This window comes from Kitasatospora sp. NBC_01287 (assembly GCF_026340565.1).
GTDB lineage: Bacteria > Actinomycetota > Actinomycetes > Streptomycetales > Streptomycetaceae > Kitasatospora.
This window is the reverse complement of the sequence record NZ_JAPEPB010000001.1, coordinates 171,905-229,575: the sequence shown is the minus strand read 5'-3', so window position 1 is coordinate 229,575 and position 57,671 is coordinate 171,905. Positions and strand designations below refer to the sequence as shown.

Sequence of the window (57,671 nt, the reverse complement as noted above, 5' to 3'; positions counted from 1 at the left end):
TACTAACGCCGCGTTCGATAGCCAGCGTTCCACGGTCTTGGGTGTGACACCAATGCGGGTCGCCAGCTGATGCGGTGTGAGGTTGGCAGCTGCCATACCTCGTCGGAGAGCGATGTTCAAGAGTCATCCCCCGGACGTTTGGGCCTTCTTGGACGCTAGCGCGTAGACCGCCTTCATGTCTCGCATACGGGGGTGCTTTGGCCCACCTGGGAGCGAAGGATCGACAGTGCGCCGAGGAAGCCCACCGGCCCGAACGGAGGAGCAGTCCGTGCCGAAGACGTACGCCGAGTACAAGACGGAGCAGCGCAAGCAACCCGCCGCCGGCAATCCGCTGGACGAGTACGACCCGGAGACCAGTGCCCGAGTTGCGGAGCACCCGGCGAACGGTTGGCCACCGTGCACGTGTCCCAGTTGCACCGGCGGGGCCGCGTGATGGCCCCGTACGCGGCCCCGCCGTGCGGCGTTCCGTGCCTCCCCCGGCCGTGACCAGAGCGGTCTCCAAGGCTCCCGTCCCGGCGGACGGGAAGCGTCAACACCTCCGCCGGGACGGGGCACCACCCGCTGTGCGGCGCCGCGCAGCGGCAGCACCACCGGGCACGGCGCCCGCCGTACCCGCAGACGAGAAAGAGGAACGCACGTGGACAAGTCCGTGGACTTCAACCCGGCGTCGCACCCGGGCCTGGCCTGGTCGGTGGCGTCGTACTCCCACCTGGACGACACGGTGGAGTGCTTCGCGGTCGCCGACGCCGGGGACGGCCTGGTGGCGCTCGCCAACATCAACAACGACGGCGCCGTGGTCACCGGCACCCCCGGTGAGCTGCGCAAGCTGCGCGACGCCTTCGCCGCTGGCCAGTACGACCACCTGATCGGCGCCTGACACACCAGCAAGTGAGCGAGAGGCGACCGCCCCAACTCAACTGGGGCGGTCACCCCTCCTGCCCCACCCTACGAGAAGGGAGCGCCACCGTGCAGACTGCACTGTCCCGACTGGTCACCGACCCGGATACCTTCCGGACCGCATGGCCCTCGGTGCCCACGGTGTACGACCGTGACGCGGCGGACCTGCAACAGCTCGCCACCAGGCAGGCGGCCCGCGAGATCCTGGCCGACCCCGATATCCGTCCGGGCGGGTTCGGCATGGTCCGCGACGGCGTGCTGACCGCCGAACGAACGTCCGCGGACCACCCGACCGACACCCTGGTTCTCAACGGCCTGCACCGGTCCTACCCGCCGATCATGCAGTTCTGCAAGGAACTGTCCGCCATGCTCGGCCACCCGGTGACGGGGAACTTCTACCTCACCCCGGCCGGGCAGGCGCAGGGGTTCGGGTGGCACTGGGACTGCCATCACGTCTTCATCGCGCAGGCCGAGGGGGCGAAGGAGTGGCGCATGTTCGCTCCGACCTTCGTGAACCCGCTGGAGCATCACAACTGGTCCAAGATCGGGTTCTCTCCCGAGGACAAGGCCCGGTTCGCCTCGGACACCCCGGACTTCTCGGTCACCCTGCGGGCCGGGCAGGTGCTGTTCATCCCGCGGGGGTGGGTGCACGCGGGGCGGACCACCGAGGAACACAGCCTTCACATCACGTTCGGAGTGCAACTCCTGACGAAGCACTGGGCGTTGCGCAAGCTCTGGGAGCTGAGCGAGGACAGCGAGGCCCTGCGCGATGAGCTTCCGCCGAACCTCGGTGGGCAGGACTTCACCAAGCTCGCCGGCGATCTGGTCGAGCTGTTCCGTGACGCGCTGACCGAGCTGCCAACCGACAACGTCGCTCTCCGGCTCCGCTCGGCACAGCGTCTCTCGGTGCTCGGCCAGGAACCCAAGTAGAGCGGCGGATCATCGGAGCATGGCGGGACGGAAGAACGGCGGCAAGCACCGTAGGCGGTGTCAGTGGCCCGGATGCCAGCACTACGCGAATCTGCGGGACCTGGACACCGGACAGGACTTCTGCCTGTCGTGTGCTCTCGCCATGCTCTACGCCGCGGACGACCCGATCACCAACTTCCGTGAGTTCGACGACTCGACCGAGTACGCCGATGCGCTCCGGGAGCGGGCACCGCTCGGACTCTTGGGTTGGCCGGGCTCCACTCCACCGGATGGCCCGCTAACCTCGGACTGACGCCGAGCGAGAGGATCAGCCGTGCTCGAACCCGACGACGAAACCGTGACCGACTGGTACGGCGTTCGCGCCAACCGAGAACGGCCACCGGGAACACGAGACGCGCTGACCCTTGACGCCGAAGTCCGGCGGGGACACCTGTTCCAAGACACCCCCCGCCTTGTCGTGGAGTGGGACGGTAAGCAGTGGCAGCCGGTCGGGGTGGCCGATACCTACGCCGATGCCTACCCGATGATCGTTCGGAGAGGCGAGGACTTTGCCCCGCCACAGGCCGATACCCCCGTGGCACTGCTGCGCAAGGGAAACGGTCGGCACCGGAAGAACTAGGCAGATATCCTCCGGATAGTCGCGGCGTCTCCTGAAATTACGACCCCTCGCCTTCGCTGCGCCGCGCGTACGGCGCGAAGCTCTTCGGGCAGTCGTGATGGGGCTTCCGGACCCCGGATACACCTACCCCGGTGCGCACGCCCTCACCGGGGCGGTGGCGTGATGGCTCGGAAGTTCATCAAGACTCTGGAAAGCGGCGTGCGCGTCGGCAACACGCGCGGCCTGATGCAGTCCCAGCGGGACGGCTGGACCCTCATGGGCGGCCCGTATCAGTACGTGACCTACGCGCCCCGAGCGAAGAACGACCCCCGCCCGTGGACCGACGGCACGTTCCGATACCGAGCGCTGGACTGTTGGGCCGTTGCGCCGACCGCTCCGCAGATCCCCGCCGAGTAGTACCCCCTCGCCCCGTCCGGGACCGATCCGGGCGGGGCCCTCTCGGCTCTATCGCAGAACCCCTAAGACCGCCTCTCCGGAGACCCGGAGGGCAACGAGTTCTGCGTGCTGCCCGCGGCGGGCGCCCGCGGTCGGCTCGCCCAGATCTGCCAGGACGCCGCCGTCCCGGGCGTTCAGGGCCGGTTCTGGGTGCGGGCCGGCGGCTGGTCGATCGTGGACGAGGGTGACCGGGGTGTCAGGCTCGACTCGGCGGCCGGCAACGGGCCCACGCTGGTCATGGGCCCGCCGGTGGCGCCCGAGGCCGGCCGGAACCGCCTGCGCCTGGCCCTCGCGCCCGGGGTCGGCAGCGATCCCTCGGCCGAGGTCGGGCGTCTGCTGGACGCCGGCGCCTCATCGGTGGACACCGCGATGGACGCGCCGGGTTGGCGACTGCTTGCCGACCCCGAGGGGAACGAGTTCCTGGTGCGCGAACCGGGCGCGATGTCTTCGGCGGGCCGCGTTCTGGCCTCCCGGCGCCGGTGAGGCCCTACGATCCCGCCGGCGGTGAGGGACGCGGCCGCCAGCACGTCCAGGACGTATCCCTCAAGCTTGTGGACGGCCGGACCACGGACATGGCTCCCCCTGGATGGCGAAGAAATATCAGCTGCTCTGGGAAACGAACAGCGGACGGCTCCCCTGCGAACAGCCGGAGTGCTCATCCCACAGTCACATCAAAGTCATCAATAGTCAACATTATCAATCATGGCAAGGCCATGGGTGGGGCCTCCGCGTTGTAGGTCGGAACACCAGCATCCGAGTCTGCTTCCACTCTGTTTCCACTCTGCTTCCACGCGACGGAGCTGAGTGACGGTCAGAAATTGATCGCAGAGATGGCCTCACGCAACCGTCGGCGACTTCAGCAGCTCGTAGGCGGCCTGGATGAACCGGCCGTCCAGCGTCGGTGCCTGGTTCGTCAGCGCGGCGAGCCCGACCCCGGTGCGCGGGGCGAAGCCGACGAAGGCCGTGAACCCGCGGGTGGCACCCGAGTGGAAGAGCAGGTCGACCTCGCCGCGGCGGCGCAGGTTCCAGACCAGGCCGAGCCGGTCGCCGCCGCGTGGCACGGCCAGCCGTGGCCGCTGCACCTCGCGCAGCGCGGTGTGCAGTGAGGTTCCGTCCGGTCGCGGGCTCCCGGCCGCGGCAAGGTGGGCCCGCAGCAGGAGCGCCAGGTCGCGCCCGGTGGAGCGGATCGCGCCGGCGCCCGGCAGCGCCGGGATCCGCCAGGGCGGCAGGTCCCGGCCCCGCGCGTGGCCGATCGCCTGGGAGCGCGGGTTCGGCGCGCAGCCTGTCCCGGTGAGCCCGAGCGGTGCGCAGATCCGTTCGGCCAGGAGGTCGGGGTAGTCGGTGTTCGCGGCGTCGGCGAGCAGCCGGCCGAGCAACCCGACGCCGAAGTTGGAGTACCGGACCCGGCTCCCGGGGTAACTGCGGACCCGGGTCCGGCCCAGTGATGCCATCAACTGCTCCGGCGAGAAGGCCTCGTACGGGTTGGTCCACCAGCGGGGCAGCGCCCTGCGCGGCAGGCCTGGTGGCAGCCGGGGCAACCCGGAGGTGTGGGTGGCCAGGTGGAGCAGGGTGATCGGGCCGCCCCGGCGCGGCACCGGGCGGTGCCGCGGCGTGAGCAGCGTGTCGATGGTTTGCTCGTACCGGAGTTCACCGCGTGCGACGGATTCGGCCAGCAGGAGCGCGGTGAAGGTCTTGCTCACCGATCCGAGCTCGAACGCCGTGTCGGGCGTCACGGGCGCGCCGGCCGCCCCCGCGGTGCGGCCGTGCGTGTGGAACGTGTGGGTGGCGCCGTGGACCAGGGCGAGCGAGAGGGCGGCGCGCGGTGCCAGGCAGCCGAGGAGGGCGGCCAGTTCCCGGGAGTCGGCCTGGGCAGGTCGCCCGTCGGGGGCCTGGCTGCCGGGGGCCTGGTCGTCGGTGGCCTGGTTGTCGGGAGCCGGCTCAGGCGGTGGCAGCACGGCCGGTTCCGAGCGCGCGGGCCAGGGTGAGGGTGCCGGCGACCACCGCCACGACGGCGGTGTGTTCGTGGTTCTTGAAGGTGGCGTCCGGATCGCTGTCGTCGACCGGGTCGCTGTCGCGCGGGAGCAGCCCGTCCGGGCGCTGGGCCTGGGCGAGTCGTTCCCAGGCCCTGGCGTCGCCGACGGGCCGGGCCAGGCAGGCGTCCACGATGAGGAGTTCGCCGACCAGGTCCCACAGGCCGGCCTCCGACCAGACGTCGAGCCAGACCGGCAGCCAGTCGTGCAGATAGCTCGCGATCGGCTCCGGCAGGCCTTCGGGGCGGGCGCCCCAGTCGGTGAGGTGGAAGACGGTGTGGGTCATGTCGTAGGCGGTCTTCCAGTCGATCGCCCACGGCTCGGGCCTGGCCCCCAGCCAGGTCGCGTCGGCCAGCGCGCCCCAGTCGGGGCGGTGGTCGAGGCCGGCCACCCGGCGGGCGTTGGCGACCGCGAGTCTGCGGTTGGGGTACATCTCCACGGCGTGCGAGGAGCGCAGTTCGCCGAGCTCGGCGAGCAACTGGTCCAGCGCCCGGTGGCGGTAGCCGCCGCGGACGAAGTGCGCGTAGGTCTCCAGCGGGTCGGTGAGCAGCTGGTAGCGAAGCTGACGGTCGAAGAGCAGGTCGCCGCAGCGGAGTTGCTGCCAGCCGCGTTCCAGCAGCTCGCGGGCCAGGCGGGTTTCGGCGGCTCCCGCGACCCGTTCGCGCAGCACCAGCGAGGCGGCGAGCGCGTACTCGCCGAGCGGTTTGTAGGCGCCGTCGGGGTCGGCCGGCTCGATGCCGGCGTCCGGCGGGAGCGCGCCGCGACCCAGCTGGTGCTGACCGTGCAGCCAGGCCAGGGAGGTGGCGGCGACGGTGTGGGCGGTGGCGAGGGTCGCGCTCTTGCTCCCGCTCTCGGTCTTGCGCTCGCCCTCGGTCTTGCTTCCGCTCCGGGACTCGGTCATCGGGAGGGCTCTCCTGCCGGCAGGCGTCGGGCGATCTCCAGGTCGAGCGTGGTGCGCGCACTGCCGCCGCCGACCTGGGCGAGGTGGCGCAGCAGCGGGGCGACCTCGATCGGGACCGGCGTGCCGGTCGCCTGCAGCCAGGCGAGCCAGCGGGCCAGTCGGGCTGCCGTGCGGTGGTCGCGGCGCAGGACCGAGCGGGTGGCGCCGCGGGCCAGGGCGAGCGGGGCCTGTCGTGCCTGCTCGTGGACCGGGCTGTCCAGGCCGGGGAGCGCGAGGGGGGCGAGCTGGGACATCCGGACCGACCAGGGCTGCCAGCCCGAGGGGGAGGTGAGCGGGTCGGGGGCCGGCGGGACGGCGTCGGGCCGGTGCACGGGGACCGCCCAGCCGGCTCGGGTCAGCAGCTCGGCGGTGGCCCAGTCCCGCCAGCCGACCACCAGCTCGTCCGGGCCCCGGCCGGGCGGCTCGAAGGCCCCGAAGCGGTGCCCCGCCTCGGCCAGCGCCGTGGCGGTCCCGGCGTCGATCGGCATCCCGGTGAACAGGCCCGGCGCGAACAGGTCCGGGCCGAGCACGCGCAGCGCGGCGGCGGTGGCCGGCTCCGCGGGGGCGTCCGGGTGGCCGTCGGCGGGGATGTTCCTGGGCGGATCGACGTCCCCGGCGCCGGTCAGGGCGCCGAGGACTCGATCTGCCACCCACTCGACCGCGACCGCGAACTCGTCCTGCGGCGAGGTCTCCGTGAACGGCATGGCGGATCATCCTTCACTCACGGCCGCCGCCATGGAGCGGCGGTGGCCTCGGTGGCCTGCTCCGCGGGCCGCGCGGGCCGCGGAGCGCGGAGCGCCGCCGCAGCTAGCGCGGCGCCCGCTCCTTGGGGGTCTTCGGGGAGAGCAGCAGGCCCAGCAGCAGCGCGCCCACCGCCTGGGGGCTGAAGAGCGGCGGGTCACTGACCACCGTCTCCGGCTCCGCCATCAGCGCGGTGGCCGCGAGCCGCTCCCGCTCCGACGCACGGTGCGTCACCGCTGGACGCGCCATTTCCTGGATCGCCATCTGGAACGCCTCCTCCAACAAGACGTCACCGCCACAACCGGCGGCGCCCCCCACGACCAGTCTGCGACGGACACCCCGGGCCGCGCGAGACATGAGGAGTGGGCCGTCGGTTCACCGCAGGCACCGGACTGGCCCCACCCGTAGCTCCTCCACGGGTGGGGCCAGGCGTCGGCGCGGGCCGGCCTCAGCTCGCCGAGATCTTCTGCAGGCCGGCTTGGACCTCGTCGAAGTTCATCACCGGGATGAAGGTGATCTTGGCGCCGAGGTCCTGGAAGAACGGCTCGGCGATGCTCGGGATGTCGGACGGCTCCTTGAGGTCGAGGACGACGAAGGCGGTGCGCATCCCGTCCTTCGCTCCGAAGTACGCGGCCTCCGGCTTGATCCGCTCGAACACCGACTGCATGGTGTGGGCCAGCGTCTTGCCCGTGATCGCCTTGTTCGCCCTCTCGGTGTCCATCTGGACCGTCAGCAACACCCTCATGGTCTTCCACCTCTGGTTGGCGTTTCGGCACCGCACGTGCCTCTCCAGATCGTGGCCGCGATCCGCCGCCCCGGCAGCCGGGGTAGGGCGTTTGAGGGACGGGGGCCGCAGGCGCCGGCTGCCGCGCCGCCTCCCGCCGGGCTCGCTCCGAGCGGTGCGCGGCCGCCGCCAGTCCCCCCGCGCCTCCGCCTCCGCCTCCGCCGCCTCCCGCCGGACCGTCCGCTCCCGGATCGCGGCCCGGTCGGGTGCCGGCGCTTGCCTGCCGCTCGCCCGGCGCCCCGACGAGTGCCGGAAGCCGGTGTCGTCGTGCGAAGGGGAAAGCGAACCACGGGATCCGCGGAGTTGGACGGGACGGGTTGCGGAGGTGGCCATTCGTCAAAATCCCCCGGCCGACGGATCAGAAGACTAGTCATCGGTCCAACTCACCATAAACACTTGGGCCGTTCGGGGGAACCAGGTTCGAAGGCGTGCGGCTCGGCCGTACGTCGGAGCGATGCGAAAGCGAGCGTTGCGCCATGCAGGCGATTCCCGTTCGGACGGCGCCGAGGTGTGCGGCCGCAGCCGGCGGTGCCGCCGCGGCCGGAGCCCCGGCCGCAGGTGGCGGGGGAGAGCTGACGCGGCGTTGAGTACCGTTCAGGCCAAGCGCGGGCCCAGAGCCGAGGCCCCGGCCATGCCCGAGGGCGAGGTGGAGCTGGCCGAGCCGCCCGTGCTGGGCGAGCCCGCTTCGGCGGACCTCGGCTCCGCGCTCCTCTACCTGCCGATGGGCCTCGGCGTCGGCGCCATGGTGCTGATGTTCTCCATGCGCAGCGCCGGGCCGAGCACCTACATGATGTCCGGGATGATGGGCGTGGCCATGGTCAGCATGACGCTGACCCAGCTCGGCCGCTCCGGCGGCGAGCGCCGCCGCCGGATGCACGCCGAGCGCCGCGACTACTTGCGCTACCTGGGTCAGAAGCGCCGCCAGGCACGCCAGGCGGCGCACGCGCAGCGGGCCGCGCTGCTCTGGGACAACCCGGACCCGGCCCGGCTGACCGCCTTCGTGCGGGGCCCGCGCGTGTGGGAGCGCAGGCCCGGGCACGAGGACTTCGCCCGGGTGCGGATCGGACTCGGACCGCGCCGCGCGGCACTGGAGTTCGTGCCCCCGCAGACCCGTCCGGTGGAGGACCTGGAGCCGCTCGCGGCGGTCTCGCTGCGCCGCTTCACCAAGGCGCACCAGGTGGTGCCCCGGCTGCCGATCCCGGTCTCGCTGCGCCGGTTCACCGCCGTCGAGCTGGCCGGCTCGGGCACCGACGCGCTCGCGCTGGCCCGTGCCGTCATCGGCCAACTGGTGGCCCTGCACTCGCCGGAGGAGTTGCGCATCGCGCTGCTCGGCGGGCCCGCGGCGCAGGCCGAGTGGGACTGGCTCAAGTGGCTGCCGCACAACGGCCACCGCGGCGAGGAGGACGACGCGGGGCCGCTGCGGCTGGCCGCCGAGAGCCACGACGCGCTGCTGGAGCTGCTCGGCTCGGAGGTGCGCGACCGGCCCGACCACGACCCGGGCGCCTCGCCGAGCACCGCCGAGCCCTATGTGGTGATCCTCGCCCAGGGCCTGCGGCTGCCCGACACCTCCCGGCTGCTGAACGGCGGCCTGCGCAACGTGCTGCTGCTGGACGCCACCGGCGCGATGACCGGTGGACCCATGGTGCTCCGGCTGACCCTGCGCGAGGGCAAGGTGGAGTTCCCCAGCGGGGAGGCCACCGTCACCGCGGAGGCGGACGCGCTGAGCGCCGCGGGGGCGCAGACCCTCGCCCGCGCCCTGGCCCCGCTGCGCACCGGCGGCAGCGTGGACCTGGCCGACCGGGGGCTGGAGTCCGACCTCGACCTCTCCGCGCTGCTCGGCATCCGCGACCCGCACGGCTTCGACGTGGCCGCCAAGTGGCGGCCGCGCCTGGAGCAGTCGGCCCGGCTCAAGGTGCCGCTCGGCGTCACCGACGAGGGCGAGGTCGTCGAGCTGGACCTGAAGGAGTCGGCCCAGGGCGGCATGGGCCCGCACGGCCTGCTGATCGGGGCCACCGGCTCCGGCAAGAGCGAGCTGCTGCGCACCCTGGTCACCGGCCTGGCCGTCACGCACTCCTCCGAGGTGCTCAACCTGGTGCTGGTGGACTTCAAGGGCGGTGCCACCTTCCTCGGCATGGACCGGCTGCCGCACACCTCCGCCGTGATCACCAACCTGGCCGACGAGATCCACCTGGTCGACCGGATGCGCGACTCCATCAACGGCGAGATGATCCGCCGTCAGGAGCTGCTGCGCACCGCCGGGTACTCCTCGCTCTACGACTACGAGAAGGCGCGCGGCGGCGGCGCCGATCTGGCCCCGCTGCCCTCGCTGCTCGTCATCGTCGACGAGTTCTCCGAACTGCTGGCCAGCAAGCCCGAGTTCGTGGACCTCTTCGTCTCCATCGGCCGCCTCGGGCGCAGCCTGGGCGTGCACCTGCTGCTGGCCTCGCAGCGCCTGGACGAGAGCCGCATCCACAAGGTGGAGGGCCACCTCTCCTACCGGGTGGCCCTGCGCACCTTCTCCGCGATGGAGTCCCGCTCGGTGATCGGGGTGGCCAGCGCCTACGAGCTGCCGTCCGCTCCCGGCAACGGCTTCCTCAAGATCGACACCACCAACCTGGTCCGGTTCAAGGCCGCCTACGTCTCCGGCCCGGCCCCGGAGCGGGTCGTGGGCGTCGCCACCGAGAGCGCGGGGGAGGAGAGCGGGTTCGAGGTCGTCCCGTTCGCCCTGGCCCGGCAGGGCCGGCTGCTCTCCGAGCGGATCGCGGAACTCACCGCCGCCCGCGAGCAGCATCAGGAGCGGCCCGCCGCGCCGACCGAACCGGCCGAGGCCGGCGAGAGCCTGCTCGAACTGCTGGTCGGACGGCTGGAGGAGGCCGGTCCGCCGGCCCGCCAGGTCTGGCTCGCCCCGCTCAACTCCTCGCCCAGCCTGGACGAGCTGCTGCCCGGCATCGTCCCCGATCCTGCCCGCGGCATGTCCGCGCCGGGACCGGCCGGCACCGGCTCGCTGCGGGTCGCCCTCGGCATGGTGGACCGCCCCTACGAGCAGCTGCGCGAACTGCTGGTGGCCGACCTGTCCGGCGCCGACGGCCACATCGGCCTGGTCGGCGCCCCGCAGACCGGAAAGTCCACGCTGCTGCGCACCCTGATCCTCTCGCTGGCGCTGACCCACACCCCCGAGGAGATCCAGTTCTACTGCCTGGACTTCGGCGGCGGCGGCCTCGCCTCCACCTCCGGACTGCCGCACGTCGGCTCGGTGGCCTCCCGGCTCGACCGGGACCGGGTGCTGCGCACCGTCGCCGAGCTCAGCCAGCTGCTGGAACGCCGCGAGCAGGCCTTCGCCGACCTGGGCCTGGAATCCATGACCGCCTACCGCGCGCAGCGCGCCCGGGGCGGCGTCGAGGACCCCTACGGCGACGTCCTGCTGGTCGTGGACGGCTGGTTCACCCTCCGTCAGGACTACGAGGACCTGGAGCCCAAGGTCATCGAGCTGGCCGCGCGCGGCCTCTCCTTCGGCATCCACGTGATCGCCTCCGCCGTGCGCTGGTCCGAGCTGCGGCCGCGGCTGCGCGACCTGCTCGGCACCAAGCTGGAGCTGCGGCTCGGTGACCCGATGGAGTCCGAGGTCGGCTCGCGGGTGGCCCAGGCCGTCCCGCACCGCCCAGGGCGCGGCATCACCGCCGGCAGCCACCACTTCCTCTCCGCGCTGCCCCGGCTGGACGGCTCCGCCGCCACCGCCGACCTCACCGAGGCCACCAAGGCGGCCGTCGCCGAGATCGACACCTTCTGGACCGGCCCCGCCGCCCCTGGCGTGCGCCTGCTGCCCACCCGCCTGCCGGTCGCCCAACTGCCGCCGCCCGAGGGCGACCTGAAGATCGCCCTGGGCTGGGACGAGCAGCGCCTGGAGCCCGTCCGGCACGACTTCTCCGCCCAGGCCCACCTGATGGTCTTCGGTGACGGCGAGACCGGCAAGACCAACGCGCTGCGCCTGGTGATCCGCGCCCTCACCGAGCACCGCACCCCCGAGCAGGCCCGGATCATGGTGGCCGACCCCGGCCGCGGCCTGCTGGCGAGCGTGCCGGAGGAGTACCGGGTCGGCTACGCCGTCGAACGCGACGCGCTGGCCGCGCTCGCCACCAACGCGGCCGTCTCCATGACCAAGCGGGTGCCGGGCCCGGAGATCACCCCCGAGCAACTGGCCCGCCGCGACTGGTGGCAGGGCCCGCGGCTCTTCGTGGTGGTCGACGACTACGACCTCTTCGGCGGCGCGACGGGCACCCCCTCGCCGCTCGCCCCCCTGCTGCCGCTGCTGGCCCAGGGCCCGCACATCGGCATGCACCTGGTGGTTGCCCGCAGCACCTCCGGCGCGATGCGGGCGATGTCCGACCCGCTGCTGCGCCGGATGTGGGAGCTGGGCAACCCGGCGCTGCTCTTCTCCTACCCCAAGGAGGAGGGCAAGTTCATCGGCGAGGCGAAGCCGCGCACGCTGCCCGCCGGCCGCGCCCAACTGGTCACCCGGCGCTCCGTGCGGCTGGTGCAGACGGGCCTGGTGGAGGGCCGATGACCACCACTCATCCGAACGGGAGCACCATGCTGTCAACCGCGACCGCGCCGACGCTCACCGGCGCGGAGGTGTGCCGGCTCACCGTGGTCGGCCCCGGCGGCAGCGCCGACCTGGCCGTGCCGGTGGCCACCCCCCTCTCCGCGCTGCTGCCGCTGCTGCTCCGCCGGCTCGGCACCCCCGCCCCCGCCGTCGCGCCGGTGCCCGCCCAGGGCGCAGCGGCGGCCCAGGCCGCGGCCCCCGCCCCGGCTCCCGCCGTCGAGCCGGGCACCGCCTGGGTGCTCCAGCGCCTCGGCGAGGAGCCGCTGGACCCGGACGGCACCGTCGAGAGCCACCGGCTGCGCCACGGTGAGACGCTGCACCTGCGCCCCGCCGACGACCCGCTGCCCGCCCTGCACTTCGACGACCTCGCGGACGGCGTCGGCCACGTGGTCAGCGCCCGCCCCGGCCGCTGGGAGCCGCGGACCACCCGCCAACTCGCGCTGGCCCTGGCCGTCCTCGCGCTCCTCGCGCTGGCCGCCGGACTGCTCGGCGGCGGCCCCGGCGCCACCACAGCGCTCGGCGCGGGCGCCACGGCCGTGCTGCTCGGCGCGGCCGCCGCCGCGGCCGCGCTCAGCCGTGACCGTGCCACCGCCGGGGCCCGCTCGGTGGCCGCCGTGGCCGGCCTCGGCGCCCTCGCCTTCGGCGCCCTGGCCGGGCTGACCTTCCGGCCGGGACCGCACGGCGGCTACGCCCCCGGGCTGCCCGGCGTGCTGACCGCCGCCGCCTGCGTCAGCGTGCTCGCCATCGCCCTGCTGGCCCTGCGCGCACTCCCGCCGCAGCTGCCCGGCACCGCCCTGCTCACCGCCGCGGCCGCCGCCGTCGGCGCCGCACTGACGCAGGCCGCGCACTGGCACGGCGCGCAGGCCGCCGGCATCGTCGCGGGCGGGCTCTTCGTGATCGGGCACTTCGGCCCGCGGCTGGCCCTGCGCGCCGCCCGCCTTCGGGTGCCGCCGCTGCCGCACAACGCCGAGGAGCTGCAGCAGGACCTGGACCCCGAGCCGCAGGAGCGGGTCGAACAGCGGGTCGGCTTCGCCAACGCCTGCCTGGACGTGCTCAGCCTCGGCTCCGGCCTCGTCTACGCCGCCGGCTTCTGGTACCTGACGCACGATCACGGCTGGATCGGCTGGGTGCTGCCGCTGGTCCTCGCCGCCGCCGTGCTGCTGCGCGCCCGCAGTCTGGCCCGCACCCTGCAGCGGCTGCCCACGGTGCTCTCCGCCGCCCTCGGCCTGGCCGTGCTGCTGCTGGTACGGGCGGTGCCCGGCGGCCCCGGCCACCGGCTCGCCCTGCTCGCCGTGCTGCTGCTGGCCGCGGCCGCACTGCTGCTGGCCGCGCTCCGGCTGCCCACCGCCCGGCTGCTGCCGATCTGGGGCCACGTGGGCGACCGGTTGGAGACGGCCACCACCGTGGCGCTGCTGCCGCTGCTGTTGCAGACCCTGCACGCCTACGGCTACTTCCGCTCGCTGGCCGGCTGAGGGGGTACGGATGCAGACCCGACGCGACCACCTGCAGGCCTACCGGTTCGCCGTGGGCCGCCTCTCCACCGCCCTGCTCACCGGCGACCCGGGCCGCGGCGACCAGCCGGGCCGCCGCGCCGCGCTGGGCACCGTGCTGGGCACCGGGACGGCGTTGCTGCTCTGCGCCGGGTTCGGCGTCTACGGCTTGATCTCCCCTCCAGTGAACGACAGTTGGCGCGCGCCGGGCACCATCGTGATGGAGCAGCGGACCGGCACCCGCTACCTCTACCTCGGCGGCACGCTGCGCCCGGTCCGCAACTACGCCTCCGCGCTGCTGATCCTCGGCAAGGGCGCCACCCTGCGCGAGGTCTCCACCAAGGACCTGGGCGACACCCCGCACGGCGCGCCGGTCGGCATCGCCGCGGCGCCCGACAGCCTGCCCGCCCCCACGGCGCTCACCGGCGCCGTCTGGACCCGCTGCCTGGCCCCCACCGGCCTGGGCACGACCGGCTTGGGCACGACCGGCTTGGGCACGACCGGCTTGGGCACGACCGGCTTGGGCACGACCGGTCAGGGTGCGACCGGTCAGGGTGCGACCGGCTCCGGCGGCGGGGCCGAGCGCGTCGACCTCGCCCCGGCCGCGCACACCACCACGCTGCCCGCCGACCGCCAACTGCTGCTCACCGGCCCGGACGGACACCGCTCGCTGCTCTGGCGCGGCGTGCTGCACCCGGTGCCGGGCGCCGCCACCCTGATCGCCCTCGGCCTGGACGGCGACCAGCCGCACGCCGCCCCCGCGGACTGGCTCGCCGCCCTGCCCCAGGGCACCCCGCTGGCGGCCGCCCCGATCGCCGACAGCGGCCAACCGGCCGCCGCCGTCGCGGGCGTGCCCACCGTGGTCGGCCAGCTCTTCCGCACCGGCGCCGCCGGAGCCGGCCACGCGTACGTGATGACCAGCACCGGTGTCGCCCCGATCGGCCCCACCGAGGCGGCCCTGCTCGCGGCCGCGCCAGGTGCGCCGAGCGCCCGTGAGGTCACCGCCGCCGACCTGGCCGCCGCCCCCGTCTCGGCCGCCGCCGCTCCTGGCGCGGACCTGCCCGAGGTGCTGGACGCCACCGAGACCGCCACCGGCACCACCGCCCTCTGCCTGCGCCAGCAGGCCGACGGCACGCAGCTCAGCACGGCGGTGGTCGAGGCCGCCGCCGACGACGACCCCCGGCCGGTCCGACTCCCGTCCAACGCAGGCGTACTGGCGGTGGACCAGGACCAGCTGGCGCAGCGGCAGAGCAGCCCGCAGACCTACCTGATCAGTGACCAGGGCGTCGCCTTCCCGCTCGGCGACACGCAGGCCCAGGCCGCCCTCGGCCTCGGCAGCGCCACGCCCGTCCCGCTGCCCGCCGCGCTGCTCGCCGTCCTGCCGAAGGGGCCGGTGCTCTCCACCGCCGCGGCCCGACTCACCGTGCAGGGCGGGTGAGCCCGATGAGCCCCACGCGCTCCGGCCCGGCGGCCCCCCGCACCCGGACCCCGCAGCCGCTGCAGCTCCGGCTCCAGCAGGCCGGCGACGCCATGCTGATCCACCCCAAGGGCGGCGCCGACCGGCAGGCCCTCGGCTTCGCGCTCTGGCTGGCCCCCGACACCCAGCACACCGTGGTCGTGGTGGACCTGCCCTTCGGCGCGCTGGAGCCGCACTGGCAGCAGCTGGCCCGACTGCTCGACCGCCTGCCCGGAAAGGGCCTGCGGCTGGTCTTCGGCCGGGCCACGCCCGAGGAGTCGCGCACCGTGGGCCAGTTGCTGGCCGAGCGACTGCGCCGCACCGTGCTGGTCCCCGACGGCGAACTGCTGCCCACCTCGCAGGGCGGCCTCTTCATCCCCGCCGACTACGGCGCGGGCTGGCTGCGGATCCGGCCCGGCCGCCCCGTGGAGCGCGACTCGCTGCGCTTCCCCAAGCCCATGTGGGACTTCTCCACCAGCGACCAGCCGTGGGAGTGCGGCCCCTACGGCGTGGTCGAGGCCGTGCCCAGTGGCGTCTGGGTGCGCAGCGCCCGCCCCAGCCCGCCGCTGGCCGGCTGGCGCCGCCTGGTGGACCGGGTGCCGAGCCACCCGCAGCTGATGAACATCGTGCTGGGCAGCCCCGGCGGCCCGGCCGTGCCGCTCGACGACGTCGTCCGGGTCTGGGACACCGTCATGCAGTCGGTGCGCGCCTGGGTCCGCTTCATCCACTTCGGCCCGGTGGCACTGCCGGCGGGCGGGGTCAGCGTCGGTCAGGAGCTGGCCGACGCGATCGGCCACCAGGTCGTCCTCTACGCCGGGATGCCCACGGTCGAGTCCGGCGACGGTTCGGTCGGCGACGGGCCGGCCCGGATCATGGGCCTGCGCGGCGACGGCTCGCCCGGCTGGGCGCCCTTCGCCGCCGAACTCGTCTACTCCCCGCGCGGCGACGCCGATCAGGCCCCGCCGCCCGCCCTGGTCGGCATCCGGCAGCCGGTCACCGGGGTCCACCAACTCGGCCCAGGCCTCTACCAGTACGCCACCGACGCGGTGCTCGAGGTGATCTCCTGCGGGCTCTGGATCCGGTCCGCCGAGGACCCGGACGGTGCCGACGACGTCCGCCGCCTGCCCTGCGCGCCGGGCCACCCCGTCATCCTCTACGACAACAGCACACCCGCCGGCACCGCGCGGATGCGCGCCCTGGCCCAGGACATGCTCTGGCGGCTCGACCCGGAGAGCCGCGAGGCGTTCCGGGTCGCCCCCGCCGACGCCCCCGGCCTGACGGCTGCCGCCGACCACCACGCCTGGACCGTGCCGCCCACCGCCGAGGACTGGCGCGCGGTCGCCGCGGCGCGGGCCGCCGAGCGCCGCCCGCTGCACGAGGCCCCGTGGAGCCCGCGCGGCCGCTCCGGCGCGGCCGCGCCGTCCGTCCCCGCGCCCGCTCCGGCTGGTGATGTGGCGCTGGGCAACGCCCTTGAGGCTCCGTCACCCGCAGGCCCCCGGACGATGCCCACCGGCGGCCCCACCCGGACCCCGTCCCCGCGCCGACTCCGCACCGAATCGGCTGCCGACACTCCCGGCAGCGCGCTCGCCGCCCTCGGCGACGCCGGCCTGCACGCCCTCTCCTCCGACGGCGCCGTGCTGCTGCCCTCACCCCCCACGGCGACGGACGCCACCGGGACGGCGGTGGCCGGCCCGCACCCCGCCCCGGCCCGACCGGACGGACCGGCTGGACCGGACGGGCCCGCGCGATCCGGCCTCCGGGTGGTGGAGCGGGTGGAGCGGGTGGAGCCGCCGGCGCCCGTGTCCCGTGGTGAGGTCGAGCCCTTCCCGGAGGGGGACCCGGATGGGGACGCGGACTTCCCGCTGCCGGTCGGTGTCGCGCCTGCCGGCCCCGCGCCCGTCCCTGGCCCTGCCCCCGTCACCGTCCTTGCTCCCGTCCCCGCCGCTGCCCCCGTTCCCGGACCTGGCGCGGCGCCGAGTCCGACCGGAGCGGGCCTGACCCGTCCGCTGCCGCGCCTGGTCGAGGCCGAGCCGCCGCCCCCCGTCGCCCTGCCGACGATTCCGCGGCCCGCCGCTCCCGCGCGGGGGGACGCCCCGGCCTCGCCTGCTCCGGAGCCCGTCGCGCCCGACCCGTTCCCCGAGCCCGCTCCGGAGCCCGTCGCGCTCGACTCTGCGCCCGTCCCGCCGTCCCCCGCGATGGCGGTACCCAGGATCCGGATGGAGTCCGGGGCGGTGCCCGACAGCGTGGCCGTGCCGCCACCGCCACCGGCGCCCGTGCGGGCGGCCCCGGCGCGGCCGGTGGCCGGGGTGCGGGTGCAGACGGTACCCGGGCCGGCGGCCGGCGTGGTGCCGCCGGCGCGTGGGCTGGAGCAGGAGCGGGCGTGGGTGCGGCGGACGTTCAGCGCGCGGTACAACGCCATCGCCGGGACGGTCTCGCGGGTGATGTCCGAGTCGCCGGGCCTGCGCGGCGTCTCGCGCAGCGACACCGTCGACGCGCTGACCGACCTGGTCGCCGTCCGGCTCTACCTCTCCGGCGACAGCACGGCCGTGGACGAGGCCATCCGCGCCGCCACGGCGGGGCCGCACGTGCCGCTGGCCCGCTGCGTCACGGCCGGGCTGCGGCGGCTGCCCTCCTACCGGGGACCGGCCCTGCTGCGCACCCGCCTCACCGCCGCCGAGCGCGCCTGGTACGCGGACGGCCGCACCGCGGTCGAGTGGGCCTTCTGCACCGCCTGGACCGCGCCGCCGCCCGCCCCGGCCGGCGGCACCGACTTCCTGATCTGGTCGATGACCGCGCGCCGCACCGCCCTGCTCGACCCGCCCGCGCCGGACCGGGTGCTGTTCCTGCCCGGCACCGCCTTCAAGGTGCTGCGCACCGACGAGTCGGGGGACCGCCCGGTGGTGCTGCTGCGCGAGCTCTCCCCGGCCGAGGCGGCCGGCGACCCGCAGGCAGGGGCCGCGGCGGTCGTGGACCCGGCCGCCCGGCGGCTGCCGCTCGACGAGATCGCCCTGGACAGCCTCGAACGCTCCGTCACCGCCCTGGGACTGGAGAGCCGTTCGGAAACCGCCGGGACGCCCGGCGTCCTCGGCAACCCCCCGGGCCTGCTGATCGCCCGGGACCGCCTGCGGCCCACCGCCGACCGGGGCACGGCCCCTGAGGGAGCAGCACCATGAGCCGTCACATCCTGGCGGTCTCGCCCGACCGCCCCGGCGCCTACCGGACCATCGCCGCCGCCCTGGCCGCCGCCCAGGACGGCACGCTGATCACCCTGGCCCCCGGCCGGTACGAGGAGTCGTTGCTGATCACCCGCCCGGTGACGCTGGCCGCCGACCCGGCCGGCTCGGCGCAGATCCACAGCGCCTCCGGCAGCACCGTGGTGCTGGACGCCGAGGCGGTGCAGCTCACCGGGCTGCTGCTCGCCGGCGCGGACCGGGAGGCCCCGGTGCTGGACGTGCGGCGCGGCCAGGCGGCGCTGGACGGCTGCCAGGTCTCCGGCGAGGCCTGGGCCGCCGTGCTGGCCTGGCAGCAGGGCCAACTGGCGCTCCGCGACTGCACGGTGACCAACGCCCAGGGCGCCGGCATCGTGGTCACCTCCAGTGGTGGCAACGTCATGGAGCGCTCGCGGGTGACCGACGTCGGCTCCTCCGCCGTGGTCGTGGCCGAGCAGGGCCGGCTCACCGTCCGGGACTGCACCTTCTCCGGCGCGCGCGGCAACGGCATCTGCGTCAACGGCGAGGGCGCGGCCGTGGTCGAGTCCAGCCGGATCGAGCGGAGCGGCAAGCCCGCGGTCGCGGTCGAGCAGCAGGGCCGCGCCGAGCTGCGCAAGGTGACCGTGGCCGACAGCGTTCACCTGGACGCCTACCTCGCCAGCAGCGCCGCGATCAGCCTGCTGGACTGCGTCTTCACCGGCTCGGGCGGGCAGTCGGTGCACGTCGGCGCCGGGGCCGCGCCGCTGCTGCGCGCCTGCGTGATCAGCGGGGCGGCGGTGGGCGGCGTGCGGGTGGCCGCCGACGCCCGCGCCGTCCTCGACCAGTGCCGGATCGAGGGCACCCCGATCGGCCTGCTGGTCGAGGACGCGGGGGCGGCCGAGGCGGTCGACCTGACCGTGCGCGAGGCCGCCGCCGTCGCGGTGCGCGCCCAGGGCCGGGTCACGCTCAGCCTGGCCGGCGGCGAGATCGCCGCCCCGGCGGGCGCGCTCGGCGTGGAGCTGGACGGCGAGGTGACCGCCCGCCTCCGCGAGGTACGGCTGCGCGCGGCCGGCGGCACACCGCTGACGCTGGCCGGCGGCGCCAAGGCCGAGTTCGTCTCCGGCTCGCTGCACGGCGGTGAGACGCTGGTCGGCGCGGACAGCGAACTGCGTGCCTCCGAGAGCGAGTTCGCCGCCTCCGACGCGGACGGCATCCGGGTCGCCGGCGGCACGCTGACCGCCACCGGCTGCCGGATCAGCGGAGCCCGGCGCAACGGCGTGCACGTGCAGGCCTCCGGCCGGGCCGAGTTGGGCGGCTGCCGGGTCTTCGACAACGGCGCGGACGGCGTGCGCTGCAACACCGACGCGCCGGTGCGGGTGCACGACTGCGAGATCCGCGACAACGGCGGCAGCCCGGTGCACGAGCTGAAGCCCGGTGGCCCGGTCACCGTGGAGCGGCTGGACACCGGCGGTCGGTCGGACGGAGCGCGGGACGCCGACGGTGGGCAGGCCGACGGCCCGTCGGGCAGCCCCGCCGCCGGGGCCCCGGGCGCGCCCGGCAACCCGCGGCACACCGGCACCGGGCCGCTGGCCGACCTGGACGCGCTGGTCGGTCTGGAGTCGGTCAAGCGCGAGGTCACCGGCCTGATCAACGTCAACAAGATGGCCCAGCGGCGGCAGGAGATGGGCCTGCCGATGCCGCCGATGAGCCGCCACCTGGTCTTCGCCGGACCGCCCGGCACCGGCAAGACGACCGTGGCCCGGCTCTACGGCGCCGTGCTGGCCGAGCTCGGCATCCTCAGCAAGGGCCACATCGTGGAGGTGGCCCGCGCCGACCTGGTCGCCCAGATCATCGGTGGCACCGCGATCAAGACCACCGAGGTCTTCCAGAAGGCGCTCGGCGGCGTGCTCTTCATCGACGAGGCGTACACCCTGACCAACCAGTCCCGGGGCACCGGGCCGGACTTCGGTCAGGAGGCGGTCGAGACGCTGATGAAGCTGATGGAGGACCACCGCGACGAGATCGTGGTGATCGTGGCCGGGTACTCGGCGCAGATGGAGCAGTTCCTGGCCTCCAACCCGGGCATGGCCTCCCGCTTCGCCCGCAGCGTGGCGTTCCCCAACTACAGCCCGGACGAACTGGTCACCATCGTCCGGGGGTTGTGCGCCAAGCACTACTACGAGCTGGACGAGAGCGCGTTGGAGGCGCTGGTCCGCTACTTCGACCTGGTGCCCAAGGGGGCCACCTTCGGCAACGGGCGGGTGGCCCGGCAGGTCTTCGAGGAGATGATCAGCGGTCAGGCCTCCCGGCTGGCCTCCGAGCCGCCGCAGGACGACGCCGAGTTGAGCCGGCTGACCGGTGCGGACGTGCTGGTCGCGCCGGTGCGGCAGAGCCCCGCGCCGCCGGCCGTCTCGGCCCCGGCCGCTACCCCGGCCGCTACCCCGGCAGCTATCCCGGCCGCGCAGCCCGCTGCGAAGGCGAAGGCCCCGGCCGCCGTGCCGCAGCCCCAACCCGCCGCTGCGCAGCCGCCGGTGAGCCCGCAGCACCCGGCAGCCCCGCATCCGGCAGTCCCGCACCCGGCGGCCGCCCAGCCGCAGCCCGCGCCCCAGCCGCAGGCCCGGCCCGGGACCTCGGCCCCCGCCGCTCCTGCCCCTGCCGCCGCTCCTGCCCCTGCCCACGCCCCGGCGGAGCCCCTGCCCGGCCTGCGCGCCCTCGCCGAGCTCACCGGCCTGGAGGGCGCCCGCCGGATCGTGGCCACCCGGCTGGAGAGCCTGACCCGGCTGCACCTGGCGGGCCGCTCCACCGAGGGCCTGGCGCACGCCGTGTTCCAGGGGCCGCCCGGCAGCGGCCGTCGGGCGCTGGCCCAGGCGTACGCCCGCTGCCTGGCCGAGCTGGACCTGCTGCCGCACGGAGCCCTGAGCGGGATCGAGCTGTCCGCCGTGCCGGTGCGCTGGGCGCAGCAGCCGCTGCACCGGCTGGCCGCCGCGCTGACCGAGGCGGCGGGCGGCGTGCTCGCCGTGGCCTGGGACGCCGCCTTCGACCTGCGGCCCGCCGAGCACCAGGCGGCCGTGCTGGACGCGCTGGCCCAGCTCGCGGTGCGGGACCACGGAGCCGTACTGGTGCTCTGCGGCAGCGGCCCCGAGCTGACCCGGGCGCTCGCCGAGCACGACGAGCTGGCCGAGACCTTCGCCGAGTACGCCGAACTGGACCCGTACACCCCCGGCCAGGCAGTGGAGTTGGTGGATCGCCGGCTGCGCGCCTTCGGCTTCCGGCTGGGCGAGGAGGCGGCCCGCGGGCTCGCGGCCGCGCAGCAGCTGAGCCCCGCCCCCGGTGGCGCCTACGAGTTGCACCGGTTGGCCGAGTGGCTGACCGCCGGCGCCCGTTCACGGACCATCGCCATGGACGAGCTGACGGAGCTGCTCGCGGCGCACCAGGGCGCCGTCCGGCCGTCACCGCGGCGTCACCCGGATGAACCGCCAACTACCGCCGGTCGGAGCATGGTTGATCCGCGACCGGCTCAGTCGGCCGCGCCGCATGCCGTCCAGGGGACGGCGGACCAGACCGGGACCGCGCCGCTGGTGCGCTCCTGACGCCCCGACAGATCCACTGCCCCGACCGTTTCACCGCCTGACCGCCTGACCGCCTGACCCCGTACCCGCCGGCTCAACGCCGGCCGAGCAGAGAAGGACCACCGAGATGGCACTGACCTCAGTCGAACTGCAGGGAATGACCGCTGCCCAGGGCACCTTCCAGAACGCCCTGGACGAGACCACGAGCTCCTACTCCCAGATGGACGGTCAGATCGAGGGCCTCCAGGCCAGCTGGAGCGGCGACGCCGCCAACGTCTACACCCAGGCCATGCAGCAGTGGCTGGAGGACTTCAACACGGTCAACGGCGCCCTGCGCACCATGCTGGAGAAGCTGTCGTCCAACACCAACGTCTACGCCAACACCCACGAGGACACCCAGCAGATCGCGCAGCAGGTGGCCCAGAACATCTCCTCCGGCGCGGTCGGCCTGCCCGGCTTCTGAGCCGCCGCTCAACTCGGATTCTCCGCAGCACTGCTGACACATCGTCACTCTCACCACCAGGAGCCCCCGTCATGACCACCTACACCGTCCAGATGGAGCAGGTCGACTTCATCGTCGGCGAGATGAACTCCATCACCCAGAAGATCAACCAGACCCTGGCCGACCTCGACAGCCAGTCGAAGATCAACCTCTCCGAGTGGACCAGCGACGCCCAGGAGACCTACGCCCAGGTCAAGGCCCAGTGGGACGCCGCGGCAGCGGACATGACGGCCAAGGCGGCCGCCGCCACCCAGATGCTCGGCAACATCAACGAGTACTACTCCAACGGGGAACGCCAGGGCGTTCAGCTCTGGGGCTGACCCGCGATGCCGGCCACTCGGAACCAGCCGCCCCGCAACACCCACCAGCCCCAGTCGTACAACGGTGGCACCACCCTGACGCCCGGACAGGGAACGTACGACAACCCGGACCCGTTCACCGTGCCGCCGGTGCCCGGCCACGACGGCAGCGGCTCCGGCACCTCGGTCAACACCTCGGCGCTGGACGTCTTCGCGGGCAACGTCGACCTGCTGATCACGCCCACGCAGACGGCCTCGACCACGTTGGGCGAGGTCAGCATCGCGCCGGGCGCGTTCTACCACGCCAACAAGATCCGGACCGACATCAACGGCGCGAACGGTGACGACGGGCTCAAGGCCAAGTACCTGCTGGTGCTCGCCGACCTCGGCCAGGGGCTGGCCGATCTGCGGGACGGGATCAAGCAGTTGAGCCACACGTACACGACCGTCGAGGACGCCGGCCACATGACGGCGACCGACTTCTCGACCGCGATGAACCTCTCCCAGGCCGACTTCACCTCGCTCATCACCGACGGTGGCGGCTCGGGGACGACGAGCGGTCCCGCCGGCTGAGCGCGCGAGCCTCCCGGCGGTGACGGCGTGCCAGGACGTCACCGCCGGGAGGCGGCACCGGGCCGCCGCACAGCACAGCGCACTTGACAGCACCTCGAAGCACGGCGCAGCACAGCACGGACGGAACAAGGCGGGGCGGCAGGCGGTCCGCCGGTGGCCGACGCGGAGGGGAGACGAGGGAACCATGGGTGACACCGACTACAGCGGCAACGGCTTCAACCAGGGCGGTGACGGGGCGGTCTTCGGCGATCCGGGCTCGGACCCCGGGTCGGTCTCCGACTACGACACCTGGGACTGGAAGCAGATCGAGGCCGCCATCACCGGCATGTCCGCGGGTGTGGACGACTCCGGCAACCAGTCGCACGCCCTCTCGGTCTCCGACCCGGACTCGCTGAACAAGGCGGCCAACGCCTTCTACGCCGTGCAGGTCACCCTCTCCGAGATCGCGGACAGCCTGGACGCCCAGGCCAAGGCGCTGGCCGGGCCCGACGGACCGTGGAAGGGCGACGCGGCCGACTCGTTCATCAACATGATGACGACCTTCACCCGGCAGGTGAAGGCCACCGCGGACGTGCTCTCGGGCGGCGCCACCGGCACCCACTCGATCCCGCAGCAGCTCGCCGACAACGCGGTGAACCTGCTGAACGCCAAGAACAAGATCGTCGAGATCGACAACTGGTACGCCAACCAGGCGATCCAGATGGGCGTCCAGCCGATGAGCAACGGGCTGATCCCGATCAGTCAGAAGCCCCAGCTGGTGCAGATGATGACCAGCGACATGCGGGCCGTGCTCAAGAGCCTGGCGGGGGAGTACCAGGTCACCATCGACTCGGTGCGCTCGCCGCAGCCGATCACCTCGCCGGGCGACAACAACCCGAGCGACATCCCCGACACCACCCCGGCCGACCTCGGCCCCGAGACGGGCCTCGACGACGCGGCCCTGCAGCCCGCCAGCCTGAGCGACCTGCAGAGCGCCCAGGATCCCGGCCTCTCTCCCTTCCCCGGCGGCACGGGCACCGGCGACGGCTCCGGCCTGCCCTTCGGCGGCGCGGACCCCGGCCAGATGGACGCCGCGCTCAACCCCGCGGGGGGCATCGGCGATCCGTCCGGTTTCCCCGGCGGTACGGGCACTGACGGGCTGGGGGGCCTGGGTGATCCGTCCGCCTTCCCCGGCGGCACGGGCACCGACGGGCTGGGCGGTCTGGGTGATCCGTCCGCCTTCCCCGGCGGTACCGGCGTGGGCACCGGCGCCGGCGGACTGCCGCTGGACGGCTTCACACCGTCCCCCTTCCCGATCAGCACCTCCTCCAAGGGGACGGGGCAGCTCGGCGAGGGCGAGGCGACCGACCCGCTCACCGACCCGCTCACCGACGGCGCGGGCGAGTCCTTCCCCGGCGAGTTGGGCACCGGCGGCGTCGGCGGGCTCGGCGATCCCGCAGCCTTCCCGGGTGGCCTCTCCACCGAGTCCGCTCTGCCCGACGGGACGGGCCTCGGCTCCGGGCTGGGCTCCGGGCTCGGGGGTGGCGCCGGTGACGGGCTCGGCGACGGAGTCGGCGGCCTCGGGGGTCTGGGTTCCGGCGAGGGCCTGGGCTCCGGCGACGGCCTGGGTGACGGCCTCGGCGGCGGAGCCGGTGCGGGTGAGGGGCAGGGCGACGGCGGGATGCCCTACATGCCGGGCATGGGCGGTGGCGCGGCCCAGCAGGGGCAGAACAACGAGCGCAGCGACGCCTCCGGCCTGCTCAGCGGCACCGCGGAGCCCTGGTCGGGCTCCACCGACGTGGGCGGCGAGGAGGCGGGTTCGCCGCTCGGCGCCCTGGCCGGCGGACCGGGCCTGGACAGCCTGGGTGACGGGGTGGGCGACGGCCTCGGCGCCGGTGACGGGCTCGGCGCGGGCCAGGGCCTGGGTGACGGCTCGGGTGACGGCCTGGGTGAGGGGCTCGGCGGCGGTCTCGGCGCGGGTGAGGGGCAGGGCGACGGCATGCCGTACATGCCGGGCACGGGCGGTGGCGCGGGTCAGCAGGGGCAGAACAACGAGCGCAGCGACGCCTCCGGCCTGCTCAGCGGCGATGCCGAGCCCTGGTCCGGCCTGCCCGAGGAGACCGAGGAGGCCGGCGCGCCACTCGGCGCGGCGGCCGGCGGCCCCGGTCTGCACGGCCTGGCCACGGACCCGTTCACCGCGACGCCCGCCGCCGAGCAGCTCGCCGAGGATCCGGCGACCGCTGCCGCGCTGCCCGATGACGAATGGTCGGCCACCGGTGCGGGTGAGGCGGCCGCCGGTGCGGGTGAGGGCATGCCCTTCATGCCGGGCGCGGGTGGTGGCGCGGGTCAGCAGCAGGGCCAGCACAACGAGCGCAGTGATGCCTCCGGCCTGCTGGAGGGCGAGAGTGAGCCGTGGGAGGGAGCACCGGCCGCCACCGGCGAGGCCGGCTCCCCGCAGGGTGCCCCGGCCGGAGCCGTCGGCCTGGCGTCGGCCGCCGAGGCCGCCGAGGCCGTGCTGCTGGCCGAGGCGTCGACCGTGGCCGCCCAGCAGCACAGGCACCGGCACGACGACCCGATGATCGCCGTGCCGCTGGCCCTCGCGGGTGAGGCCGTGAGCTGGGGCGACGAGCCGGTGGTGGCCGAACCTCCGTCCGGAGCGTCCGAGTTGGCAGAGGCAGAGGCAGAGGCGGAGGCGGAGGCGGAGGCGGAGGCGGAGGGGCTGGCAGAGGCGGAGGCGGAGGCCGAGTCCGCCGCCCTGCTCGACGGGCCCGGTGTCGGCGCCGGGGAGGAGATCGCCGCCTGGGACATCGGCGGCGACACCCTGGTTCCGCTGCTCTGGGGGCTGGTCGGCCCGGACGAGGAGCGCGATGTGTTCTCCTCCGGTTACGCCACCGCCGAGGACGGCACCTGGGGCGCCCGAGCCGCCGTCGCCCCGGCCGGGGACGCGGAGGAGGAGCAGGAGGAGGTCCCCACCTGGACCACCTGGCGTCCGGACCGGACCCCCGCGCCGGGCGGTCTGACGGCCGCCGCGGTCGCCGCGGTCGGCGCGCTCTCCGCCCGCTCCACCGACGAGGTCCCCGAGGAGGAGCCGGCCGAGGAGACCGCGGAGCAGCCGGAGGAGGAACCGCAGCGCCGCAGCATCGCGGACCTGCTGGTCCAGGACGGCGACACCTGGGGCGACATCGACCCGGCGGCGGTCCTGTGAGGCCCCGTGCGAGCGCCCCCGCAAGCCCCACCGGAACGGAAGGAGCGGCATGAGCACCCCCTACGACCAGGAGATCGAGGACCTGCTGGCCCTCTACCAGCGCCAGCGCGAGGCGGCCGCCGAGACCCGGCGGCAGATCAACGAGGTGACCGGTGTCGGCCTCGCGCCCCGGCAGAGCGTCAAGGCCACGGTGAGCGCGCAGGGCGATGTCACCGCGATCGAGTTCCCCACCGGGGCCTGGCGCCGGATGGCCCCCAAGGAGCTGTCCGAGGCCCTGCTCGCGGCCATCTCCCAGGCCAGGGCGAAGGCCCTGGAGCAGGTGGCCGAGCTGACCACCCTGAACCTGCCGTCCGGGGTGGGCATCGCCGACCTGATCCAGGGCCGGGTGGACCCCACCGCACTGCTGCCCGAGCAGCCGGGCATGCCCGACCAGGTGCGGGAGTACGTCGAGAACGGTCGGCCGGAGGGCCTGCGCCGCCCCGGCTGAGTTGACGTCGACCCGCCTCACCGCGGGGCGGGTCGAACGGAATGGCACAGGAGAGGAAGAGGACGGCGATGGACAACGGACGATTCTCGGTCGACACCGACGGGCTGCACCGCCAGCTGCCGTACGTGCGGCAACTGGCGGAGCACATCCGCTCGGTGGGCAGCAACCTGCAGGCCCGCCTCTCCGTGCTGGGCGAGCCCTGGGGCGACGACGCCAGCGGCCAGGAGTTCTGGAACCAGTACGACAACCCGCACCACGAGCTGCTGGAGGGCATCAGCGGCGTGGGCCAGGTGCTGGACAGCACCGCGGACGGCATCCAGACCATGGCGCTGCGCTTCACCCAGCTGGAGGAGGAGAACATCGCCGCCGCCCGCCAGTTGCACACCCCCGACCACCCGGACGTCCCGACCGAGGGATCGAGGACGGAGCACGACCGCCCGTGAGCATCAACCTGCCCCCCGAGCTGGGCTGGGTGGCCCGGCTGGCCGTCGGCCAGGCGTGGCCCAAGGGCGACGAGGACAAGATGATCGCGCTGGGCGCGGCGTGGAACGACGCCGCCCAGCAGCTGGTGAGCCTCAGCGCGACCATCGACCCCGCCACCAGCGGCGTGCTCAACAGCATCGGGGGGCAGGTGGCCGACCAGTTCCACGACTTCACCAACCAGCTCCGGTCCAGCCTGCCCGACATGGCCGACGCGGCGGGCCAGATGGGCGAGCTCGGTCACAACACCGGCGTGCAGCTGGAGTACTCCAAGTACATGATCCTGGCCCAGCTGGTCTGGCTGGCCTACGAGTTGGTACAGCTCGCGTTCTGGGCCCCGGAGGCGGTGCCGGCCGCGATCACCGCGGCCCGGCTGATCGTGCAGATGATCCTCAAGCGGCTGCTCCAGTCCGTGGTCATGGGCGTCGGCTTCATGGTCGGCATGGACGTGGCCATCCAGACCATCCAGTTCCTCAAGGGCGACCGCACCAAGTGGGACGCCTCGCTCACCCTCTCGGCGGTCGAGAGCGGCGCCATCTCCGGCGGCATCGGCGGCATCCTGCACGGCGCGGGCGCCGCGTTCGCGCCGAAGTTCACCGGCTCGCTCATCGGCAAGGGCACCATCGGCGCGATCACCGGCGTGGTCAGCACGGCCACCATGGACGGGATCTTCGGCGGCGAGGGCGACTGGGGCGCGACGCTCAGCTCCAGCATCATCGGCGCGATGGGCGGGGGCGGCGGCCGTCGGCGCTTCGGCGGGGGCGACGAGGAGCACGAGCACATCGACGGGGACATCAAGCTCCCGTCCATGCCCGACCTGGGCCTGGACCTCACCTCGGACCTGAAGCCTGACCTGAAGCCTGACCTGACATCGGACCTGACAACGGACCTGAAGTCGGGCCTGCCGGGGGAGGAGGGCTCCGGCGGTGAGGGACTGCCCGGCCTGGAGCACGAGACCGGGCCGGAAAGCACGGGGCAGCACGGCACGGCGACGAACGGGGCCGGGCGCGGCCTCGTACAAGGAGCTCCGGCCGCCGTTGGGACCGGCAACGGGCGGGTCCACCCGGTGACCGAGGGCAGTGGCGGAGGTACTGAGGAGGAACCAGCGGAGCACGCGCCGGGACGCCCGGTCGAGGTCACCACCGGCACCGTGCGCCCGGTGACCAGCGGCGAGCAGCGCACCGTCACCGTCGGGCAGCCCGGCCGGACGGCGGTCGAGCAGCCGACCAGCGCGGGGCGCACGGGCGCCGAGGGCCTGGGGCAGCGGGACGTCGGTCAGCAGGGCGTCGGTCAGCGGGTCACCACCGAGAGCGGCACCGGTGTCCGGCAGGAGGTCGGCGGTGCCGAGCAGACCGTGCAGGCCGGTGCGCCGCCGGTCAGCACCGGGGCCGGCACGGGCGTTCGGGAGCCGGTCAACGAGGCGACCGTCAGCGAGGCGACCGTCAGCGAGGCGCCCGTGCACGAGGCGACCGTCAACGAGGCACCGTTGCCGGGCACCTCGGGGCGCGGCACCGCCACGGCCACGACACCCATCGGCGCGGGCGAGCAGCGTCCGGCCCCCGTCGGGTCCGCGGCCCCCGTGCCCACGCGGACGGGCAGCGGAAGCGTCACCCAGCAGTCGGGTGCGGCGCAGGCGTCTCCCCAGGGTGCCGCGCCCCGCGCGTCGCGCCGCGTCACCAGTTCGACGGACACCTCCACCACAGGGGTGCACACGGATGCTCCCGCGCGGCCCGTGCTCAGCACCGAGTCGGGGGACCCGGGGACCGTGGTCGGCCGCCCTGACGCCTCGTCGGGCAGCGGGCGGACGGCCGACGGACAGCAGGGCGCCGCCACGGCGGCCGCGCATCCGGGGCCGGGGGCGGGCCAGGTCCCGCGTCCGCACGATCCGCCGCACGGTCCCGGGGAGGTGCCCTCGTCGCGGTTGGATCGGTCGCCGCGGTTCGTGGTGCGGTCGGGTTTTGCGGTGCGGCGGTTCGAGGTGGGTGGGCAGCGGTTCGCGGATCTGTCGGTGCGGGTGGCGTTCCGTGGTGGGGGTGGTTCTCCTGAGGCGGTGGCGACGTGGTCGCGGGTGCAGCGGGGGGTGCGGGAGTTCTTCAATGATCCCGGGTACGCGTTGCCGGGTGGTGAGCGGTTGCATGTGTCGGTTGAGCGGGTGGAGCCGGGGGAGGGGCCGGATCTGACGGTGGATCTGGTGGGGCGTGGTGCGGGGATGGATCAGCACCGGTGGGAGGTGGATGCGGAGCCGGTGGCGTATGCGCATGAGATCGCGCATCAGTTGGGTCTGCGGGATGAGTACCGTGATGCGTCGGGTCCGCAGCGTGCGGATGTGGCGGGTAGTTTGCTGGGTGACTTCCGTCGGGCGGCGGGTTCGGGGTTGACGCAGTCGGGGTTGCGGGGGCGTCATCTGGCGTTGCTGGGTGCGCTGGTCGGTGGTGGTGACGACGGTCCGGTGCGTGTTTCCGAACCGGCACCGGTGCACGCGGGTGGGGCCTCACCCCGCGCCCCCAAACCCACCGACGGCAGCGCCACCGAGGGCAGCACCGCTGACGGCAGCACCACTGACGACGAGCAGCCGGTGGACGTCACGCAGCAGGCGGGCGGCAGTCGGGCCGGCGCCGCTTCGCCGCCGCGTCCGCTCGGTGCGCAGGACGATCCGGCCTGGCGGCAGGCGCGCGAGCAGGCTCCGGTGGTCCAGCGTCAGCACACCTGGGTCGACCCCGTCTCCGACCCCACCCGCATCGCCCTCCCACCCAGCGAGCCGCACACTCCCGTGCGCGAGCAGAGCCCCGAGCCGTTGGCCTCGCTCTCCGACCCCAGCCGCATCCCCCTGCCGGCCAGCGAGCCGCACACTCCCGTGCGCGAGCAGGCCCCCGAGCCGTTGGCCTCGCTCCCGCGCGCCGAGGACCCGTCCCCGGTGGTGCCGGAGGTGGAGCCCGCGGTGCTGCCGTCGCGCACCCCTGCGCGCGAGGAGCAGGTGCTGGTACCGGACCGCGGTGCGGAGCCGTCCGGTTCGGTCCGCCCTGAGGACGACCCGGCCACTCTCACACCCGAGCCGTCCCGGCCGGCGCCGGAGGTGGAGCCGCCGTCCGGCAGGGGCTCGCCTGTCGTGGACGAGTCCTCGGACGAGCACGCGCCGGTCGTGCTGCCGCCAGGGGCTGCGGAGACGCGCGTGCCGGAACCCGTTGTGCGTCGGGAGGGCCAGGGCTCCAGCGCGGCCACCGAGCGGAACCGGCCCACCGCGTCGTCCACCGCGTCATCCACCGCGTCGCCCACCGTGTCGGCTTCCGAGCACACCCCGGTGCTCGACCCGCGCACGGAGCACGGACCTGACGAGGCGACGAACCAGCGCCCGCTCCCGCCCCCGCTGCCCCCGCGACGCGTGGTCGCGACGCCGATCGTCCGCGAGCCCGAGGTGCCGCGCCCCCGAGCGGACGAGGCCACGAACGCTCCGGAGGCCCCCGACCACGTCACCGCCCCGGTCCGGCAGCGGCAGCCGCAGCCGCAGCCGCGCCGGGACGGCCCCTCGGCCACGCCGAGCCACGAGGACGCCGCCGCCGCGCTGGCCGCGCCGCGCCCGCCACGCGGCGGGCGTCCGCAGGCGCCGGGCGACTCGATGGAGCTGAGGCCGCCCCGGCCCGACCGCATCAGGGTGGAGCGGGAGAGTGCCGGCAACGGCCGCCGCTCGCTGTTCCAGTGGAAGCGCCCGGCCCGCAACGAGGCCGGCACCGCGCCCACCCGCCGCCCCGCCGACCCGACCGCCACCCCCACGCCCACGCCCACCACCCACGTCACCCACGTCACCCACGACACCCGCACCCCCGTCCCCGCCCCCACTCCCACCCCCGCCCGTCGTGCCCCCGCCCGCCACGTGCCCGACCCCAACTGGGACGGCCACCGCCTCCACGACCCGGCGTTCGCCCCGGCCAGGCCTCCCGCGCCGGACGCCGTGCGCCGGCCGCCGGCGCGGATCGCGACCCATCAGCAGCTCGGCGCGTCCGACCTGGTGGTCAGCCTGCACGGCCGGGAGCGGGACATCGTCCGGCAGATCGAGCGGCACGTGGGCGCCGCGTTCGGCGATGACGCGGCCGGGCGCACCATCGCGGACGCGTTCTTCGGTGGGTCGGGCCTCAAGCCCCGGCTCTCGGCCCTCTCCCGGGGCGACGCCTGGGAGGCGCCGTTCAAGGCGGGGCCGTGGTCCGGCAAGCTCAAGATGCGCGTCCGCGTGGACGAGACGCTCTACCTGGCCGAGACGACGAAGCCGGTGGAGTTCGAGGGCGGCGCCGAGCAACACCTGACCGTGGGCCGCACCCGCGAGCGGCGCAACCGCTACCTCGCCAACCTCTCCGGCAAGTTCAAGTGGAAGAAGGGCGACTTCACCCCCCAGGTCGGCTACACCTACGACCGGCTCAACACCAAGCTGCGCGGTGACGGGGCCCGCACCATCGCCCGTGGCAAGACCACCGAGGAAGGCACCCTCTTCGGCGCCAACTTCCGTCTGGAGCTGGACTTCTCGGACGTCACCCGGTTCGGCGAGCTGAAGCACCTGCCGGGGAACCACCGGGTGCCGGTGGACATCTCGGCGACCGTGGCCGTGCCGCGCCCGGAGACCGGGGACCGGCACGGTGCGGCGGCCGTCCCGGACCGGCTCTTCGCCCCGCCGGACCGGGTCGTGCACACGCAGCGGCTCGGCGGCTCGGACATCGTGCTGGACGTGTCGGCCGGGCAGACCCACCCGACGACCCATCAGGAGATCAAGGGCGTCGACGCGGTGCTGCACCAGCTGGACCCCGAGGGGCGGCGGGTCTTCGGCAACGACTTCTGGCAGAACACGGTGCGCCCGGAGCTGAAGTCCCAGATCGACCTGGGCGGGCTGCACCAGGACCTCAAGGGGATGATGGCGGGCGACCGGCTGCGGATCGAGGTGCCGGCCAACTTCCTCGGCTGGACCAAGGCGGTGGTCGAGGTCGGCGCGCACGTCCGGACCATGGAGCACCAGCGCAACACCGGCACCACCGAGTTCAACGTCGGCACCGGCGTGTCCCGTTCGCAGCGCCGCCAGGTGCACCGGGGCCATCTGGGGCAGCTCCCGGTGGTCGGCAACGTGATGAAGTACCTGCCGGGCATGTTCGGCTTCACCGGCTCCCAGCAGCGCGGCCGGGAGCGGGTGGAGATCGGCGGCTCCTCCCACGACGTCACGGTGACCACCAAGCTCAAGGCCCCCGGCGCGGTCTTCGGCGGGACCGGCGGACTCGACTTCCACTTCGTCCGGGTGGAGAACCTGCGTGAGGACCGGGTCGGCGGCGCCACCGCCGAGGTGAACTTCACCGCGCTGGTCGAGCAGAGCGAGGCGCACGAGGTGCGGCCGGCGCCGCCCGGCGGGCCCGATCCGACCCGCTTCACCGCCACCGGGGCAAAGACCCCGGTGCCCCGGCTGACCCGGAACCCGGGCGACCCGGTCGCGCAGCCCCCGCACTCGGTCTGGGGCGGCCCGGACGCGCACCACCCGCCGGCCGGCCCCTACGGCCTGCGCGACACGGTGACCACCCGCGACCTGGCCGATGTCTCGGCCCTGCACGACCGGTTGGACACCATCGGCCGCCAGCACTTCCCCGACGTCTGGGAGGACGTCCGCGAGGAGGTCATCGACACCTTCGGGCACGCCATGGTCTCCGCCCACCTGCCCTCGATGACCCGTGGACTGCCGCTGGAGACAGGGGAGTTGGGGGAGACGCTGCGGCGGCACGGGCTGCACGTGTCGGCCACGGCGCGGGTGGTCGAGATGGAGTACAAGCGGCTGGACACCAAGGCCGAGCTGAACGCGGTCGCCGAGACCGGCACGGCCGAGGCCGACCGCACCATCTTCTCCCGCACCCTGGCCGGCGGCGGGGTCGGCGGCGGCGAGGCGGTGCTGCACCAGGTCGTCGCCAAGGACGGTGCGGGCGAGAGCGGCGCCGGCGGAGGTGCCGGCGGAGGTGCCGGCCAGGACGCCGGCGGAGGGCACGCCGAGGCGGCCCCGCCGATGGAGACCGCCGAGGCACTGGACATCCAGGGCAGCTACGCCCAGCAGCGCCGCACCCGGATCGGCTGGCGGTCCGGGCAGGCCGGCAAGGTCTACGCGAACGGCAAGTACGGCCAGCCGCAGGCGCTGTTCAACTCCCGGGTGGAGATCGACCTCCGCTTCAGCCGGCAGGGCGACCCGGTCCGGGAGCACACGGAGCCGCTGAACGCCGAGTTCAGCATGGACGCCCGGGACACCAACGCCGCCCAGGCGGACGTCAACGGAGAGGCGGTGTTCACCCGGCCGCAGCCCGCCGCGGCCGGGCCCGCCGCCGCCCACCCCCCGGCACCGCCCGCCCCGTTCGTGCCCCGCGCCGCGCCGGCGACCCGGCATGACCCCCCGCCCCGGATCGCCGACCGGGGCGCGCTGGGCGCCTCCGACGTGCTGCACAGCCTCGGCCCGCAGGACACCCGGCTGCTCGACCAGGTCGAGCGGCAGCTGCGGACCCGTCTCGGCGACCCCCTGCCGGACGAGCTGCACCAGCAACTGCGCGAGCAGCTCGACCCGTTCGCGCTGAAGGGCCAGCTCTCCCGGCTCACCCGCGGCGGCCGGATCGTCATCAAGGTCGACGCCGGCGGCTGGTCGGGCAGCATCGCGGTCGGGGCCCGGATGGGCCGCATGACGCACACCGAGAACGTCGACAAGTTCGAGTTCGAGCTCGGAAGCCAGCAGCGCTCCACCGTGGGGATCGTGCGCGACCAGCGCGTGCGGCACATCGTCGGCATCCCGCTCAAGTTCAAGCTGCCGCACACCACCGTCAACCTCTCCTACAACCGGCTCTACGACTTCTCGGACAGCATGACCACCGAGGGATCGGGATCAACGGTCAGCCGGGGAAAGACGGTTGAGCAAGCCGGTCTCTTCACCGGGCCGGCCGACTTCAGCGTCGACGTCAACCTGGGCCGCCGCCTGGAGCGCTTCGACCACCAGTTCCCGGTCACCCTGCCCGACACGGTGGTGGCCGTGCCGCTGCGCGACGCCCCCGACCCCGCCGCGGTCGCCCCCGCCCCCACCACCGCCGTGCCGGACCGGATCCGGCAGAGCTACCGGCTCGGCTCCTCCGACATCGTCACCGACGTGCACCTGCTCCAGCCCGCCCCCCACGCCCCGCCGCCCGCCGCCGCCCACGCCGCCGGTGGCCCGGCCCACGCCGGTGGCCCGGCCCACGCCGCTGGCCCGGCCCACGCCGGTGGCGGCGCGGCGGCGCCCGTCCCGGTCGGTCGCAACCGCGAGGTCGTCGAGCAGTCGGTCGACCGGCTGAACCCCACCGGCCGGGCCACGCTGGGCGGTGACTGGCCGGGCATGCGCCAGAAGATCGTCGACCTGATCCAGGGCGACGGGTTGGTGCCCGCCCTCAAGCCCGCCATGTCGGGCGGCGAGATCGTGCTGCGCCACGGCCGCAGCGAGGTCCGGATCAGCTCCGACGTCAGCAGGCTGGAGGTCACCGGCGCGACCGGCACGACCGAGTTCAACACCGGCACCGGCACCCAGCGCACCTTCGCCGAGCACGACGACCACGGCGGCTCCGGCAGTCCCGGCAACGTGGTGAACGTCAGCGTCCAGGGCACCTCCAACCCGTTCCCCGACGGCGCCGCCGTCCTGGCCGGCGGCGGCGCGGTGCACTCCTGGGGCCACGACGAGCACCTGGCGTCCGTCGGCTCCGCCTCGACCGGCATGACCTCCAAGAGCAAGAACCCCGCGGTGAGCGCGCAGGGCGAGGCCCGGCTGGTCTTCACCATGACCCGCAAGCCGCTGATCCGGCTCGGGCACAGCGAGCGGGTCGTGCCGGAGCCGGCCTCCGCGGACTTCCGCCGGCGGGTCACCGATCCCACCCGCGTCTACAACAAGCCTGCGGCGAACGGCAATCCGCCCGAGGCGCACCAGCCGGTCCTCAGCATCCAGGGCGGTCGCCCGCTGCCCCCGCGCGCGCTCGGCGGTGTACCGCACGGCTTCGCCCAGAGCGTGCGCAGCGTCGTCTACGGCGACCACAGCCACACCATCCGCACCCTGCGCCGACTGGCCGCGCCCCGGCGAGCCCAGGCCGCCCTCGACGTGGGCTTCCACGCCACCCTGCTGGAGTCCGAGGCCCGCCCGCTGCGGACCGGCGAGCCCCCCGCCTTCGTGGCCCGCCCCGACGCGACCGAGGCCGCGCAGCGCACCGCCTTCGAACAGGCCGAGCGCGCCCGGCTCCAGGGACAGGCGGGCGGCAGCAACCCGCCCGGCCCGCCCGTGACGGTGCGGGTGCCCCCGGAGCGGGTGTGGACCGAGGGCCTGCGCGACGTGGACGTCACCCGCTGGATAGGCGACTCCTCCGGCATCGGCGACATCATCCGGATGCGCGGCCCGCGCTTCTTCGGCGGCGGCACCTGGCGGCGGCTGGGCGTGGTCGCCCAGCAGGGCCTGGGCCACAGCGGGCTCTCCGCCGGCTTCGGCGCGGCCACCCGCGGCGACGACATCACCACGCCCACCGCGGGGCGGCTGCGGCTGCTCACCAACCGGGCCCAGATCCGGGCCTCGGTGAAGGTGCTGAACCTCGAGTACCAGTCCACCGACCGCAACGTCGAGCTCAGCCCGGCCGGCGAGGTCTCCGGCACCACCCGCCACACCGCGCTGAGCTGGCACAACTCCGGTGGCCAGCTGCAGATCGGCGCCGAGGGCAGCGCGGGCTCGGCCGAGGCCACCGGGCTGCTGACCGGCGGCTACCAGCACCGCAAGCGCGCCGGCGCGATGCTGGAGCAGGGCGGCCGTGTCATCGCCAGCGGCAAGTTCAACACGCCGATGGCCCGGTTCACCGGCTACGCCGAGGTCACCGTCACCTTCGTGGACGGCGGCCGCCAGGTGCGGGAGCGCGGCATCGTCCCGGTCACCCTCGACATCCCCGAGCACGAGACCGGCACGGCCCAGCACGGGCCGGGCGACACCCTGCTCTTCGCCGACGACCGGCGCGACGGCAGGGCGCCGGCGCCGGTGGGCGCTCCGGGGGGCGCGTCGGGGGCCCGGGGACGCACCGGCGACGTGGGCGGCGGTCCGCCCACGCGACCGGGGTCGCGGCCGCGGCCATCCGCCACCCCTTCCACCTCAGGCGGGCAGCGCGGCAGCGGACTTGAGAGCTTCCTGGCGGCGGAGGACCCGGACGACGGGGCCCTCTTCGGCAGCTACCCGCCCCGCCGCTACGACCGGTTCCCGCACCCTTCCGACGCGGGGTCCTCCTCCGTCGCGGAGTCCTCCACACCCCGGTCGGCCCGCACCCCGGCGCCGAGGACGACGCCCCGGACAACGCCCCGGACAACGCCCAGGACAACGCCCACGACGCTGCCGAGCGCAGGCGGGGGAGAGCGGCAGCGTCCGGCGCAGCAGCAGCGTCCGGTGCTGGGCACGGGCCTGGGCGCGAACGGCAGCCAGGACGGCACCACTCCCCGGTTGACGCCCCGTCAGGCCGAGAAGGCGCCGGTGCGCCCCACCGCGCCGCTGCCGCAGATCCGGCCGCTGCCGGGCGAGCCGCGCACGCCACCGCAGCTGGACGCCGACGGCCTGCGGCCGCAGGGCGCGCCCCGTCCGGCCGCCCTCCCGACCGGGGGCCCCCGCTCTGCCGAGACCCAGGGAACTTCCGCCGCCGACCTGCCGCCCGCTCCGGTCCGGGACGAAACGGCGCACCCCCAGCCATCCCTGACTGTTCGTCAGCCTGAGTCCCGTACGCGTCTGAGCGCAGCTGCTCCCGCGCCGGCGCCGCTGCGGGAACCCGGGCGGGAGCAGATCCTGGCGCTGGGCCTCGATCCGGCCGAGGAGCCGGTGATCCGGCCCCTGGGCTCGGTCCTGGGCACCGTCGAGCCCCCACGTCTGCCGGCGGAGCCGGCGAGCCGGCCTGTGGTGGCGCGGCCGGACAGGTCCGCGGTGCCGACCGTGCCGCCACAGTCCTCCGAGGAGAGCGACAGCCTGACTCGGGCGCCCCTCACCATCGACGCGGACGCGGACGCGGGCCGTCGCGTCGTGACGCCCACGGTGACCACCGAGGTGACGTCCGAGGTGACGTCCGTGGTGACCACCGAGGTGACGTCCGAGGTGACGTCCACGGCGGCCACCGATTCGGCCGACGACCAGCGGTCGGCTCCCATCGAGTCCTCCTCGGCCCCTGGCACGACACCGCCCGGGCCGAGCGCCCCGACCGTCCTGCCGGAGGAGCCCGCGCGTACGGGCGGCACCCAGCAGCACGGCGCGGAGGGCTCCGCCCAGGGTGTCTCGCCCCGAGCGCCGCGCCCGGGGGCGCAGACCCCTGCGCCGCATCCGGTGGGGGACAGGCAGCAGGCGGAGGGAAGTCGGGCCGGCGCCGCTTCGCCGCCGCGTCCGCTCGGCGCGCAGGACGATCCGGCCTGGCGGCAGGCGCGCGAGCAGGCTCCGGTGGTCCAGCGTCAGCACACCTGGGTCGACCCCGTCTCCGACCCCACTCGCATCGCCCTCCCACCCAGCGAGCCGCACACTCCCGTGCGCGAGCAGAGCCCCGAGCCGTCCGCGTCGACAGTGCTGGAGCCGCCCGCGACGCCGACGCTGCCGCCGCCGCACGGGTCCGTGTTCGACGGCCCGACGTCGTCGCCGGTCGAGCCGCACGGCGAGAATTCCGCGGCGCTCGCTCCGAGCCGCCCGCGGCTGGTGCGGTCGTCCTCCGTGCCGACGGTGCTGCCGTCGCACGGCTCCGTGCTCGACGGCCCCTCGTCCTCGCCGGTCGAGCCGCACCGCGAGGACGCCTCGCTGCGGCCACCCGGCCGGACTCCCGTGCTGGACCCGGCGACGCCGACCCCGTTGGGCGCACCGCGCGAGCTGGACGCCGAGGGCAGCGGCAGCGGTTCGACCGAGCAGGGTGAAGACCTGCCCCCGTCCTCGTCGACGCACCTGAGCATCGAGGACACGCCCCCGCCGCCCCCGATGCCCGTGGCCCGGCCGATCCGTCCCGCGCGCGCCGAGCTCCCCGAACCGATCCAGCGGGCGGACAGCACCACCGGCAGCGACACCGACGAGCATCCGACTCCGGCCCGGCCGCTCCAGCACGCGACCCGGCCCCAGCCGCCCCAGCGTCCGACGCGTGCCCAGGCCGCCGACGCGCTCGGCGGCCTGGCGGAGCCCCGCGATCCGGGCAACCCCCGGCAGCCGGCCGACCGCATCGAGATGACCCGTCCCGGCGAGCAGCGCAGCCGGCCCACCGCGTCGCGTTCGCGCTTCACCGACTGGTTCACCCGGAGCGAGCCGCGCCGGCAGGGTGCCGACGACCCGACCCCGCCACCCGCCCCGCTCCGCCGCCCGGCTGACGACCCGACAGCCGCCGCCAGGCCCACCAACACGAGGCCCACCAACACGAGGCCCACCGGCGCCAGGCCCACCGACACCGCCCCCACCGCCCCCCGCCGCCCCCAGCACGACGCACCGGCCCCGCCGCCCGCTCCGCCGCCCGCTCCGCCGGTCCGGCCGCGCGATCCGAACTGGACCGACCACCCGCTCTACGATCCCGCCTTCGCCGCCCGCACTCCCGTGCCGCCGGGCGACCGGCGCCTGCCGCCCGCCCGGATGGCCGATCAGCGGCAGCTCGGCGCGTCCGACCTGGTGGTCAGTCTGCGCGGCCGGGACCGCCAGATCGTTCGCCGGATCGAGCGGGCGGTCGGCGACGCGCTGGGCGACCACGACGCCGGGCGGACCATCGCGGACGCGTTCTTCGGCGGCGGCGCGCTCAAGCCCCGGCTGTCCGCGCTCTCGCGCGGTGATGCCTGGGAGGCCCCGTTCAAGGCGGGCGGCTTCACCGGCAAGCTCAAGATGCGGGTCCGGGTGGAGGATTCGCTCTACCTCTCGGACGCTCCCAAGCTGGAGTTCGAGGGCGGCGCCGAACACCAGCTGGTGCTCGGGCGGATCAAGGAGCGGCGGCACCGCTGGCTGGCCAACCTCAGCACCAAGTTCAGCTGGGGCAAGGCGAACTACACCCCCCAGGTCGGCTACCTGCACGATCGCCTGACTCTGGGGCAGCGCAACGACGGCGCGCGCACCATCGCCCGTGGCAAGACCACCGAGGCCGCCTCCCTGTTCGGCACCCGGATGCACCTCACACTGGACTTCTCCGAGGTCACCCGCCTCGGGCAGCACCTGCCGATGGCCGACCGCCGCCCGGAGCTGGACATCGTGACCACGGTGGCGGTGCCGCACGGCGAGACCCGGGGGTCGGGGGTGAACGGGGCCGTGCCGCCGGCGGCCACGCACTTCCTGGTGCCGCAACGGGTGGCGGACAGCCACCGCCTGGGCAGCTCCGACATCGTCCTGGACGTCTCGGCCACCCGCCGTGACGGCGCCGGCGCGATCACCAGCAAGGGCGTCGAGTCGGTGCTGCGCGATCTGGACGCGGAGGGCGTCCGGATCTACGGCAACCGGCACTGGCACTCCACGGTGCGGCCCGAGCTGGGGGCGGAGCTGGACCTCGGCGGTCTGCACCAGGACCTCAAGGGGATGATGTCGGGCCAGCCGCTGCGGATCGAGATCCCGGGCGGGTTCTTCAGCCGGACGAAGGCCGTGGTGGAGATCGGCGCGTCGGTGCGCAGCATGGAGCACGTCCGCAACACCGCCACCACCGAGTTCAACGTCGGTACCGGCGTTGTGCGTTCGGGCCATGAGCAGAGCACCCGCGGTCACCTGGGCCAGGTGCCGATGCTGGTCAACGTCACCCGGTTCATTCCCGGCATGTTCGGCTTCAGCGGCTCCCAGCAGCGCGGTCGGGAGCGGATCGAGATCTCCGGCTCCGGCCAGGACGTCACCGTCACCACCAAGTTGAAGACCCCGGGCGCGGTGTTCACCGGCGAGAGCGCCCTGCGGGTGCGGCTCGGCCGGGTTCGCGGGACCACCGAGCTCGAACACGCGATCGTGCCCAGCTCGGTGGACTTCACCACCCTGGTCGAGCAGCAGGAGGCCCGGCCGGCCCCGGCCGCCCCGCCGACCGCCGTCGGTGTGGTGAACCCCAACCGGTTCGTCGCCCCGGCGGCCACGCGGCCACGGCAGTTCACCCGGTTCAACGCGGGCGACACCGTGGCCAGGCCGCCGGACACGGTCTGGGGCCCCGACCCGGCCGACCCGCAGGCGGGCCACGGTCTGCCGGACACGGTGACCACGCGTGACCTGGGCAGCGTGGCGCGCCTGCGCGCGCGGATCGACACCATCGGCCGCACCGAGTACGCGGACATCTGGGAGGACGTCAGGGAGGAGGTGCTGGACACCTTCGGCCACACCCTGGTCTCCGCTCACCTGACCTCGATGACGCGCGGACTCAGCCTGGAGACACCGGAGTTGAAGGCGGTGCTGCAGCGCCACGGATTCCAGGTGTCGGCCACCGCCCGGCTCACCCGGATGGCCTTCAAGCGGGAGGACGCGGGCGCCGAGCTGAACGCGGTCGCCGAGACCGGCTCCTCCGAGGCGCACCGCACGATCTTCTCCCGCACCTGGGCGCTGGGCACCGTCGCCGGCGGTGAGGCCAACATGAAGCCGCACGTGGGGGGCGGGAGCGAGCAGCCGCAGGGTGGCGGCCACCCGGGCGACAACGGAGGCGCCGGCACCACCGGCACCACCGGCAGCACCGACACCGCGGGTGCGGGCGGCGGCGGCCACGAGGCGTCGGAGCCGCATCTGGCCGACCTCCAGGCCAGTTATACCGCCCAGCACCGGAGCCGGGTCGGCTGGCGCTCCGGCTCGGCCGGCAAGGTCTACGCCAACGGCAAGTACCAGCAGCCGCAGGCGCTCTTCGACTCCGACGTCACCGTCGACGTGCGGTTCACCCGGAACGGCGTCGCGCGGGCGCCGCTGTCGGTGCCGCTGGAGGCGGAGTTCAGCATGGACTCGCGCGACACCCTCCAGCACGTGGTGACCGCGCCGGGCCCCGCCGAGTTCCGCCCCCCGGCGGCTCCCGCCCCCGCCCCGGCCCACGTTCCAGCCCCTGCTCCCGCTCCGGCCGCAGGCGGGCACACCGCCACCGCCCCCGCTCCCGCCCCGGCCCCCGCGCCCGTCCCCTTCAAGGCCCGTCCCGCGCTCGCGCGGCCGCTCAACCCGCCGCGCCGGTTCACCGACCGGGGTGCGATGGGCGCCTCCGACGTGCTGCACAGCCTCGGCCCGCAGGACACCCGACTGCTCGACCAGGTCGAGCGGCGGTTGCGGACCGGCCTCGGCCTCACCCGGCTGCCCGACGACCTGCGGCAGCAACTGCGGCAGAAGCTCGACCCGTTCGCGCTCAAGGGCCGGCTCTCGCGGATCACGCGCGGCGGCCGGATCGAGATCGAGGTGGACACCGCCGGGTGGAAGGGCACCGTCGTGGTCGGCGCGCGCCTGGGCGCGATGAACCACACCGAGAGTGTCAAGAGCTTCGAGTTCGAACTCGGCAGCCAGCAGCGCTCCACCACCGGCATCGTCCGCGACACCCGGGTGCGCCACATCCTGGGCGTACCCGTCAAGTTCAAGCTCCCGCACGCCACCGTCAACGCCGCCTACAACCGGCTCTACGACTTCTCGCAGAGCATGACTACCGACGGGTCCGGGGCAACGGTCAGTCGTGGCAAGACCGTTGAGCCCGCCGCCCTGTTCACCGGGCCGGTCCACTTCGATGTGGACTTCAACCTGCGCAACGGCGACCGCACCTTCGCCCCCGGCGCCGCGGGTCCCGTCACCCTGAACCACGCGGTGGTGGCGGTGCCCGAGCGGGACGGCCGCGTCCCCGGCGCGGTGGACCCGGCACCCCGCACGGCGGTGCCCGACCGCATCACGCGGAGCTTCCGGCTCGGCTCCTCCGACATCGTCACCGACGTCTTCCCGGTCCACGAGGACCCGGCCGACCTGGCCGCCCGGCAGGCCCGGCAGCCGGCCCCGGCCGCCGCCCAGGGCAACGCCCCCGCCGCCAACCCGCCCGCCGCCAACCCGCCCGCCGCCAACCCGCCCGCGCTCCCCGCTCCGCCGCTCCCCGCTCCGCCGCCTCCCGCCCGGGGCCGGGCCGGCATCGACGAGACCCTGCGCCGCATCGACGACCAGGGCCGGTCGGTCCTCGGCGACGACTGGGCGGGCATGCGCGAGAAGATCGCCGACCACATCGCCGACGACGGGCTGGTCTCCTCGCTCAAGCCCGCCATGTCCGGCGGCGACATCGTGCTGCGCCACGGCCGCAGCGAGGTCCGGATCAGCGCCTCGGTCAGCACGCTGCGGGTCATCGGCGACGCCGGCACCACGGAGTTCAACACCGGCACGGCCGGGCAGCGCAGCTTCGCCGAGCACGACGACCACGGCGGCTCCGGCAGCCCCGGCAACGTGGTCAACGTCAGCGCCCTGGGCACCAGCAACCCGCTGCCGGACGGCGCCGCCCTCGTCGGCGGCGGCGGCGTCAGCCGGGGTTGGGGCGACGACCGGCACCGGACCACCATCGGCTCCGCCTCCACCGGCATGACCTCCAAGAGCAAGCAGGACGCCGTCAAGGCCGAGGGCCGCGCCCGCCTGGTCCTCACCATGACCAGGCGGCCGCTGGTCAGCGGCCACAACAGCGAGCGCGTCGTGCTGGAGCCGATGTCCGAGCGGTTCAAGGCGCAGGTGCTGGCCAACATCGCGGCGGCCCCGCAGCCGCCGAACGGCCGGCGCGCCCTCGGCCTCAACGACCGGACCGCCTTCAGCTACGAGAACCGGCCCGCGGGCACGCCCGACCCCGGCGTCGGGGACGTCCTCCTGCGCAAGGTGCGCAGCGTCATCCACGGCGACCGCAGCAGCACCGTCCGGTCCGTCCGGCGCGCGGTCGCCCCCCGGCGCGGCGCGGCCGCCGTGGACTTCGGGTTCACCGCCACCATCCAGAAGTCCGAGGCCCACGACCTGCGGAGGGACGAGCCGGCGACCTTCCAGGCCCGGCCGGACGCCGCGCAGCAGGCTCGCGTCGACCACTTCCGCCAGGGGCAGGAGCGGGACCGGCTGCTCGGCGGCGGGCCCGCTCCCGCTCCCGCGCCGGTCCCGGTCCGGGTGCCACCCGCGCGAGTGTGGACCGAGGGCCTGCGCGACGTCGACGTCACCCGCTGGATCGCGGACTCCTCCGGCATCTCCGACATCATCCGGGCGCGCGGCCCGCAGTTCTTCGGCAAGGGCACCTGGCGCCGGCTCGGCGACGTGGCACGCCAGAACCTCGGCCACAGCGGGCTCTCGGCCGGCCTCGGCCCGGCCACCCGGGGCGACGACATCGCCACACCCGTCGCCGGACACCGGCTCCTGGTGAACAAGGCCCAGGTCCGCGCCTCGGTCGAGCTGTTGAGCCTGGAGTACCAGGCCGGTGACGGCAAGGTCGAGCTCAGCCCGGCCGGCGAGGTCTCCGGCGTCTCCCGGCACACCCACCTGACGTGGACCACCACCGGCGTCCAGGGCAGCCTGGGCGCCCAGGCCACCGCCGACTCCGCCGAGGCCCAGATCCTCGTCAACGGCGGCTACCAGCACCGCGGGCGCGGTGGCACGCTGCTGGAGGAGGGGGGCAGGGTCATCGCCAGCGGCAAGTTCAACACGCCGATGGCCCGCTTCACCGGCCACGCCCGGGTCACCGTCACCTTCGTGGACGGCGACCGCCAGGTCCAGGAGCACGGCGTCATTCCGGTCACCGTGGACATCCCGGAGCACGAGACCGGCGCGGCCGTCCGCGGCGACGGCGCCACGTACGTCTTCAGCAAGGCCGCCCCGGGCGGCGAGCAGGTGGGTGGCGAGCAGGTGGGTGGCGAGGACCGGGACGACGGTGGTTACGACGGCGGCTCCGGCTCTGGCCACGACGGAGGCTTCATGGCGGCCGAGGACAGCGGGCGCCACGGCATCGGCCTGGCCCCGCACCGCGACACCGCCCCCGACCGGGACACCACCCCCGGCCAGAACACCGGCATCGGCCGTGGCAAGGCCGTCGACCGGACGCCGCACCCGGGCTCCCGGTCCGGTGCCGCCGGCCCGACCCCGGCCCGCCGTTCGCCCTCCGCCGCCCCGCGCCCCGCGCTCAGCTTCGACGTCTCCTTCCGCAGCGGCAGCGGCAGCGGCAAGGTCGAGGACGCGCAGCGCGGCGCGGTCCAGGAGGCGGCGGCGCGGATCGCCTCGCTCAGCCTGGAGCGGCACGATGCCGGCGCCCCGCTGCCCCGGATCACGCTCTCCAGCCGCGCGGTCGTGCGCCGGGGCGGCCTACCGCACTTCGGCCGCTCCCTCGCACTCGGCGAACAGCAGGGCCGAACCCTCGCCGCAGCGCTCCGCGAGGCGCTGAGGCTGGAGCTGGGCCGCCGTCAACAGAACGGCGAAGTAACCCTGTTGAGCGATGAAGCGATCCCCGTCGACGTCACCCCGAACGCGGAGCACGACGGCACCGAGGGCGCCTTCATTCATGTCCACCTCCCCCCGCCTCCCGGCTCCTGACCCCGTGCCCGCCTCCCGGCTCCTGACCCCGCGCCCGCCTCGGCTGCGGCTCCCGGCTCGGCGGCGCGGGGGCGTTTTGAGCCAGGGCGCGACTGTGTCACAGTTGACGGTGTGTCTCCGAACGATCGCCTGGAGTGACGGGCCGTGCTTGATTCCCTGACCCGCCCGTGTGGCGAGGCCTCTCCGAGTTCCGTCCCACCCGCCTCGGACGGCACGTGCACCGCCTCCGGACCGGCCCTGCGCGTCAAGTGCATGGGCCGCACCTACGCCGTCGTGGCCACCGGCGACCACATCGCGGTCAGCGACGTCACCGACATCACCCGCCCCCTGCCGCTGGGTAGCGCGGTCCCCGCGGGGAGTGGTCTGTGGGACATCCACACGCCGGACGGGCGCGCCCTGCTGCGCACCGACGAGCTGCTTCGCGCGCTGGTCGCACTGCGTGCGGTCTACACCTCCTCGGCGAGGCGCTGAGGAGGCGGCCGAATCGCCTCCGCTCGCTCGGCTTGGCTGCTGCGCTGCGCTCGAATCCTGGAGCCGGGCACGCGGCACTGTCCAGATATTTGCATAATTAATCACAAGCGGTACGGTGGCGACGTGACTGAGCAGACCTGTCGAAGATTCCAGGGCCGCGTCGCCCTGATCACCGGTGCCGCAAGCGGCATCGGCGCCGCCACAGCGAGGCGGCTGGCCGCCGAGGGGGCGGCCGTGGTGGCCATCGACATCGCCGACCCGGCCGGGCAGGCCGTGGTCGAGGCGATCAGGCGGGAGGGCGGCCAGGCCGAGTACCGGCACGGCGACGTGACCTCCGCGGCGATGTGGGACGAGCTGGCCGCGCACGTGCGGAGCCGGTACGGACGGCTGGACGTGCTGCACAGCAACGCCTACGCCGTCGTCGTCAAACCCGCCCACGAGTTGACCGAAGTCGAGTGGGACACCCAGCTCGCGGTCACGCTCAAGGCCTCCTGGCTGGCCATCCGCGCCTTCGCCCAGGCCCTGCAGGACAGTGCGGGCGCGGTGGTGCTCACCTCCTCGGTGCACGCGCTGGTCGGCCTGCCGGGCCACCCGGCGTATGCCGCCGCCAAGGGCGCCCTGTGCGCGATGGGCCGTCAGCTCGCCGTCGAGTACGGCCCGCGGGTCCGCGTCAACACCATCGTGCCCGGGCCCGTCATGACCGCGGCCTGGGACCGGGTGGACGAGGCCGGACGGGCCGACAGCGTCGGCGAGACCGTCGCCAAGCGCTTCGGCCGGCCCGAGGAGGTCGCGGCAGCCGTGGCGTTCCTCGCCTCCTCGGACGCCTCCTTCGTCACCGGCGTGAGCCTGGTGGTGGACGGCGGCTGGTCCGTCGTCAAGGCTTCCTCGTGAACGCGGGGACGATCGACGCGCGGACCCGTGGTCCGCGCGGGACGACAGAGGGGCAGCCACTGTGAACCACCCGGTACGAGGTCTGCACCGACAGGCCGTCGAGGTCATCGGCGAGCGGATCATCCGTGGCGTGGTCGCCCCGGGTGCCTCGATCCACCCCGACCAGATCGAGCAGGAGCTCGGCGTCAGCAAGACCGTCGTCCGCGAGGCGCTGCGGGTCCTGGCGTCCAAGGGACTGATCGACTCCCGCCAGAAGCGCGGCACCTTCGTCAGACCGCGCTCCGACTGGAACCTGCTGGACAGCGACCTGCTGCGCTGGCAGGGCTCGGGCATCCCCGACGAGACCTTCCTCGACAACCTCGGCGAGGTCCGCGGGATCGTCGAGCCGGCCGGAGCCCGCCTGGCCGCCGAGCGCCGTGACGAGGCCGACCTCGCCGCGCTGGAGGCCGCCCTCGACCGGATGGCGGACGCGGGCGGCGACGCCGACGCCGTGATCGAAGCCGACCTCGCGTTCCACCGCGCGCTGCTCGCCGCCGCCCACAACGAGCTCCTCACCCGCATGGAAGTGGTGATCGAGGCAGGCCTGCGCGTGCGCGACCACATCGTGCACGGCGCCGACCACTGGGCCGACGCCGTACCCGCCCACCGGGCCGTCCTCGACGCCGTGCGCGCGCGGGAACCGGAGACGGCCGCCCGCGCCGTCCACGACCTGCTCGCCCAGGCCGCCACCGACCTCCACGAGCTGATGGACGACGCCGACCGCGGAGAGAGCGGATGAAGATCACATCATTGGAGACGTACCTCGTCGCCCCGCGCTGGCTGTTCCTGCGCGTCGCCACCGACGAGGGGATCACCGGCTGGGGCGAGCCCGTCGTCGAAGGCCGCGCCGAGACCGTGCGGGCCGCCGTGCGCGAACTCGCCGACCACCTGATCGGCGAGGACCCGCTGCGCATCGAGCACCACTGGCAGACCCTCACCAAGGGTGGCTTCTACCGGGGCGGCCCGGTGCTCTCCAGCGCGGTCGCCGGTATCGACCAGGCACTGTGGGACATCGCCGGCAAGGTCCACGGCGTTCCGGTCCACCAGCTGCTCGGCGGCCACGTCCGCGACCGGGTGCGGATGTACGCCTGGATCGGCGGTGACAGCCCCGCCGACGTCGCCGAACTCGCCCAGGCCCAGGTCGAGGCCGGCTTCACCGCCGTCAAGATGAACGGCTCGGCGCAGATGCGCCCGATCGACACCCCCGCCCGGACCCAGGCCGTCATCGACCGGGTGGCCGCCGTCCGCGAGGTCCTCGGCGAGGAGCGCGACGTGGCCATCGACTTCCACGGCCGGATGTCCACCGCCATGTCCCGGCGGCTGCTGCCCCTGCTGGAGCCGCTGCAGCCGATGTTCGTCGAGGAACCCGTCCTCCCCGAGCACTCCCGCGACCTGCGCCGCCTCGTCGACTCGACCTCCGTCCCGCTTGCCGTGGGTGAGCGGCTCTACTCCCGCTCCGACTTCCGGGACGTACTCGCCACCGGCATCGCGGTCGCCCAGCCCGACGTCTCGCACGCCGGTGGAATCTCCGAGGTGCGGCGCATCGCGTCGCTCGCCGAGGTCCACGATGTCGTGATGGCGCCGCACTGCCCCCTCGGTCCGATCGCCCTCGCGGCCAGTCTCCAACTCGCCTTCGCGATACCGAACTTCCTCATCCAGGAACAGGGCATCGGGATCCACTACAACCGCGGCGACGACCTGCTGGACTACCTCCTCGACCCCGAGCCGTTCCGCTTCACCGACGGCCACGCCAACCGGCCCACCGGCCCGGGCCTCGGCATCGACATCGACGAGGACGCCGTGCGCCGGGCCGCCGAGCGCGGCCACCGCTGGCGCAATCCCGTCTGGCACCACCCGGACGGCTCGTTCGCCGAATGGTGACCCGCCTGCCGCTGACCGCCCGCACCGACCCGGCCCACGGCGGCCGGTGGACCTCGTTGCGAGCAGGTGAGCGCGAATGGCTGTGGCACCGTCCCGACCCGGCCCGCGCCACCGTCCGCCCGGGCGACGCCTTCGTCGACTCCGGCGGCCTGGAGGAGTGCGTCCCGACCGTGCGCGGCACCCCCGACCACGGCGACGCGTGGTCCCGGCCCTGGCAGCGCGACGGCGACACCGACGTCCTGCGGTGCCCCGACTTCGTGCTGCGTCGACGCATCGAGGCCGGCCCGGCCGCGCTGCGCGCCGTCTACGAGCTGCACGCCGCCCCGGGGTACCGGCTGCTCTGGGCGGCCCACGCACTGCTCGACGTCACACCGGAAGCCCGGCTGATCGCCCCCGACACCACCTCGACCCGGCTCTTCCCCGAAGCGGCCGAGTGGCTGGCCCACCCCTGGCCCAGCGGTGCCCACCACATCACCGGACCGTGGCCGGCTCCGCACGGCCTGCGCCTGGACCGCCTCGGCCCCGATGACGGCAGCGCGGTCGGCGCGATTCTCACCGGCTGCGCGAGCGTGACGATCACCGACGGCCCCGACACGCTTTCCATGTCCCTGCACACCGACGCCGACGTCCCCGTCTCCGTCGCTCTGTGGCGCAACCTCCGCGGCTTCCCGGCCTCGGCCCCTTACCGCAGCATCGGCGTCGAACCGATGCTCGGATCCGTCTTCGACCTCGCCGAGGCAGGGCCTCGCGACGCCGCGACGGTGCCACCCGGGGGCACGCTGCGCTGGGAACTCGAGATCACCGCGACCAACAACCGCACCAGCTGACGGACAAGGCATCCCCCATGAACCTGACCGAACTGCCGTACCGGACGATGGCCATCGTGCGCGGCACCGACCGTGACGCGGCGCTCAGAGCCGTCCTCACCCTCGCCGAGGAGGGCGTCACCGCCACCGAGGTCTCCCTCACCACTCCCGGCGCCCTGTGGGTGATCGAACAGGCCCGCCGTGAACTCGGCCCGCACGTAACTCTCGGCGCCGGCACCGTCCTGACCTGTGAGGACGCCGTCCGCGCCGCCGACGCCGGCGCGAGCTTCCTCGTCACTCCCGGCCTCGGCAGAGATCCGGGTCACGGCACCTGGCCCGAACTCCCCGTGCTGATGGGCGCGCTGACGCCCAGCGAGGTGATCACCGCGACCGAGCGCGGAGCCCTCGCGGTCAAGCTCTTCCCCGCCTCCCTGGGCGGCCCCGGCTACCTGAAGGCCTTGCGGGACCCCTTCCCCACTGTCCCGTTCGTCCCCGTCGGCGGCATCGACACCGCCTCCGCCCTCGCGCACCTCGCCGCCGGGGCGGTCGCCGTGGGTGTCGGCTCACCCCTGGTCGGCGACGCCGCCAGCGGCGGAGACCTGGACGCACTGCGTGAGCGCGTCGCCCGGTGGCGCACCGCCCTGACCGAGGAGATCGCGGCATGACCGGCACGACCAGCACGACCAGCACGACCGGCACGACCGGCATGGCAGGTGCGACAGGTCCCGAGGTCGTCACCGTCGGGGAGACCATGGCCGCCCTGCGGGCCACCGGCCCGGTCAGGCTCGGAGCGCCGATGCGGCTGTCCGTCGCGGGCGCGGAGGCCAACGTCGCCATCGGCCTGGCCAGGCTCGGGCACCGGGTCGGCTGGGTCGGACGCGTCGGCGACGACGAGTTCGGCGCCCTCGTGCTGCGCACACTGCGCGCGGAGCAGGTCGACGTCAGCCACGCGCACCTCGACGCCGGCGGTCGGCCCACGGGCCTGCTGGTCCGCGAGGACCGGATCGCCGACCTGGTCAGCGTCGCCTACTACCGCTCGGGATCGGCCGGATCGGCCCTTCGGACCGCCCACGTCCTGCCCGCCCTGAACCCCGGCGTCCGCATCCTCCACCTGACCGGGATCACGCCCGCGCTGAGCCCCGGCGCCGCCGAGGCCGTCCGCGCGGCAGCCGCCAGGGCCGGGGAACTCGGCATCACCGTCTGCCTCGACGTCAACTACCGCGCCCGCCTGTGGTCGCCGGCCGAGGCGAGGAAGGCCCTGCTGCCACTGGCCCGGATGGCCGACGTGCTGGTCGCCTCCGCCGACGAACTGCACCTGGTCTCCGAGGACCCGTCCCTGCCCGAGACCGAGGCGGTCGCCGCGCTGCTCGCCCAGGGGCGCAGCGACGTGGTGATCACCCGCGCCGGCGACGGCGCGAGCGCCAGCACCGCGCGCGGTACCGTCAGCACGCGGGCGCGCAAGGTGCCCGTCGTCGATGTCGTCGGCGCCGGCGACGCGTTCGTCGCGGGCTACCTCTCCGGCCTGCTCGACGGGCTCGACGCCGAGGACCGCCTCCACCGGGCCGCCACCACCGGCGCCTTCGCCGTCGCCACCTGCGGTGACTGGGAAGGCCTGCCCGTCCGCCGCGACCTCGCCCTCCTCGATCAGCCCGCCGGCACCACCCTTCGCTAGTGCCGCGTCAACGCGACCCTCGCCCGCCGTGCGAAGGCCGCCTGACGCGGCCAGCCCCAGGAGAACCCTCGATGACCCTCCCCGCCCCCTTGCCCGGCCAGGTCGAGGTCTGGGCCGCCGGTGACCACGAACTCGGTGAAGGCGCCCGCTGGATCGACGGACGCCTGGTGTACGTCGACATCCTCGCCGGACGGCTCCTCGAAGTCGCCGACCTCCCCGGCCCGCGAACTCCCCGCGAAATCGCCCGCGTCGATGTCCCGCTCGGCGCCGTCGCCCCGATCGGCGACCGCCCCGGACACTGGATCGCCGCCGCCGGCACCGGCATCGCCCTGCTCGCCCCGGACGGCAGCCTGGACTGGCTCGCCCGCCCCGAGGACCGCTCACCCGTCCCCACCAGGATGAACGACGGTGCCTGCGACCCGCACGGTCGCTTCTGGGCCGGCAGCATGCCCTACGACGGCACCACCGGCGCCGGATCCCTCTACCGCACCGACCCCGACGGCTCCGTCCACCGCGTCCTCGACGGCCTGACCATCGTCAACGGCCCCGCCTTCGACAGCACGGGGGACCTCCTCTACGTCGCCGACACCGCGGCCGGCGTCATCCACCGCTGCACCCTCGACCCCGATGGCAACCCCATCGGCCGCGAGGAGTTCACCCGCGTGGACGCCGGTGGCTCCCCCGACGGCATGACCGTGGACACCGACGGCTGCCTCTGGGTGGCGATCTGGGGTCACGGCGCCGTCCACCGCTACCACCCCGACGGCACCCGCCTGGCGACCCTGCGCCTGCCCACCTCCCAACCCACCTCCGTATGTCTCACACCATCCGGTGGCCGCCTGTTGGTCACCACGGCCCGCTACGGCCTCGGCCACCCGGCCGACCCGGCAGGATCGGTGCTCCGCGTTCCCGTCGACGCCTCGGCCCCGCCCGCTCGCGCCTACCGGCAGGGAGTCCGCGGACCGATCGGGGGGAGCAGGCCGCCGGGGCCGGCCATCGGAACACCGGGGGGCACCGGAGAGGGTGCCACAGCGGCACGCGGGGCTCGGACCGCGAGTACTGTCGACAATGGTGGGCCGCTTGATCATCCCGTTCGTCGACGTCCTGCACCGGGTGTCGATGCGGATCGTCACGATGCCGATCCAGTCCCAGGGCATCATCACCAAGGGCCGGCGCGTAGCGGCTGCTGAGGGTGGCTCACATGGCTCCGCAGGGACGCGCGGTGACACCGGAACGCTTGATGCATAGTATGTGCAACTACTATCCAAGGGCAGAATGAGGTGTGGCTGGTGACCGGGTCGCCGGTGGTGCTGGGGGTCGAGTCCCGCTGGGACGGGACGGGCGCGGGGCTGGTGCGCGACGAGTGGCTGCCGGGGCGGGCGGTGGGCGTCGCGATGGCCGACGAGGTGAGCGTCGCGTGACCGCCGTCGAGGTCGCTCGGCTCGGTCCCGGCGCGCTGCTCGCACTGGGCGGGGAGATCAGGTCGGTGTACGCGGCGGCCTTCGGCGGGCCGCCGTGGCACGAGCCCGCGCACACGGCCGACGACTACCTGCTCCGGCTCGCCCGCGACGCCCGCCGGCCCGGTTTCACCGCGGCTACGGCCTACGGGGAGGACGGCCGCCTGATCGGATTCGCCACGGCCTGGACCACCCCGCGGCCGTTTCCCGCCGACCGCTGCTATGCGCACGTCAGCGGCGGCCTCGGTCAGCCGCGCACCCGTGCCTGGCTCTGCGGGGCCCGTGAGGTCGACGAACTGGCGGTTCACCCCGACCACGCCGGCCGCGGTGCCGGAGCGGCGCTGGTGGAGGAGATCAGTGCTGGGGTCCCCGATGATCGGTGCTGGTTGCTCACCACGGCTGCCGCCGGCGGGCCGCTGGACTTCTACCGGCGGCTCGGCTGGCACCCGGTGACCCTGCCCGAGCCGGACTCCGGCGGCCTCGTGGTGCTGCTCGGCCCCCGTCATCCCGGCGCCGGCACCGCCGGGCACAACGGTGCGGCAGGGTGAGGCGGCGTCAGCGTTCTTCCGGCGAGGCCAGGCCGTCCGCCTGCCGCTCCGTCGGTTCGTGCGCCTCCTCCTCGGGCGATCCGGGCAGCGTGATCGCGGTCACGATGAGGCCGCGCCGGACGAGCCATCGGCCGGAGAACGTGTCCAGGCGTCGCCCGGCCACCACCGGGCCGGGCACCAGCAGCTGTGCCGTGAAGGTGCCCGCGTTCGGGTCGATCTCGATCTCGGCCTGGTAGAACTCGAGTTCACGCCGCATCAGCGGGTACCAGGCCTTGAAGACGGACTCCTTGGCGCTGAAGAGCAGCCGGTCCCAGCGGATCTCGGGCCGGTGGTCCGACAGGGCCGTGACCGCCCGGTGCTCCGGTGGCAGGGTGGCGCTGCGCAGCACGACCTCGGGCGTCGGCAGGTTCGGTTCCGCGTCGATGCCGATCGAAGCGGCGTGCTGGGTGCGGGCGACGGCCGCGGCGCGGAAACCGGGGCAGTGCGTCATGCTCCCGCTGATCCCCGGTGGCCAGGCGGTCGCGCCTCGTCTGCCCGGAAGCAGCTCGACCGCGGGTACGCCGAGCTCCCCGAGGGCGCGCCGGGCGCAGCCGCGCACGGTCCTGAACTCCGCCTGCCGCCGCGGTACCGCCTTCGAGACGGCGGCCGACTCCGCGGGGAAGAGAGCGCCGTCGGCGTCGGCCGGGAGGTCCTCGAACACGCAGGCCGAGGCGACGCCGTCGGGCAGTAGCTCCTCGATCACGTCATGGCTCCTGAGCGCGCTGGGGGGCGGGGATCCTGGGGCAGTGGGACGCGGGTGACCGGACCGGCCTCGGGCCGGCGGGGCCGCCCCGGGCCCGCCGCGGTGGGGGCGGCGGACCCGCGGTGGGCGCCGTCAGGACCAGGTGATCTCCACCTTCTCGGGACCGCTGACGGCCAGGCCCGCCCGCCACTTCAGGGCATCGAGGTCGCCGCCCGCCCGCAGCTCGGGAAGGCGGGCCAGCAGGGTGGTGAAGGCGATGTCCAGCTCCAGGCGGGCCAATGCGGCACCGAGGCAGAAGTGGGCGCCGTAGCCGAAGGTGAGGTGGGAGGTCTCGGCGCGGTCCGGGGCGAAGTCGTGCGGGCAGCCGAACTTCTTGGGGTCGAAGTTCGCGGCGAAGGGCAGCGGCATCACCGCGTCGCCGGCGGCCACCGTCGTCCCGCCGACCTCGACGTCCTCCAGGGCGACCATGATGCGGAAGAGGTCGCTGGGCATGGCGACCCGCAGCAGTTCCTCGACGACCCGCTCGGTGCGGGCGGGTTCGGCGCGCAGCGCGTCGAGCTGCCCGGGGTTGCGCAGCAGGACCACCATGCCGGTCCCGATGGCGTTGACGGTGGTCTCGTGCCCGGCGATCAGCACCGAGACGGCCAGGTCGACCAACTCCTCGTCGGTCAGCTCCTCGTCCTCGGCCTGGGCGGCGATCCACTGCGAGAGCAGGTCGTCGGCGGGGGCGACGCGCTTGGCGGCGACGGCGGCGTTGAGGTAGCCGGCCAGCGCGATCATCGCGTCCCGCACCTGCTCGGGGCTGTGCGCGGTCACCGAGAGGATCGCGTCGGACCAGGCCGAGAAGCGGGAGCGGTCCTCCGGCGGCACACCCAGCAGTTCGCAGATGACCCGCATGGGCAGGGGCTGGGCGAACCCGCTCACCAGGTCCGCCGGGCCGCCCTCGGCGAGCAGGGCGTCGATCAGCTCGTCCGCTATCTCCTGCACGCGCGGGCGCAGCGCCTCCATGCGGCGGGCGCTGAAGGGGCGGGAGGCGAGGCGGCGCAGGGCGGCGTGCGGTGCGCCGTCCATGTTGATGGAGCGGCGGGGCGCGTCGGGCGCCATGGAGGACACCCCGATGCGCGGCCCGTCGCGGCCGACCATGCGGGTGATCCGCGGGTCGGTGAGCACCTGGCAGACCTCGTCATAGCCGGTCACCAGCCACGCGGGGGCACCGCTGGGCAGCCGCACCCGGCTCACCGGCTCGTTCTCGACCACCTTGGCGAGTTCGTCGGACAGCACGCCGGTGAACTCCTCGAAGGGGTAGGCGCGCAGGTCGGTGGCTGAGTTGTCGTGGGTGTCCATTGCTCTCTCCTGATGCTCTTGATGCCTGTGATGCCTGTGATGCCTGTGATGCTCGTGATGCTCGTGATGCCTGTGCTGACGTGGTGCCGGAACGCGCCGCGACCGGACGTCAGGCCGTGGCCGCCGTCGTGGCCGCTGCCGCCGTGTCCGGACCGGTCATGGCGGCGAAGCGGTCCGCCAGTTGCCCGGCCGCGCCCTGCATGATCAGCTCGGCGACCACGGACACCGGTCGGTCGGCCCAGTGCTCGTACTGGGTGCCCTTGACCCACTGGTTGAAGGCCCCCATGGCCGGCCCGCAGTGGATCTGGTAGTTGACGCGCCGTTCCTCGACGCCGTGCATCGCCAGCCGGGTGCAGTGCACGAAGTACCAGCGGAAGACCATGGCGAGCTTCTGCTTCGGGTTGGCCTCCACGGCGGCCAGCACCTGCGGGTCCACCCGCGCGTAGTGGTCGCGGGTCTCCTGCCAGACCTCCTCGAAGGTGCGGCCGAAGTACTGCTGCTCGATGGTCCTGCGGGTCTCGGGGTCGATCGCGTCGAGGGAGTCGTTGCGCTGGTACAGCTCGTAGAGCCGGTTGGCGCGGGCGGGGAAGAACAGTCCGCGCCGGGCCACCTGGACCCGCGCGCCCAGCTCGAACAGGTCGCCGGCCGGCGCGTACACCGTGTCCTGCACGTCCAGACCCTGGAGCAGGTCCTTCACGGAGTCGCTGGTGCCGGCCTCGGGGGTGCACTGGTTGACCGAGCCGGTCACCACGAAGTCCGCGCCCAGCACGAAGGCGGCCGCCGCGGCCTGCGGGGTCCCGATGCCGCCGGCGGCGCCGAGGCCGACGGGGTCGGCGTAGCCGTACCGCGTGCGCATGCGGTCGCGCAGCGCGGTCATGGCGGGCATCAGGGCGTAGGCGACACCCTGGTCGGTGTGGCCGCCGGAGTCGGCCTCGACGCAGATGTCGTCGGCCATGGCGATGTGCTCGCCGAGCCGGGCCTCGCGTTCGGTGAGCCGGCCGGCGGCCACAAGCTCCTTGACCAGGGCCTCGGGCGGCGGGCTGAGGAAGGCCGCGGCGACCTCGGGACGGGACACCTTGGCCAGGATCCGCCGGGGTCGGACGATGCGGCCGTCGGGTCCGGTGTCCAGGCCGGTGAGGCGCCAGCGGACCAGGCTGGGGCTGATCCTGACGAAGGCGGCGGCCTCCACGTTGCGCACGCCGTGCCGCAGGAAGACGTCGACGGCCTGCTCCTCGGCCTCGGGCCGGGCCAGGTTGGCGAGCAGGTTGACGCCGTAGGGCTGCCCGTCCGGGAGCTGGGCCTGGATCTCGCGGATGCCGGCCTCGATGCGCTCGGGGCTCAGGCCGCCGGTGCCGAGGAAGCCCATCAGGCCGGCCCGGCCCATGGCGACCACGAGCCGGCTGGAGCTGATGCCCTTGAACATCGAGCCGGCCAGGTAGGCGTACCTGAGGCCGTAGTCCGCCCGGAAGCGGGCGCTGCCGAGGCTCTCAGCCGTGATGCCCGACGGGTTCGCGAACACTGCTGCCACCTCCCACCGGGGCGAGGCGCACGGCGGCGGGGTGCGGCCGGTGCCCGGGAGCAGTGTGCCCGGGAGCGGTGTGTCCGGGGGCGGTGTGTGCGGCCGCCGGCGGGGCCAGGCGCTCCTGCCGGTCGCGCCGGTGCGGCTCGTGCTGCTGGCCCTGCTGGCCCTGCTGGTCCCGCTGGTCCTGCTGCTGGTCCTCGCGGGCCTGGCGGATCTGCTGGACCAGCCGGGCCAGCACCTTGCCGGGGCCGCACTCCCGGATGTCGGTGACGCCCTGGTCGAGGAGGAAGTCCACGCTCTGGCTCCAGCGCACGGGCTGCGCGATCTGCCGGGTGAGCAGGGAGGCGACGGTCGCGGTCGGGTCGCCGGGCGGTATCGGCCCGGCGGTGACGTTGGCGACGACCGGGACGGCGGGGGAGGCGAAGTTCATCGGGGCGAGGAAGGCGGCGAACTCGTCGGCGACCTCGCGCATGTAGCGGGAGTGGAAGGCGGCGCTGACCCGCAGCGGCTGGTAGACGCGGGCGCCGGCCGCCTCGAAGGCGGGTCCCGCGCCCTCGACGACCTCGCGCGGGCCGGAGACGACGACCTGGGTGGGCGCGTTGAGGTTGGCGATGTCGAGGTCCCACAGGCCGTGCCGGTCGATGACCTCGGCGACCGCGTCCGGCCCGAGGCCGACGACCGCGGCCATGCCGCCGCCGCGCACCTCGGCCATCAGCTCGGCCCGCCGCTTCACCAGCCGCAGGCCGTCCAGCAGGCCGAACACCCCGGCCGCGTGCAGGGCGTTGTACTCGCCCAGGCTGTGCCCGGCGACGTAGTCGGGGACCGGGCCCTCCTGGAGGGCGCGGTAGTAGTGCAGGGCGTTGACGACGTAGAGGCTGGGCTGGGTGTAGCGGGTGTCGGAGAGCAGCTTGTCCGGGTCCTCCAGGCAGAGGGTGCGCATCGAGTAGCCGACGATCTCGTCCACCTCGCGCTCGACCCGCCGGTACTCGGGGATCTCGTCGAAGAGCCCGGCGCCCATGCCGCGACGCTGGGAGCCCTGGCCGGGGAAGACGAAGGCGGTCTTCGCCCCGGCGGCGCCGCCGGCCCCGGCGGCTGACCCGGGCGCGGGCGCCGCTACGGGAGCCACGCGAGCCGCAGGAGCCGCGAGCGCTACGGGAGCTACGGGAGTCGCGGGAGCCACGTCGCGCGGGGCTCGCGGGACGCGCGGGGCGTCGGCGAGGAGTTGCTCCAGCCGCGCGAGTTCCCCGCCGAAGGGCGAGAGCACGGTGGTCACGGTGGACGCGGTGTCGTCCAGCAGGTACTTCACCGAGGTGGCCAGAGTGCCGGAGGGGCCGACGTCGAGGTAGCGGTAGGCCCCCGCGGCCTCCAGGGCGCGGATGGTCTGCTGGAACCTGATGGGTTCGCGCGCGACGGTCCACAGCTGCTCGGCGGTCGGCCGGTCCAGCTGCCGGGCGGCGGCGCAGCACACCACGGGCACCGTCGGTGGCGCCCACGGCAGCGCCCGCAGGTGGCCGAGCATCGCGTCCCTGGCGGGCTCGATCCACCGCGAGTGGTAGGGCAGCCCGACCGCGAGCTTCTGGTGCACGACCTGACGTTCCGTCAGCACCCGCTCCACCTCGGGCAGCAG

At 74.4% G+C, this 57,671-nt stretch carries 38 protein-coding genes (2 of these 38 running past the window's edge); 28 read left to right on the top strand and 10 right to left on the bottom strand.

Annotation, left to right across the window (positions count from 1 at the left end; genetic code table 11):
• A protein-coding gene (locus OG455_RS00605) for a DUF5919 domain-containing protein (RefSeq protein WP_266288992.1) crosses the window boundary here: on the bottom strand, positions 1 to 96 show its start. 633 nt of this gene lie to the left of the window's left edge; only the first 96 of its 729 coding nucleotides appear in the window; the start codon lies at positions 94 to 96; its stop codon lies off the left edge, out of view.
• 172 nt (positions 97 to 268) lie between these two features.
• On the opposite strand from OG455_RS00605, the gene OG455_RS00600 reads away from it, so the two are divergent.
• From OG455_RS00600 to OG455_RS00575, 6 genes are all read left to right on the top strand, one after another.
• Complete coding sequence (locus OG455_RS00600; protein WP_266288990.1) at positions 269 to 433, top strand: hypothetical protein; 165 nt, start codon at positions 269 to 271, stop codon at positions 431 to 433.
• A gap of 204 nt (positions 434 to 637) precedes the next feature.
• Positions 638 to 877, top strand: a complete 240-nt coding sequence (locus OG455_RS00595) for a hypothetical protein (RefSeq protein WP_266288988.1) — start codon at positions 638 to 640, stop codon at positions 875 to 877.
• Positions 878 to 966: 89 nt separating this feature from the next.
• Positions 967 to 1,827 carry a cupin domain-containing protein gene (locus OG455_RS00590; protein WP_266288986.1) on the top strand — a complete coding sequence of 287 codons (861 nt, stop codon included), beginning with the start codon at positions 967 to 969 and terminating at the stop codon, positions 1,825 to 1,827.
• Positions 1,828 to 2,140: 313 nt separating this feature from the next.
• Entirely contained in the window at positions 2,141 to 2,446 is a 306-nt protein-coding gene (locus tag OG455_RS00585) for a DUF6087 family protein (protein WP_266288984.1), read from the top strand.
• Positions 2,447 to 2,608: 162 nt separating this feature from the next.
• Complete coding sequence (locus OG455_RS00580) at positions 2,609 to 2,842, top strand: hypothetical protein (protein WP_266288982.1); 234 nt, start codon at positions 2,609 to 2,611, stop codon at positions 2,840 to 2,842.
• A 105-nt stretch (positions 2,843 to 2,947) separates the two neighbouring features.
• Positions 2,948 to 3,364, top strand: a complete 417-nt coding sequence (locus OG455_RS00575) for a VOC family protein (protein WP_266288980.1) — start codon at positions 2,948 to 2,950, stop codon at positions 3,362 to 3,364.
• Between the two features lie 353 nt (positions 3,365 to 3,717).
• Here the strand turns inward: OG455_RS00575 and OG455_RS00570 are convergent, their stop codons facing one another.
• The 5 genes from OG455_RS00570 to OG455_RS00550 all read right to left on the bottom strand — a co-directional run bounded on the left by OG455_RS00570 (position 3,718) and on the right by OG455_RS00550 (position 7,337).
• Complete coding sequence (locus OG455_RS00570) at positions 3,718 to 4,836, bottom strand: serine hydrolase (RefSeq protein WP_266288978.1); 1,119 nt, start codon at positions 4,834 to 4,836, stop codon at positions 3,718 to 3,720.
• A complete protein-coding gene (locus OG455_RS00565) occupies positions 4,820 to 5,812 on the bottom strand; it encodes a hypothetical protein (RefSeq protein ID WP_266288976.1) in 993 nt (330 codons plus the stop codon). Before OG455_RS00565 ends, OG455_RS00570 begins: the two co-directional genes overlap by 17 nt.
• The gene (locus tag OG455_RS00560; RefSeq protein WP_266288974.1) at positions 5,809 to 6,555 is read right to left on the bottom strand and encodes a hypothetical protein; all 747 of its coding nucleotides are present in this window, start codon (positions 6,553 to 6,555) and stop codon (positions 5,809 to 5,811) included. Before OG455_RS00560 ends, OG455_RS00565 begins: the two co-directional genes overlap by 4 nt.
• A gap of 103 nt (positions 6,556 to 6,658) precedes the next feature.
• Positions 6,659 to 6,856 (bottom strand): hypothetical protein, encoded by a 198-nt coding sequence (locus OG455_RS00555; RefSeq protein ID WP_266288972.1) that lies wholly within the window; start codon positions 6,854 to 6,856, stop codon positions 6,659 to 6,661.
• 184 nt (positions 6,857 to 7,040) lie between these two features.
• A complete protein-coding gene (locus OG455_RS00550) occupies positions 7,041 to 7,337 on the bottom strand; it encodes a hypothetical protein (RefSeq protein WP_266288970.1) in 297 nt (98 codons plus the stop codon).
• 670 nt (positions 7,338 to 8,007) lie between these two features.
• On the opposite strand from OG455_RS00550, the gene eccCa reads away from it, so the two are divergent.
• The 22 genes from eccCa (at position 8,008) to OG455_RS00440 (ending at position 52,436) form a co-directional block, all read left to right on the top strand.
• Positions 8,008 to 11,937 carry a type VII secretion protein EccCa gene (eccCa, locus tag OG455_RS00545; RefSeq protein ID WP_266300612.1) on the top strand — a complete coding sequence of 1,310 codons (3,930 nt, stop codon included), beginning with the start codon at positions 8,008 to 8,010 and terminating at the stop codon, positions 11,935 to 11,937.
• Positions 11,934 to 13,448 (top strand): type VII secretion integral membrane protein EccD, encoded by a 1,515-nt coding sequence (eccD, locus tag OG455_RS00540; protein ID WP_266288968.1) that lies wholly within the window; start codon positions 11,934 to 11,936, stop codon positions 13,446 to 13,448. Before eccCa ends, eccD begins: the two co-directional genes overlap by 4 nt.
• A gap of 10 nt (positions 13,449 to 13,458) precedes the next feature.
• The gene (locus OG455_RS00535; protein WP_266288966.1) at positions 13,459 to 14,904 is read left to right on the top strand and encodes a type VII secretion protein EccB; all 1,446 of its coding nucleotides are present in this window, start codon (positions 13,459 to 13,461) and stop codon (positions 14,902 to 14,904) included.
• Between the two features lie 5 nt (positions 14,905 to 14,909).
• On the top strand, positions 14,910 to 18,095 hold the full coding sequence (locus OG455_RS00530; protein ID WP_266288964.1) for a hypothetical protein: 3,186 nt from the start codon (positions 14,910 to 14,912) through the stop codon (positions 18,093 to 18,095).
• On the top strand, positions 18,092 to 21,700 hold the full coding sequence (locus tag OG455_RS00525; protein WP_266288962.1) for a right-handed parallel beta-helix repeat-containing protein: 3,609 nt from the start codon (positions 18,092 to 18,094) through the stop codon (positions 21,698 to 21,700). Before OG455_RS00530 ends, OG455_RS00525 begins: the two co-directional genes overlap by 4 nt.
• A 106-nt stretch (positions 21,701 to 21,806) precedes the next feature.
• Entirely contained in the window at positions 21,807 to 22,142 is a 336-nt protein-coding gene (locus tag OG455_RS00520) for a WXG100 family type VII secretion target (RefSeq protein WP_266288960.1), read from the top strand.
• Positions 22,143 to 22,213: 71 nt separating this feature from the next.
• Positions 22,214 to 22,501: a WXG100 family type VII secretion target gene (locus OG455_RS00515; protein ID WP_266288958.1), complete on the top strand. Its 288-nt coding sequence runs from the start codon at positions 22,214 to 22,216 to the stop codon at positions 22,499 to 22,501.
• 6 nt (positions 22,502 to 22,507) lie between these two features.
• Positions 22,508 to 23,053: a hypothetical protein gene (locus OG455_RS00510; protein WP_266288956.1), complete on the top strand. Its 546-nt coding sequence runs from the start codon at positions 22,508 to 22,510 to the stop codon at positions 23,051 to 23,053.
• Positions 23,054 to 23,237: 184 nt separating this feature from the next.
• Entirely contained in the window at positions 23,238 to 26,237 is a 3,000-nt protein-coding gene (locus OG455_RS00505; RefSeq protein ID WP_266288954.1) for a WXG100 family type VII secretion target, read from the top strand.
• Between the two features lie 49 nt (positions 26,238 to 26,286).
• The gene (locus tag OG455_RS00500) at positions 26,287 to 26,724 is read left to right on the top strand and encodes a YbaB/EbfC family nucleoid-associated protein (RefSeq protein ID WP_266288952.1); all 438 of its coding nucleotides are present in this window, start codon (positions 26,287 to 26,289) and stop codon (positions 26,722 to 26,724) included.
• 68 nt (positions 26,725 to 26,792) lie between these two features.
• The gene (locus OG455_RS00495; RefSeq protein ID WP_266288950.1) at positions 26,793 to 27,167 is read left to right on the top strand and encodes a WXG100 family type VII secretion target; all 375 of its coding nucleotides are present in this window, start codon (positions 26,793 to 26,795) and stop codon (positions 27,165 to 27,167) included.
• Positions 27,164 to 44,671: a hypothetical protein gene (locus OG455_RS00490; protein WP_266288948.1), complete on the top strand. Its 17,508-nt coding sequence runs from the start codon at positions 27,164 to 27,166 to the stop codon at positions 44,669 to 44,671. The genes OG455_RS00495 and OG455_RS00490 overlap by 4 nt, the downstream gene beginning before the upstream one ends.
• A 144-nt stretch (positions 44,672 to 44,815) precedes the next feature.
• Positions 44,816 to 45,142 (top strand): hypothetical protein, encoded by a 327-nt coding sequence (locus OG455_RS00485; RefSeq protein ID WP_266288946.1) that lies wholly within the window; start codon positions 44,816 to 44,818, stop codon positions 45,140 to 45,142.
• Positions 45,143 to 45,265: 123 nt separating this feature from the next.
• A complete protein-coding gene (locus OG455_RS00480; protein WP_266288944.1) occupies positions 45,266 to 46,033 on the top strand; it encodes an SDR family NAD(P)-dependent oxidoreductase in 768 nt (255 codons plus the stop codon).
• Positions 46,034 to 46,094: 61 nt separating this feature from the next.
• Positions 46,095 to 46,811, top strand: coding sequence for a FadR/GntR family transcriptional regulator (locus tag OG455_RS00475; protein WP_266288942.1), 717 nt, complete (start codon positions 46,095 to 46,097; stop codon positions 46,809 to 46,811).
• Complete coding sequence (gene dgoD / locus OG455_RS00470; protein ID WP_266288940.1) at positions 46,808 to 47,953, top strand: galactonate dehydratase; 1,146 nt, start codon at positions 46,808 to 46,810, stop codon at positions 47,951 to 47,953. The genes OG455_RS00475 and dgoD overlap by 4 nt, the downstream gene beginning before the upstream one ends.
• Positions 47,947 to 48,780, top strand: a complete 834-nt coding sequence (locus OG455_RS00465; RefSeq protein WP_266288938.1) for a hypothetical protein — start codon at positions 47,947 to 47,949, stop codon at positions 48,778 to 48,780. Before dgoD ends, OG455_RS00465 begins: the two co-directional genes overlap by 7 nt.
• Positions 48,781 to 48,797: 17 nt before the next feature.
• Entirely contained in the window at positions 48,798 to 49,424 is a 627-nt protein-coding gene (locus OG455_RS00460) for a bifunctional 4-hydroxy-2-oxoglutarate aldolase/2-dehydro-3-deoxy-phosphogluconate aldolase (RefSeq protein ID WP_266288936.1), read from the top strand.
• 41 nt (positions 49,425 to 49,465) lie between these two features.
• Complete coding sequence (locus OG455_RS00455) at positions 49,466 to 50,431, top strand: sugar kinase (protein WP_266300611.1); 966 nt, start codon at positions 49,466 to 49,468, stop codon at positions 50,429 to 50,431.
• Positions 50,432 to 50,502: 71 nt separating this feature from the next.
• Positions 50,503 to 51,621 carry an SMP-30/gluconolactonase/LRE family protein gene (locus OG455_RS00450; protein ID WP_266288934.1) on the top strand — a complete coding sequence of 373 codons (1,119 nt, stop codon included), beginning with the start codon at positions 50,503 to 50,505 and terminating at the stop codon, positions 51,619 to 51,621.
• Between the two features lie 99 nt (positions 51,622 to 51,720).
• Positions 51,721 to 51,852 (top strand): hypothetical protein, encoded by a 132-nt coding sequence (locus OG455_RS00445; protein ID WP_323185366.1) that lies wholly within the window; start codon positions 51,721 to 51,723, stop codon positions 51,850 to 51,852.
• On the top strand, positions 51,849 to 52,436 hold the full coding sequence (locus OG455_RS00440; RefSeq protein WP_266288932.1) for a GNAT family N-acetyltransferase: 588 nt from the start codon (positions 51,849 to 51,851) through the stop codon (positions 52,434 to 52,436). Before OG455_RS00445 ends, OG455_RS00440 begins: the two co-directional genes overlap by 4 nt.
• 7 nt (positions 52,437 to 52,443) lie before the next feature.
• On the opposite strand, the gene OG455_RS00435 is transcribed toward OG455_RS00440, so the two are convergent.
• The 4 genes from OG455_RS00435 to fabD form a co-directional block, all read right to left on the bottom strand.
• The gene (locus OG455_RS00435) at positions 52,444 to 53,178 is read right to left on the bottom strand and encodes a 4'-phosphopantetheinyl transferase (RefSeq protein WP_266288930.1); all 735 of its coding nucleotides are present in this window, start codon (positions 53,176 to 53,178) and stop codon (positions 52,444 to 52,446) included.
• 132 nt (positions 53,179 to 53,310) lie between these two features.
• Positions 53,311 to 54,522 (bottom strand): cytochrome P450, encoded by a 1,212-nt coding sequence (locus OG455_RS00430; protein ID WP_266288928.1) that lies wholly within the window; start codon positions 54,520 to 54,522, stop codon positions 53,311 to 53,313.
• Between the two features lie 109 nt (positions 54,523 to 54,631).
• Positions 54,632 to 56,041, bottom strand: a complete 1,410-nt coding sequence (locus tag OG455_RS00425) for a PfaD family polyunsaturated fatty acid/polyketide biosynthesis protein (RefSeq protein ID WP_266288926.1) — start codon at positions 56,039 to 56,041, stop codon at positions 54,632 to 54,634.
• Positions 56,010 to 57,671 carry the 3' portion of an ACP S-malonyltransferase gene (gene fabD, locus OG455_RS00420; protein WP_266288924.1) on the bottom strand. 522 nt of this gene lie beyond the right edge of the window, so only the last 1,662 of its 2,184 coding nucleotides appear in the window; the start codon falls outside the window, past its right edge — the gene reads right to left on this strand; its stop codon occupies positions 56,010 to 56,012. The genes OG455_RS00425 and fabD overlap by 32 nt, the downstream gene beginning before the upstream one ends.

Excerpts from the sequence above, each read along its gene's own strand:
- OG455_RS00515 (WP_266288958.1), top strand. The coding sequence starts at position 22,214 with ATGACCACCTACACCGTCCAGATGGAGCAGGTCGACTTCATCGTCGGC.
- OG455_RS00500 (WP_266288952.1), top strand. The coding sequence starts at position 26,287 with ATGAGCACCCCCTACGACCAGGAGATCGAGGACCTGCTGGCCCTCTAC.
- eccCa (WP_266300612.1), top strand. The coding sequence starts at position 8,008 with ATGCCCGAGGGCGAGGTGGAGCTGGCCGAGCCGCCCGTGCTGGGCGAG.
- OG455_RS00550 (WP_266288970.1), bottom strand. The coding sequence starts at position 7,337 with ATGAGGGTGTTGCTGACGGTCCAGATGGACACCGAGAGGGCGAACAAG.
- OG455_RS00450 (WP_266288934.1), top strand. The coding sequence starts at position 50,503 with ATGACCCTCCCCGCCCCCTTGCCCGGCCAGGTCGAGGTCTGGGCCGCC.
- OG455_RS00510 (WP_266288956.1), top strand. The coding sequence starts at position 22,508 with ATGCCGGCCACTCGGAACCAGCCGCCCCGCAACACCCACCAGCCCCAG.
- OG455_RS00460 (WP_266288936.1), top strand. The coding sequence starts at position 48,798 with ATGAACCTGACCGAACTGCCGTACCGGACGATGGCCATCGTGCGCGGC.
- OG455_RS00505 (WP_266288954.1), top strand. The coding sequence starts at position 23,238 with ATGGGTGACACCGACTACAGCGGCAACGGCTTCAACCAGGGCGGTGAC.
- OG455_RS00520 (WP_266288960.1), top strand. The coding sequence starts at position 21,807 with ATGGCACTGACCTCAGTCGAACTGCAGGGAATGACCGCTGCCCAGGGC.
- OG455_RS00525 (WP_266288962.1), top strand. The coding sequence starts at position 18,092 with ATGAGCCGTCACATCCTGGCGGTCTCGCCCGACCGCCCCGGCGCCTAC.
- OG455_RS00530 (WP_266288964.1), top strand. The coding sequence starts at position 14,910 with ATGAGCCCCACGCGCTCCGGCCCGGCGGCCCCCCGCACCCGGACCCCG.
- OG455_RS00560 (WP_266288974.1), bottom strand. The coding sequence starts at position 6,555 with ATGCCGTTCACGGAGACCTCGCCGCAGGACGAGTTCGCGGTCGCGGTC.
- eccD (WP_266288968.1), top strand. The coding sequence starts at position 11,934 with ATGACCACCACTCATCCGAACGGGAGCACCATGCTGTCAACCGCGACC.
- OG455_RS00430 (WP_266288928.1), bottom strand. The coding sequence starts at position 54,522 with ATGGACACCCACGACAACTCAGCCACCGACCTGCGCGCCTACCCCTTC.
- OG455_RS00535 (WP_266288966.1), top strand. The coding sequence starts at position 13,459 with ATGCAGACCCGACGCGACCACCTGCAGGCCTACCGGTTCGCCGTGGGC.
- OG455_RS00465 (WP_266288938.1), top strand. The coding sequence starts at position 47,947 with ATGGTGACCCGCCTGCCGCTGACCGCCCGCACCGACCCGGCCCACGGC.
- OG455_RS00565 (WP_266288976.1), bottom strand. The coding sequence starts at position 5,812 with ATGACCGAGTCCCGGAGCGGAAGCAAGACCGAGGGCGAGCGCAAGACC.
- OG455_RS00555 (WP_266288972.1), bottom strand. The coding sequence starts at position 6,856 with ATGGCGATCCAGGAAATGGCGCGTCCAGCGGTGACGCACCGTGCGTCG.
- OG455_RS00455 (WP_266300611.1), top strand. The coding sequence starts at position 49,466 with ATGGCAGGTGCGACAGGTCCCGAGGTCGTCACCGTCGGGGAGACCATG.
- OG455_RS00495 (WP_266288950.1), top strand. The coding sequence starts at position 26,793 with ATGGACAACGGACGATTCTCGGTCGACACCGACGGGCTGCACCGCCAG.
- dgoD (WP_266288940.1), top strand. The coding sequence starts at position 46,808 with ATGAAGATCACATCATTGGAGACGTACCTCGTCGCCCCGCGCTGGCTG.
- OG455_RS00580 (WP_266288982.1), top strand. The coding sequence starts at position 2,609 with ATGGCTCGGAAGTTCATCAAGACTCTGGAAAGCGGCGTGCGCGTCGGC.